Below are 46,781 nucleotides of genomic sequence, written 5' to 3'. Positions count from 1 at the left end.
CACAGACTCAACCCCGTAAACACACCTGCTCACAATTCGACCGGAAGAAACTGCGCAGCTTTCGACCGGAACCGACACTAAGGCCGCATCCCCGCCTTCGGCATATCGGCGCAGCCACTTGTAGACCGTGGCCCGTGAAATGCCCAGCTGTTGAGCGACCTGCGCCGGCGGCCAACCACCAGCGACACGTTCAACGATCAGCCGTCGAGCGAAAACGTTCGTGCGGGCGTTAGCGTGAGACACGAGGACCTCCTACGGGTAGATGCCAGACACATTCACTCCGTCAGGAGGTCCTCCCCATTTCAAGCAGGCACGCCGTCAACAACCTCTCAGGTCACGACAGGTTAGCCGTGCCGAACCCGTTCGACTTCAACCCGCGCAGCCCGTCGCTGCCGCGGCTGATCGCGCTGGGCACGTGCTTCGCACTGATCGCCGTCGCCGCGTCGGCGGCGATGGTCGCCAAATCCAAGGGCAGCTTCGACAACCTGGTCCGCGTCACCGTGGAGTTGGTCAACATCGGTGACGGCCTGCCGGCCCGCTCGGATGTGAAGTTCCGCAGCGTGCTGGTCGGCTCGGTCTCCGGGGTCACCCCGTCGCGCCACGGCGGGCCTAACCTGGTGCACGTCAACCTCAAACCCGAATACGCCGAGCGCATCCCCAACACGGTCACCGCGCGGGTGATCCCCACCAACGTGTTCGCCGTCTCGGCGGTGCAGCTGGTCGACAACGGGCCCGCCGCCGGCTCGCTGCACAGCGGCTCCCTGGTCCCCGAGGACACCACCCTGCCCACCGTCCTGTTCCAGAACGTGCTGGCCAAACTGCGCGAACTGCTGGCCGCGGTGGGACGCAAACCGGACAGTCAGACGATCGGCGTGATGGCCGCCCTGGGCGAGGCGACCAAGGGCCGCGGTGACGAGATCACCGACACCGGCCACGATCTCATCGAGGTCCTCAGCCGGCTCAACACCGTCGTCGGCGCCGACGCCGCCACCCCGTCGACGCTCTCGGCACTGCAGGACGCCGCCGACGGGCTGCGCGACTCCTCTCCGGAGTTGTTCGACGCGCTGGACAACTCGATCACACCGATGCGCACGTTCGCCGAGAAGCGCAGCCAACTCACCGATTTCCTGACCGGCGGACTCAACACCACCGACACGATCGGTCGCGCACTGGACAACCAGGTCGACCGGATGATCACCGTCACCACCCAGTTCAGCCCGCCGCTGGGCATCATCGCCGACCACGCCGATCAGTTCCACGGCGTCTCCACCCGGCTACAGGTGCTGGCCAACAAGTTCTACGACGAGGCCTGGAATCCCGAGACCAATCTGCTGACCCTCAAGGCCGTCGTCGCACTCACTCCCAGCCGTACCTACGTGCGGGCGGACTGCCCACGCTATGGGGAACTGGAAGGACCCAGCTGCCACACCGCGCCGGAGACCCCGACCGCGCCGGATCTGTACCCCGCGCTGGATTCCGTCGACGCCTCGGTGCCGCCGTACGTCACCGAGAACCGGCCGAACCTGACTCCGCCGCGGCACTCGATGCCCGACGACCCGCAGGGACCGCCCGCCCCGCCACCGCTGCCCCAGATGGTGCCGCCGCTGACCGGATCGGCCCAGTTGCCCGGTCCGCCACCACCGGGCCCCCCGGCGCCCGGTCCGCCACCGGCCGAGCCGGCTGCTCCGGCCTCCTACGACCTGCCCCCCTCGGATGCCATCCCGTACTCGGCGGTGCTCGGCGGCAACGTCGGCCCGGTCGGCAGCCGCCAGGAGGCCGCGCAGATCGGTCGCATCGTGGGCGGCTCACCCACCACCGCAACCCAACTGCTGCTGGGCCCGGTGGCCCGGGGCATGACCGTGCACCTCCTGCCCGACACCGGAGGCGACCGATGAACAAGCGCTACCGCAAGCCCGTGATCGGACTGTCGATCTTCACCGTCGTGTCGCTGGCGATGACGTGGATGGTCTACGCCACCCTGGAACGCGAGGTCGCCGGTCCCACCCACACCTATACGGCGACGTTCACCGACATCCTGGGCATGGCGCCGGGCGACGACGTCCGGGTCGCGGGGGTCCGCGTCGGCCGGGTGGACAAGATCGACCTCGAGGGCACCGATGCGCGCGTCACTTTCCGGGTGCAGAGCGATCAGACCCTCTACACCGACACGATCGCGTCGGTCACCTACCAGAACGTCATCGGCCAGCGCTATCTCGGCCTCTCCCAGGACCCGAACGCCAGCGGCCCCCGCTCCCCACTGCCCGACCGCGGACATATCCCCAAAGAACACACGGTGCCGTCCTTCGACATCTCCTACATGCTCAACGGCTTCGAGCCGCTGTTCACCCAGCTCGACCCCGAGCAGGTCGACAACCTCACCACCGCGCTGATCCAGGCGTTCCAGGGCGATGAGACCTCGGTACTGGTGTTGACCACGCAGGCTTCCGTGCTCGCCGAAACCCTCGCCGGCCCCGACCAGGTGCTCGGCGATCTGATCGGCAACCTCAACGACCTGATGGCCAGCCTGTCCGCACAGAACGACAACCTGGAGAACATGATCGGCCAGACCCGTTCGGTCATGTCGGAACTAGCGGCCCGCCGCGACCAACTGGTCGCCTCCGTCGGCTCCACCAACTCCACCGTCGGGCGGCTGGCCACCATCGTCGACACCATCACCCCCGACGTCCAGGAGTTCATCACGCGCCAGCCGGGCTTCCTCGACTACGGCCTGCGCGACGGACGCGAGCGCTTCGCCTACCTGGGGGCCAACCTGCCGTTGCTGCTCAAGGGAATCGCCCGGATCACGCAGGAGGGCGCCTACATCAACGGCTACCCCTGCAACGTCGACTTCGCGTTCTGGCAGGGCCTGTTCTACTGGTTCCGCGCCTTCGTCGCCGCCGCCACTCCGGGCGGCGACACCGTCCAAGGCCTCCACACCCCGGTCTGCAGGTGAGCGCGATGGTCAACCGTTCCGGCAGGCTCGCCCGGCCCCTGGAGTCCTACAACACGATCTGGCTCGGTGTGACCGGCCTGGTTCTCATCGGGGTCATGCTGGCCGCCGTCGTGCTGTTCGGCAATCTCAACCTCGGCAAGACCCGCTACCACGCCGAGTTCGCCCAGGCCGCCCAGATCGGCAAGGGCAACCAGGTCACCGTCGCCGGCATCCAGGTCGGCACCGTCGACGGGGTGCGCCTGGCCGGCGACCATGTCGTGGTGTCGTTCACCGTCGGCAACGGGGTGCACGTCGGTGAGACCAGCCGGGCGGCAATCAAACTCACCACCATCCTCGGCGCCCGCTACCTCGAGCTCCGGCCCTCGGGCAGCGCCGAACTCAGCGACCGCACCATCCGGCTGGCCAACACCGACGTGCCCTACGACCTGCAGAAGACCCTGGCCGGAGCCACCAGCACCTTCGAACCCCTCGACGCCGAACGGGTGGTGGAATCGGTCAAGACGATGAACCGCAGCCTGCAGGGGCTGCCCGAGGCCCTGCCCGAGGCGTTGGCCAACCTCGAATCCCTGTCGAACATCATGGCCGATCGCCGCGACCAGATCGGCTCGCTGCTCACCAACGCCGACACGCTGACCGCGATGCTGCGCAACCAGAAAGCCGACCTGGGCACCCTGGTGCTGCAGGGCCGCGACCTGCTGAGCGAGATCACCACGCGGCGGCAAGCCGTGCACCGGCTTTTCGCCAGCGCCACCACGCTGGTCGACCGTGCCCAGACCATCCTCGGTGACGAGCCCGAGATCCGGCAGCTGATCGACAACCTCGCCGAGTTCACCACGATGATGACCGACCACGACGCGCTGCTGCGCAGCATCCTGCAGGTCGCCCCGGTGACGGTCCGCAACCTGGCCAACATGACCGGCACCGGCAACGCTCTCGAACTCAACGCCCCGGCCGGCCCGTTCATCGACTCGTGGATGTGCGCGATCAGCGGCCGAGCCCGGCAGTTCAACCTCGTCGAGTACTTCAAGGACTGTGGATGAGCGCCCGGATGCGTTGGGTGCTGATCGCCGCGGCGGTCGGCGTCGTCATCGTGGTCGTCGCCGCGCTCGCGGTGATCCCCCGCGTCATCGGTCGCCACATCACCGTCACCGCGCACTTCGAGGACGTCGTCGGACTCTATGAGGGCAACGGCGTGTCAGTGCTGGGCATGCAGGTGGGGAAGGTGACCCGCATCCACAACGAGGGCGGCCACGTCGCGGTGACGCTGTCGATCGACCGTGGTGTCGCGATCCCTGCCGACGTGCAGGCGGTGACCGTGTCCAGCTCGATCCTCACCGACCGACACGTCGAACTGACCCCGCCCTACCGCGGCGGCGCGACCCTGAAGGACGGCGACGTCCTGGGCCTGGGCCGCACCCGCACCCCGGTCGAGTTCGGCCGCACGCTGTCGATGGTCGACAAGCTCGGCAAGGCACTGCACGGCGACGACAACGGCCAGGGGCCGCTGGGCGATCTGGTCAGCCTCGGTTCGGCGATCACCGCCGACAACTCCGCTGCCATCAAATCCACGCTCGACAAGCTGTCCCAAGCTCTGCGCGTCGGCGACGACAAGGGGGCCCGCAGCAAGGAGAGCATCCAGGCGATCATCACCAGCGTCGCCGACCTGAACCAGGCCGCGGCCGACAACGACACCGAGATCCGCGAGTTCAGCTCGAACCTGCGCCAGCTCAGTGACATCCTCGCCGCCGAGGACCTCGGCTCGGGAACCACCGGCGCCAAGCTGAACCAGATCCTCGACCAGGCGACCCGGCTGCTCGACGACCACCGCGAAGAACTCACCGAGACGTTCAGCCAGACGCACGCCATCACCACCACCCTGACCGACAACCAACGTGAGCTCGCGGAGCTACTCGACGTGGCACCACTGACCGTCGACAACATCTACCGCATCATCGACCCGGTCGCGGGCAGTCTGCGCGCCCACGCCCTGGTCGACAAGATCATCTTCAACGGCCAGTTCGCCAAGGAGATGTGCAACCTGATGGGTCTCAAGCAACTCGGCTGCGCCACCGGCACGCTCAAGGACTACGGGCCGGACTTCGGGCTGACCCAGATGCTCGATCTGATGGCCAACGGGATCAGTGGTACCCCGTGACAGGGAGGAACCGGATGCGCACCGTCCGACGCGGGGCCCGCGCGGTGCTGGCGACTGCGCTCACCGCTCTGCTGGCCGGCTGCGCGACCGGCCTCGATGCCCTGCCGTTGCCGGCACCGGAAGCCGGCTCCGACAACTACGAACTGACCGCGATCTTCTCCAACGCGCTGAACCTGCCGGCCAAGGCGAAGGTCAAGCTCTACGGCGCCGACATCGGCGAGGTTGGCGAGATCCGGGCCCGGGACTTCAACGCGGAGGTGAGCCTGCGGATCCGCTCCGATGTGCCGCTGTACAGCGGCGCCACCGCGGAACTGCGGTCAGCGACCCTGCTCGGCGACGTGTTCGTCCAGATTCGACCCGACCCCGAGCAGGCGCCGAACGCCGCGCAATTGCACGACGGCGACGTCATCCCGCTGCAGGACACCGCCGCTGCACCCACCGTCGAGGAGTTGCTCAACTCGATGGCGATGCTGGTCAACAGCGGCACCGTCGGGTACCTGGTGAGGACCACCAACGGGGCCGGACGGGCCCTGGGCGGGCGCGGCGAAAGGGTCGAAACCCTGCTCAGCGAGACCCGGGAATTGTTGTCGCGACTGACCGCTCGCTCCGACCAACTCGACGGTGCCCTGCGACGCACCTCCGAGCTGGCCGCGGTCATGGCCGCCCGCCGCGACACCCTCGATGCTGCGTTGACCGACGCCGCCCCGGCGATGGCGGTGATCGCGGACAACACCACCCGGATCGCCGATCTCGCCGACCAGGTCGGCTACATCAGCGACCGGCTGGCCCGGTTCCCGTCCATCCAGGGCACCGACACCCGCGGCATGGTGGCCGACCTGAACACTTTGGCCGCGGTGTTCAACGACATCACCATCGACCCCGAGCTGTCGCTGTACTCCTTCAACCGGCTGCTGGGCATCCTGATCAAGTCGACCAACGCCACCGCCGGCCATTCGAACATGGTCGCCGCCAAGCTGTCGCTGACGCCCTGGCCGGACAAGAACTACCCCGGCGATCCCGGCTTCCACTGGTCCGACGGCACCGACTGGCATCAGATGATCGGCAGCCTGCGCTACGAGTGGAACATCTTGCTCAACAAGATCTACGGGCCGAACCGATGAGCGCGACACCGAACCCGGCCGAACGGGGCGCTCGTCTCATCGTCGACGCCATCCTGTTCGTGGTGCGCCGCCGGCTGCTGGTTTCGGCCGTCGGCCTGGTCGTCCTGCTACTGGTGACGTTCTCCTACATCGCGGTGGGTGCGCTGGGGATCAACCCGATCGCCTCCACCATGTCGGTGCGCATCCAGTTGGCCGAATCCGGCGGGCTGCTGGCCAACCAGGACGTCACCGTCCGCGGCATCCCGGTCGGGCGGGTCACCGCCATCAACCTCACCGACGACGGGGTGGAGGCGGTCGCCGCGATCGACGCCGCCACCCGCATCCCGCGCTCCAGCCCGGTGCGGGTATCCGGGTTGTCGGCGGCCGGCGAGCAGTATGTGGACTTCCGGCCCACCGACGGCGAGGGACCGTTCCTCACCGACGGCTCGGTGATCGACAAGGCGCAGACCTCGGTGACGGTGTCGCTGCCGCAGATCATCGATGACAGCCGCGGGGCCCTGGCCCAACTGGACACCGATCAGCTCAATACCCTCTTCGCCGAACTGCGGGTCAGCCGCGACGGCGCGGACAAACTGGCCGCGATCTTCGACGGCGCCTCGTTCCTGGCCTCGACACTGGATGGCGTGTTGCCGCAGACCGTCAGCATGTTACGCACCACCCGCACCGTGCTGAACACCGCCGCCGATCTCAACGACGGGCTGCTGCGCACCTCGCTGAACCTGCAGGGGATCCTGCACGGGGTGGAGGCGATGGATGGCGGCTTCCGCCAACTGGTGGACCGCGGCAGCGGTCAACTCCAGCTCATCGACGCCTTCATCGCCGACAACCGCGAGAACGTGGTGCAGTTGCTGGGCAACCTCACCAGCGTCTCCCAGCTGCTCTACCTGCGGACGCCGGCGCTGGCCGATCTGTGGCGACCGGACCGCGACTCGATGGTCGACCGGGTCTCCAGCGTCATCCACGACAACGGGATCTGGGCGGTCGCCGACATCTATCCGCGATACAGCTGCGACTACGGGCTGCCGCGGCGCCCACCGAGTCAGGCCGATTTCCCCGAGCCGTATCTCTACACCTACTGCGACGATCCCGACCCATCGGTGTTGATCCGCGGCGCCCGCAACGCGCCCCGCCCGGCTGGCGACGACACCGCGGGGCCACCACCGGATTATGATCCGCACGCGACCACCGATCCCACCCCGAACTACCCGCCGTACACGATCCCCACCCCCTACGCCGGCCCGGAGATGCCGGTCTGGGTGCCGAACTGACCTGCCGGGAGGCACCGTGTCCAAGCGCAGCGCCACCAAGGACGTCTTCGATCAGCTCGGGGAGGAACCCGACTCCGGCTCCTCCGTCGACAATGACAGCGCCACTGAAACGGTCACCGTCGCACCGGATCCCGCCCCTCCGAACCCCGCGGCCCGAACCGGCCGACGATGGCCGAAGATCGCGGTCGCCGTCGCGCTCATCGGCGCCCTGGCCGCCGCGGGCTACCTGGGTTGGCGGTACAAGGAACTGCGCGACATCGACGTCGCCGCCGAACAGGCTGTTGCCGCGGCCCGTGACTACGCCGAAGTGCTGACCACCCTGGATGCCAAAGACATCGACGCGCACTACAACGAGACGCTCGACGGGGCGACCGGCCGCTTCAAAGACGAGTACAGCCAGGGCGCATCCCAGCTGCGACAGATCCTGATCGACAACGACGCCGCCGGCACCGGCGTGGTGCTCGACGCGGCGGTGAAATCAGCCTCCACGTCGCAGGTCGAGGTGCTGCTGTTCGTCGACCAGTCGATCACCAACGCGGTCAACCCCAGTCCGCGCATCGACCGCAACCGGATCCAGATGACCATGAAACGCATCGACGACCGTTGGCTGGCAAGCAATGTCGACCTCATCTGACGACGAATCCGCCGCACCGGAGGACGCCGCCGCGACCGGAGTCGAACCGGTCGCCGACAGCGAAACCGGCACCAGTTCCGACACCGACACCACGCAACCCGACACCACGCAACCCGACACCACGCAACCCGACGCCCCGCAAGCCGACGCCCGCCGCTGGATCCGCGTGCTGGCGCGTTGCGCGGCCGCAGTGGCGGCGATCGCCGTCGTTGCCGGCGCCGGCTACGCGGGCTGGTCGCTGTTCGATCAGCATCGGCGCGATTCCTCGGCTGCGCAGGCGCTTGACGCCGCGAGTGCCTTCGCGGTCACCCTCACCACCGCCGATCCCAGCACCGTCGACGACAAAGTCCGTGCCGTCATCGACGGCTCGACCGGGGATTTCCACGACCGGTACACCAAATCCAGTGCGCAACTGCGCAAACTGCTCATCGACAACGCGGTGACCACCCGCGGCACAGTGCTCGACATTGCAGTCAAGTCGGCGCAGGCCTCGCAGGTCGAGGTGCTGCTGGTGGTCAGCCAGTCGGTGAGTAACTCATCGGTGCCGGACGCAGGTTCCGACCTGGTCCCGGTCGCCATCACGATGGAGGAGGTCGACGGACGGTGGCTGGCAAGCGAGGTCGTCGTGTTCGGAGCCGAGCAATGAGACGCGGACCGGGCCGACTGGGCGGGCTGCTCGGCGCTGCGCTGACCGCCGCGGTGGTGGCCGCCCCGGTGGCGTCGGCATCGGCGGAACAACTCTGCGGTGACCTCGGCGCGGCCTGGGACGGCGCCCGCTGCTCCACCGTGGTCACCTCACAGCGCAACGCGACCCGGCTGATCTGGTTCGACCTACCCGCCGCGCAGTTGGACGATCCGACCGCCGGGCCGCCGCTGAGCAACTACTACCACCGGCTGATGGACGGCTGGCGGCAGTCCGCGGCCGACAGTCCCCGCGAGAGCAGCGCGTTCGCCACCTACCGGGTCTACCACGGGCCCGGCGGGGTGCGGTCGGTGATCGTCCACGAGACCTTCGAGCCGTTCGGCATGCAGGCCAACAACGCATTCCGCTCGTTCGTGTTCGACATGGGTCAGGGCCGGCGGCTGATGCTGGCGGATCTGTTCAAGCCCGGCGTGGACCCGATGGTGGCGCTTCCCCCGGCGACGGTGCCGTTCCTGCCCGCGGCACTCGATGCCGCGGCGCCCCCGCACGCGCCCGGCACGTATCCGTTCACCGTGGAGGAGTTCACGCCGAGCCCGCGCGGGCCGGGCTATACCGGCGAGTACCGCTCGTTCGCGCTCGACGGCGACCAGCTGCTGCTGTTCCTGCCCGATGCCCCGATGCTGCGCGAGGATCCCAGCCCGCAGGACCGGCTGGTGTGGTCGATGGACGGCGGCACCGTTCAGGTCCGCGTCCCGCTGGCCGCGCTGGCCGACTCGCTGCGGCCCGAATACGGCGGCAGCTAACCGATTTTGATCAGTCCGGCGGCCAGGTGGGTGATCGTTGTGAGTGCCTCGCCTTCGGTCTGCGCCCGGTCCGGTGCGTCGGCGATCATGAGCGCCGCCTCGCAAAGGCAGCTGAGCAGCATGCTCGCCGCCATCGGGATCGGGACGTCATTCAACTCGCCGCGGTCCGACAACGCACCGAGCACCCGCTGCAACGGCGGCAGCAGCAGCTCGTCGTCGATGCGCCGGTAGAGCCGGTTGCTCAGCACCGTCGGCGCCTGTTTGAGAAGTTCGCGGTAGTCGCGGTCGTCGACGATCATGGCCAGGTAGGCCGTGACCAACTGGAGGCTGACCGGCCAACCCGGTCCATCGGCGACCCCGGGTATCCGGCCGGCGGCTTCGTCGATGAGATCGGCCAGCCGTGCGATGTGGTCGCGAAAGAGCAGTTCGAATACCGAGCGCTTGTCCGAGAAGTGGTGGTAAAACGCACCTTTGGTAACCCCCGCTGCGGCGGCGATCTGGTCCACGCTGGCGGCGGCGAAGCCGACGGTGGTGAACAACTCCCGCGCCGAATCCAGAAGCACCTGCCGAGTCTGGGACGCAGACATTTCGCGCCGACTCTGGACATCCACAACCGAGTACCTTACCGTACTGGAAGTATGTCACCTACTCAGAGTATGTCACCGTCGGTGTTGCTCACCGACCATCTGGTCGGCCGCCTGTTCGGCAAGCGGGGACGGCGGGCGTTGGCACTCGCGGACGCACCTCGGCTCGACGACGGCTATTTCGGCCCGGACTCGATCAGTTGGCGAGTCTGGTCGAACCCGGCGGTCTTGGCGATGGCCGGCATCCTCGGGTCGATCGTCGCGGTGCTCGACCCGGTCGGCGCGGCCGGCATCGACCAGCACAGCACCTACACCACCGATCCGCTCGGCCGCGTTCAACGCAGCAACGCATTCTTCGTCGGTGCGGTGTTCGGCGACTCGGCCCGCGCCGACAAACTCGGCCGTGACCTGTTCCGCCGGCATGCCCATGTCACGGGCGTGGAGCCGACGGCCGGCACGAAGTACCAAGCCAATCAGTTGGACTACCTGGTCTACACCTACGTCACCGGTTGGCCCTGCCTGTGGGACATCTATAAGACCTTCAGCGGCGACACGGTGACCGAGGAGGACGAGCGCGCGTTCTACGCCGAGAACAACATCATCGGCGAGTTGCTCGGCATCCCGCGCGGGGTGCTGCCGCGCTCCCCGGAAGAAGTCGCGGCCTACGTCGACGACGCCGAACGCCACCGGATGAAACTGACGCCCGGCGCCCAGGATCTGATCCACTACTTCCTGCATCCGCCGTTCAAGCCCACCTGGCCGATGGCCTTCGCCAGCCCGTTCCTGCGGGTGGTCTCCTGGGCCGCGCTGTCCCAGCTGCGTCCCGGCGCCCGCGCTGTCGCCGGTATCCCCGCCATGCCGGTGCGCACCGCGTTCGCCAAGGCCGCCATGCGAATCGCCGTGCAGGCGGTCAAGCTTCCGGTCATCGACCGACTGGTCGCCCTCGGCGGATTCGAAGCCTGGGGCTACCGCCACAACGCGCTGCGCTACACGCCCGGTACCGGCCGGGTCGCGTTCGACCACGATCCGGGGCTGGCGTTACAGCGCGGCAAGGGCGGCACGCTGCCGGCAGGCGAAGCCGCCCGGGTGTAAGGCTCGTCTCGACCGCGCCGGCCGGCCCAGGTCACTGCAGGTGCCCGACCAGCTCACCGTCGGCGCTGAACAACTGCTCCCGCCACCGCTGGACCAGCGCGTCGGTGTCCACGTCGTCGGGGTGGAACCCCGGCCGCAGGTACACCCGCAACTTTGCCAGCATTCCCCTGGCCAGCGGACCGGTGTACAGCTCACGGAACTGGCGCGCCACCGTGATCGGCCGCCATGCCGTGCGGTCGGTGGCCATCGAGGCGAGCACTTCCATGGTCACCATGGGCACGGTGAGGGCGTAGATGACCGCCATCACCGCGATGCGGATCCACTCCGGTCCGCCGACCGCGCGGTAGACGTCGAAGGCGACCGACTTGTGCTCCAATTCTTCCACCGCATGCCAATTCAGCAGGTGCCACACTTCGGGGTCCCCGGAGATAGCCTGCACCTGCTCGCTGGAGAGCACCCGCTCGGCCAGGGTGGCGGTGTAGTGCTCGGCAGCGGCGGTCGCGGCGAGGTGAACATATCCCGGCATCGCCCGCTCGATGCGCTCCACGATCCGCTGCCTGCGGCTGTCCTTGGGAAAGGTGTAGACCCGCACGTAGCGGTAGCCCATCGCGATGAGCTTCTCGTTGAGACGGCGGTGCTCTTGACCGTGCACCGACTCCTGCCCGATGAAACCGGCCACCCGCTTCTTCAGTTCCGGGTCGGTCACCTGGTCGGAGAACCGGCGGACCGACCGGATGAAGGACTCCTCGCCGGGTGGGAAGGCCCCGGACAGCACCGCCACCAGATGACTGAGCACGATGTCGCCCTCGACGAAGTGGCGGTTCATCGGTTTGGGCTCGCCGAATCGGAACCGCATCCGCCGCACCGGCGGGTACATCGGCGCCGGTGACGTCCCGTTGGTCGATCCGGCGATCGGATTGGTCATGGTGACAGTCCCTCCAGTCGGCACCGACGGCGGCCCGGTGCCGCGACCGGAACCGCCCGCGTTGGTACCTGCGCGTACCACTCCCTTAGTGTGACTGATGCGTCAGTCTTTGGCCAGTACGGGTCGCCGGCCCCGATGCCGCGCCGCACCTTCCCGATTGCGCCCGAGTAGCCCTGAAATCGACACGATTTTCGCCCTGAACCGGCCATAACGCGCCTATCTGCCGGTATGGGTGTCGATTTCAGGGGGCGGACGCGTCAGCCTTCGAGTTTGTAGCCCAACCCGCGCACGGTCAGCAGGTGCACCGGGTTGGCCGGGTCCGCCTCGATCTTCGACCGCAACCGCTTGACGTGCACGTCGAGGGTCTTGGTGTCCCCGACGTAGTCCGCGCCCCACACCCGGTCGATGAGCTGGCCGCGGGTGAGCACCCGGCCGCTGTTTCGCATCAGGTACTCCAACAGGTCGAATTCCTTGAGCGGCAGGGTGATCGGTTCGCCGTTGACGGTGACGGTGTGGCGCTCGACATCCATGCGCACCCCGCCGGATTCCAGGACGCCGTCATCGACGGTGTCGTCCTCACCGCCGCGGCGCAGCACCGCCCGGATACGCGCGATGAGTTCCCGGGAGGAGTACGGCTTGGTCACGTAGTCATCGGCGCCGAGTTCCAGACCGACGACCTTGTCGATCTCGCTGTCGCGGGCGGTCACCATGATCACCGGGACCGTCGAGCGGGCCCGCAGTTGCCTGCAGACCTCGGTTCCGCTCATCCCCGGCAGCATCAGGTCCAGCAGCACGATGTCGGCACCGACCCGGTCGAATTCGGCCAACGCGGACGGACCGTCGTTGACCACGGTGGCCTCGAACCCCTCCTTGCGCAGTAGGAACGCCAGCGGGTCGGCCAGCGACTCCTCATCCTCCACGATCAGCACGCGGCTCATCGATGTCACACTTCCTCTCGTTGCGAGCTGTCTGTCTGATTATCGGTCGCCGGCGTACCGCGGTCACGGTAGGCGGGGATCTCCAGCGTGAAGGTCGACCCGGTACCCGGTTGGCTCCACAGCCGGATGTTGCCGTTGTGGTTGGCCGCGACATGCTTGACGATCGCCAACCCCAGACCGGTCCCACCGGTGGAGCGGGAGCGCGCCTTGTCGGCGCGGAAGAACCGTTCGAACACCCGCGCCTGGTCCTTGCGGGAGATCCCGATGCCGCGGTCGGTGACCAGGATCTCGATGGTGTCGCCGCGACGGCGGCGGCTGATCGACACCGGGGACCCGTTCGACGAATAGGCGATCGCGTTGGACACCAGGTTCGCCACCGCGGTGACCAGCAGGGTCTCGTCGCCCAGCATCTGCAGCCCGCTGGGCGGGTCGGTGCTGATCTGGATGTCGGCGGTGTCGGCGGCCACCTTGTGCCGCGAGATCGCCTCCGAGACCACCCGGTCGACGTCGACCGCGGCGAGGTCGGGCAGCGGGTCGGCCCCTTGCAGCCGGGACAGCTCGATGAGCTCGCCGACCATGCTGGCCAGCCGGTTGGCTTCCAGCAGCACCCTCTCCCCGAAGCGGCGCACCGTCTCGGGGTCGTCGGCGGAGGCCAGCAGGGCCTCGGCCAGCAGGCTCATCGCCCCGACCGGGGTCTTGAGCTCGTGGCTGACGTTGGCGACGAAGTCGCGCCGGCTGGCTTCCATGCGGGCCTGCTCGGACTGGTCGTCGACGAACACCACCGCGAAGCGGCTGTCCTCCTCGCTGAGCAGCCGGGCGTAGCCGCGCACCGACAGCCGGGTGCGCCCGGTCCGTTCCGACTTGTCCGCCGACAGGTCGAATTCGACGTCGGCGCCGGTGGCCAGCGTTTCCTGCGCCGCCTGCCAGGCCCGCTCGTCGAGCAGCCGGTCGCGGACCAGGCCCAGGTCGCGGGCCCGGTCGTTGAGATAGACCACGTCGCGGTGGGTGTCGACCACCGCGGTGCCCAGCGGCACCAGCGCCACGATGCGCTGCAGCATCTCCGAGACCGTGATGCCGGCCTGCTCGGCGGCCGAGCGCTGCCTGCGTTCCACGATGCGCGGGCCCGCGGTCATCCCGATCCCGACACCCGCCGCCAGCACCAGCAGCGCCGCCACCGCGGCGAGCAGCGAGACAACCATCGCGGACACGACCGAATGGTAGCGATCCGACCGCGGGCGACGCTGCCGCGAGCCGCCGAAGACGGCGACGTCACACCCGGGAGACCAGGTGTTCAGGCGCCGTTCACGCGCCGTTCGCCCCGCGCGGCGACATCCGGCTGGGCTACTTGGCGCCCTGGCTGGCGACGGCGGCAGCCCCGGCCGCCGCCGCGTCGGGGTCCAGGTACACCCCGCCGGGCGTGGTGGGTTTCAGGTCGGCGTCCAGGTCGTAGCGCAGCGGAATCCCGGTCGGGATGTTGAGGCCGACGATCTCCTCATCGGAGACGCCGTCGAGGTATTTCACCAGCGCGCGCAGCGAGTTGCCGTGCGCCGCGATCAGCACCGTCTTGCCGACCCGCAGGTCGGGGATGATCACGTCGGTGAAGTACGGCAGGAACCGGTCCACCACGTTGGCCAGGCATTCGCTGCGCGGGCCGCCGCCGATGTCGGCGTAGCGCACATCGGTGTCCTGGCTGTACTCGCTGCCCGGCTCGATCGGCGGCGGCGGGGTGTCATAGCTGCGCCGCCAGGCCATGAACTGCTCTTCGCCGTAGCGTTCCTTGGTCGCCGCCTTGTCCAGGCCCTGCAACGCCCCGTAGTGCCGCTCGTTCAGCCGCCAGCTACGCCGCACCGGGATCCACAGCCGGTCGGCGGTCTCCAGCGCCAGCTGCGCGGAGATGATCGCCCGCCGCAGCAGCGAGGTGTACAGGATGTCGGGCAGCAGGTCGTGTTCGACCAGCAATTCACCGGCGCGGGCCGCCTCGGCCCGGCCCTTGTCGGTGAGTTCGACGTCCACCCATCCGGTGAACAGATTGCGTGCGTTCCACTCGCTCTCGCCGTGTCGCAGCAGTACCAGCGTGCCCGATGCTCCCATGCCGGTCAGTCTCTCACGACCGGTCGGACGACCCGTCGTCGTCGATCAGGTGCTCGAAGGCGCGCAGGTTCTTCAGCGATTCACCGCGCTCCACCCGCCAGGCCCACTCCTTCTCGATCGAGGACCGGAAGCCCAGCTCCAGCAGGGTGTTGAAGTCGAAGTCGACGGCCTCGAGCACCTGGCCGAGCACCCGGTCGATCTCGTCGGCGGTCACCGACTCCAGCGCCATCCGGCCCACCAGATAGATGTCGCCGAGGTTGTCCAGGGTGTAGGCCACCCCGTAGAGGCGGCGGTTGCGTTTGAGCAGGAACCGGTAGACGCCCTGGTGGTTCTCATCCGGTTGGCGGCACACGAAGGCCTCCACCCGCACCGAGTGCTCACCGATGCTCAGGAAGGTGTTGGTGGTGAGCTTGCGCTCCCCCGGGAGTTCGACGATGAGGCCGGGCAGCCCGCCGTGGGCGCCGGGGTGGTGGGAGTAGGTCAGGTCGGCGGCCTGCAGGGTGTCCTCGATGATCCGGCGCACCTGCTCGCTCATGAGCGCACCCCCCGGCGGGCGGTGAAGCGCCGCCCGCGCCACAGCGAAGCCCGGTCCCGGGCGGTGCGGCGGCGCCGGTAGTCGGTGATCGCGCGCTGGTAGCTGGCCAGCAGGGTGTCCACGGTGTGCCCCCAGGAGAACAGCGCCGCGTGCTCGGCGGCGGCGGTGTGCAGTTGCGCGGCCTGCGAGCCGCGGCTGCGGGCCAGCAGATCGTCGAGTGCGTCGGCCCACCGCGGCACGTCGTGCCCGTCGACCAGGGTGCCGCTGACGCCGTCGCGCACCGCGACCGGCAGGCCGCCGACCGCGGCCGCCGCCACCGGGGTGCCGCAGGCCTGCGCCTCCACCGCCACCAGGCCGAAGGATTCGGAGTAGCTGGGGACGGCGACGACGTCGGCGGCGCGGAACAGTTCGGCGAGCTCGTCGCGGGACTGCGGCGGCAGGAACGTCACCCGGTCGCTGATGTCGAGGTCCTCGGCCAGTCCGGCCAGCCCGTTGGGGGTGGCCAGCGGGGTGCCCGACGGGCCGCCGGCGATCACCACCCGCACCCCGGGCAGTTTCGCCGCCGCGCGCAGCAGAATGTCGGGGGCTTTCAGCGGCTGGATCCGGCCGACGAACGCCACGACCGGCTCCCCCGGATCCAGACCCAGGCGCGCGCGGGCGGCGCCGCGGTCGCCGGGGCGGAACACCTCGAGGTCGACGCCGGGGTGCACCACGTCGATGCGGCCCGGTTCGGCGCCGTAGTTGGCCACCAGCTGATCGGCCTCGACGTCGGTGTTGACGATGAGCCGGTCGGCCTCGTCGACGACCTGCTGCTCACCGACGGCCCGCAGCGGCGGTTCGGGCACGTCGCCGTCGGCCAGGGCGGCGTTCTTGACCGCGGCCAGGGTGTGGGCGGTGTGCACCAGCGGCACCGCCCAGCGGTCCCGGGCCAGCCAGCCGACCTGTCCGGAGAGCCAGTAGTGGGAGTGCACGATGTCGTAGTAGCCCGGTTCGTGGGCGGCTTCGGCGCGCAACACCCCGGCCGCGAACGCGCAGAGCTGGGTGGGCAGATCGTATTTGTTCAGCCCCTCGAACGGCCCGGCCACCACGTTGCGCACCACCACCCCGGGTGCGACGGTCACCGTCGGCGGGTCGGCCGAGGAGGTGGCGCGGGTGAAGATCTCCACCTCGACACCGCGGCGGGCCAGGTGCAGGGCGGTCTGCAGCACGTAGACGTTCATTCCGCCGGCGTCGCCGGTGCCGGGCTGGGCCAGCGGCGAGGTGTGCACCGCCAGCACCGCCACCCGGCGCAGCGGTGTCACCGCATCGCCGGAGTGGGTCGTTTCGCCGCGCCGCACCCTGCCATCTTTACAGTTCGGCCGGATCGGCCCCGACACCGCATGTCAGGCGGCTGTGCGGCGGATCGCGGCCAGCGGATCCGCGTACAGCCCGCTGAGCGAGACCACCCCGGCGCCGGCCTCCTGCACCTTGTTGCCGAACGCGGTGATCCGGATCAGCCGCGGGGGCAGCATCGACCGCTCGGCGAACGCCTGCTGGAGCCGGGCCATGCCCTCGGGGTGCTCGGTGAAGGCCTGCCCGCCGACCACCAGGTCGTCGGGATTGAGCAGGTCGCGCAGCAGCGCGACCGCCTCGCCGAGCACCCGGGCCCGCTCGGCCAGCAGATCGGCGGCCGCCCGGTCGCCGCCGCGCGCGGCGCGCAACAGCGCGGTGAGCGGCGCGTTTCCGCCGGCCGGGACGAGCTGCAGTCGGCGGGCCGCGGCGATCACCGCTGCGTCGGAGACGGTGGTCTCCAGCCGCCCGGTGCCGCCGAGCGGTTCGGAGACCACCGGTAGGCCGGCGATGGTTCCCGGCCCGGCCACCGGGGTGTGCACCCGCCCGCCGATCGTCAGCGCGTAGCCCACCGTTTCGCGGGCGTAGACGTACAGGCTGGTCGAGGACGACGACGCCGGCTGGCGGCGCCCCAGCAGCAGTTCGGCGCCGGCCATCGCGTCGACGTGGGAGGCCACCGATACCGGCAAGTCGAGGGCGTCGGCGAGGGCCGGACCGACCGGGGCCTGCCGCCAGCCGAGCCGCGGGTGGTCGACGCGTCCGGTGGCGCTGTCGACGACGCCACCGATGGCGACCCCGACCCACAGTGGGCGGCGTCGGCTCCACCGGCTCAGGTAGCGGCGGGCGCTGCCGGCCAGGGCGGCCAGCGCGGTGGACTGGTCGCCGCGCGGTGTGGCCGTCTCCACCGCGTCCAGGGTGCGGCCCCGCAGATCGGTCGCCACGATGCTGGTGGTGGCCGCACCGATGTGGACGCCCAGGGTCAGGAACGGCTTGTCGTTGACCTCGACCGGCACCCGGGGCCGGCCGATGGCGCCGCTGACGGTCAGGTCTGCGCGCTCGCGCAGCAGGCCGGCGGCGATCAGGGCGCTGACCTGGCGGTTGACGGTGGCGGTGCTCAGCGCGCTGGCCGCGGTGATCTCGTCGCGGGCCAGCGGGCCGCGCCGGCGCACGATGCGGAACACCGTCGCGGCGGCGGCGTCACTGACGTGCAGGGCGGGTGCCACCACCGAATGGCGTCGCCGGGTGGGTGAGGCGGTGGAAAGGGTGCTGGTCATCGGGGAGTCCTTGGGCTCGAGGTCCATCGGGGCTTGGGCCGCTGCGGGCCGCACCGTGGGCTCGACGAACCGAGATCAGGGGCGGCGCGTTGCGCGGCGACAACACGCGCAGGCAGCGGCGCGACACGCCGACGCCACCAGCCACCGAGTACTCCAGATCACAGCGTGAATTTAGCGCGCCCGGCAGTCGGGCCGCAACGTGGGCCACCGCGGCGGGCCGGCCGCCGGATTACAGTGAGCTCCGTGACTGCGGCAGACCGACGGGTGGCGGTGGTAACCGGTGCCAGTTCCGGCATCGGTGCGGCGACCGCGAGAACCCTTGCCGGCCAGGACTTCCACGTGGTGGCGGTGGCGCGCCGATCCGACCGGATCGCTGCGCTGACCGAGGAGATCGGCGGCACCGCGATCGCCGCAGACGTCACCGACCCGGCCGCGGTCGAGGCGCTCGCCGAACGCCTTCCACGGGTCGATGTCCTGGTCAACAATGCCGGCGGGGCCAAGGGCCTCGAGCCGGTCGCCGACGCCGAGTTGGAGAACTGGCGCTGGATGTGGGAGACCAACGTCGTCGGCACGCTGCGGGTGACCCGCGCGCTGCTGCCCAAGCTGGTGGCCTCCGGCGACGGGCTGATCGTCACGGTCACCTCGATCGCGGCGTTCGAGATCTACGACGGCGGTGCCGGCTACACCGCCGCCAAACACGCCCAGAGCGTGTTGCACCGCACTCTGCGCGGTGAACTGCTCGGTAAACCGGTGCGGCTCACCGAAATCGCGCCCGGCATGGTGGAGACCGAGTTCTCCCTGGTGCGCTTCGCCGGTGACCGGGAGCGCGCCGACACCGTCTATGCCGGGCTCACCCCACTGGTCGCCGCCGACATCGCCGAGGTGATCGGGTTCGTGGCGTCGCGGCCCCCGCACGTGGACATCGATCAGGTGGTGATCCGGCCACGCGACCAGGCCTCGGCGACCCGGTTCAACCGCCGGGCGCCGGACTAGCCGAGGTCGTCGGCGACGGCGTCGTGGTGGGGGTGCCCGACAGGGTCGGGGCGTCGGTCGGGGTGGCCGGTGCGGTCTCCGGGAAGGACGTGGGCGCCGGGGTCTCCCCCGCCGGAGCCGGCAGCGCCGACATCGACAGCCAGGTGTCCCAGTCCACCGCCCAATCCCACAGGTCGCCGTCAGCGTAGGACAGCTCGATGCTGGTGCCGGTGACCTCCACCGGGTCGCCGTAGATCGCGCTGGCGAAGTACTGCTGGGCGTCGCCGTCGGACAGGTTGATGCAACCGTTGGTGACGTTGGTGTTGCCCTGGGCGCCGGAGCTCGCCGGGTTGGCGTGGATGAACTCGCCGTTGTTGGAGATGCGCACCGCCCAGCGTTCGTGGATGTTCTCGTAGCCGGCGGCCGGGTTGGACATCCAGAAGTCCTCGTACTTCTCGGTGACCACGTGGATTCCGCTGCGGGTGACGTTGCGCGGCTCGTCGGCCTCGCCGTAGCTGCACGGGAAGTCCATGATCACCCCGGCGTCGGTGATCACCTGGATGCGGTGCGACGGCGCGTGCGCGCGGACGACCTGCCGGCGCCCGATCTGGAAGTGCAGGCTCATGTCCTGGGCGCCGTAGGCGCCCTCCCCGAACGCCAGCCCGTAGAGCTTGGCGTCGACGTTGACGGTGGTGCCCGCCGGGTAGTACTCCCGGGTGCGCCAGTGCACCCGGGATCCCTGCACCTCGTCGGGCAGCCACGCCCAGGCGCCCTCCACCGGCGGGTCGGTGGTGACCGTCAATGCGCGTTCGACGGCGGCCTTGTCGGCGATCGGGGCGTCGAACTGGATGATCACCGGCGCGGCCACCCCGACCGTCTGCCCGTCGGCCAGCTGGAATCCGCCGTCGACCACCCGGGTCGGGTCCACGGTGCGGAACTCGCCGCGCACCGGGACGGCGTTGCCGTCGCGGCCGACCACCGAACCGGCCCAGGTGTAGGTCGCCGAATAGCCGAGCGGCTCGGTGACGGTGAAGACGGTGCGCTCCCGGTTGAGGACCCCGGCGACGGTTTTGCCGTCGGCGTTGGTCAACGACACCTTCTGGAACCACCCGTCGCGGACCTCGGCGCTGACCGGCGCGGTCGGCAGGATGTCGGTGGCGTCGGACTCCGGGGTGAAGACCAGCGTGGGCTCGGGCTGCTGCGCCGCCTGGGAGGCCGGGTCGCTGCTGCGTGAGCAGGCGGCCAGCGCGGCCGGCGCCACGAGCCCGACGGCCAGCGCACCCAGCGCCCGGCGCCGGGTGATCGCCGGAAGGTCGTCGGCCGCGTTCACGCCGGCTAACGATACCGGCACGTGGCGGGGGCGCCCGGCGCCGAGACCACAGCCGTCACAACGCGCAGCCGACCAGCACCGGCTCGGGCACCAAGGTGATGCCGAACCGGTCGCGGACGCCGTCGCGGACGGTGCGGGCCAGCGCCAACACGTCGGCGGTCGAGGCGCCGCCCCGGTTGGTCAGCGCCAGCGCGTGCTTGGTCGACAGCCGGCACCGGGCGTCGTCGCGGTGCGGGTAGCCCTTGCCGAACCCGGCCTGCTCGACCAGCCAGCCGGCGGCCAGCTTGATCCCGCCCGGGTCGGGGTAGTGCGGCACCGGCCCGTCGTGACCGGCGGCCAGGTCGTCGTAGACCTCGGCGGCGACCACCGGGTTGGTGAAGAAGGATCCGGCGCTCCAGGTGTCGTGGTCGGCGGGGTCGAGCACCATCCCCTTGCCGGCGCGCAGGGCGAGCACCGCGCGCCGCACCGCCGCGGGCTCGGCGCGGTCGCCCGCGGCCGCCCCCAGCGCGGTGGCCAGTTCGCCGTAGCGCAGTGGCGCGCTGCGGCCGGCGGCGTCGAGGGTGAACTCGACCTCGACGACCGTGCGGGCGTCGGAGTACTTGAGCACGCTGGTGCGGTAGCCGAAGTCCAGCGCGGCCGGGCCGACCCAGTCCAGGGCACCGGTGCGCCGGTCGAGCAGACGCACCGCGGTGATGGTGTCGGCGACCTCGGCTCCGTAAGCCCCGACGTTCTGCACCGGGGTGGCGCCGGCCGAGCCGGGGATCCCGGACAGGCACTCCAGCCCGCCGAGCCCGGCGGCGATGCTGGCGGCCACCACATCGTCCCAGACGGCGCCGGCCTGCGCCCGTAGCACGTTGCCGTCGATGTGGATGTCGGCGGCGGTCAGGTGCACGACGGTCAGGTCGGTCAGCTCGTCGGCGATGAGCAGGTTCGACCCACCGGCGAGCACCAGCGGGGCGGGGCCGTCCTCGGCGTCGAGTTCGGTGAGGGCGGCGACGATCTGGTCGACGGTGGCCGCTGTGACGAACCGTCGCGCCACCGGCCCGACCCGCAGCGTGGTCAGCGCCGCCAGCGACACGTCCGCGCGAACCTGCGCGTCGGCAAACCGGTTTCCCACGCCAGGAACGGTAGCCTGACCAGCTATGCCGCGATCATTCGACTTGTCGGCCGACTACCCGGTCGACGTCGAGGAGGTTTTCGCCGCGTTCGGTGACCGGCAGTACTGGCTGGCCCGGCTGGCCGAGTCCGGCGCCGACGTCGCCACCCTGGACGCGTTGACCGTCGCCGATGACGGCACCGTGGACGTCAGCGCCACCCAGAGCCTGGCGCGCTGGCGGTTACCGGCCCTGGCAGCGCAGTTTCATCGCGGCGACCTCGACGTGGTGCGCCGCGAGATCTGGCGGCCGGTACAGGCCGGGGTGTCGCGCGGCGAGGTTGACGCCGAGGTCAAGGGGGCTCCGGCGTCGCTGTCGAGCACCGCGCGGCTGGCGCCTCTGCCGAGTGGATCTCAGCTGAGTGTGTCAGCGACGGTGCGGGTCAACGTGCCGTTGGTGGGCGGCAAGCTCGAGTCGTTCATCGCCGGCGCGTTGGGCGACCTGCTCGCCGCCGAGCAGCGTTTCACCGCGTCCTGGCTCGCCGAGCACCGCTGAGACGGCGCGGCGGGCCGCGCAATCTCCCGCGTCGCCCAATCCCCCGCGAGTGGTCGACGGCCTCTCCCCGCGAGTGAAGTTCCACGGCATCCCCGCGAGTGAAGTTCCACGGCATCCCCGCGAGTGAAGTTCCACGGCGGAAATCTCGGCCGGATCCCGCCATGAGACTTCACTCGATCGCCGTAACGCTTCACTCGGGTGCCGCATCGCTTCATTCGAGTGCCGGACGGCCCGCGTCGATAGGCTGGCGGTATGCGGATCGCGGTGGCGCAGATACTCAGCGGTACCGACCCGGCGGCGAACCTGGCGGTGGTGGCCGACTACACCGGGCGGGCCGCCGAGGCCGGCGCGACGCTGGTGGTGTTCCCGGAGGCGACGATGTGCCGGTTCGGGGTGCCGCTGGGCCCGGTCGCCGAACCGGTCACCGGCCGGTGGGCCGACGGGGTGCGCGACATCGCGGCCCGCACCGGGGTGACCGTGATCGCCGGGATGTTCACTCCCGCCGCCGAGCAACGGGTGGCCAACACGCTGTTGGCGGTCGGGCCGGACCTCGACACCCACTACGACAAGATCCACCTGTTCGACGCGTTCGGGTTCACCGAGTCGCGCACGGTCGCCCGCGGTGACCGCCCGGTGTCGATCGAGGTCGACGGGGTGACAGTCGGGTTGAGCACCTGCTACGACGTGCGCTTCCCGGCGCTGTACGCCGCGCTCGCCGACCGCGGCGCGCAGGTGATCACGCTCAGCGCGTCCTGGGGCGCCGGGCCCGGCAAACTCGACCAGTGGCGTCTGCTGACCCGCGCGCGGGCACTGGACTCCGGCTGTTTCGTCGCGGCGGCCGGGCAGGCCGATCCCGGTGAGGTGTCGCCGCCCACCGCCGCGCCGACCGGGACGGGCGGCAGCCTGATCGCCTCGCCGTTCGGTGCGGTGCTGGCCGAGGCGGGCAGCGACCCACAGTTGCTGGTCACCGACATCGACATCGCCACCGTCGAGCAGGCACGCCGCACCCTGGGTGTGCTCAGCAACCGGGCGCAGAACTTCGACCCCGACATCTTCGCGACCTGATCTCCGCGCTTCCGCGTCGGCCGGTCGGCCGGTCGGCCGCAGCAAAATCCGCTCCGACATTGTTCACCGCGATAAGGCAGAATCACCCGGGTGACCACACCGCCTGGACCGCCACCCGGTGATTCGCCGTGGAGCCGCCCGCCGCAGAACGTCCCGCCGCACGGGCCGCCCCAGCACAATGTGCCCCCGCAGAACGTCCCGCCGCGCGGCACACCGCCACACAGCGCTCCGCCGCAGCCACCGCACCAGCCGCCGCAGCAGCCGGTTCCGCCGGCCCGGCCCGTCGAGCCGCCGTCGCAGTCGGCGACCCGCCAGATGAACGTCACCGGCCGCGGCGGGGAGACACCGACCCGCCAGATCACCCCGCCGCGCACGCCCGGTCCGCAGCCCGAACCGGCCACCGATCCGGATGGCGGCCAGCCGCCGGCCGGGCCACCGCCGGCCAACGGCAAGGGACTGGGCGCGAAGCTGCGCGGTCTACTGACCGATCCCGTCTCGATCCTGCTGATCGTCGTCACCGTGATCGCGTTGGTCGCGGCGGGCGTGATCGGCGCGGAGCTGTACGCCCGCCACGTCGCCAACAGCAAGGTCAGCACCGCCGCACAGTGTGAGATCCAAGACGGCGTGCAGGTGTCGTTCGGGGTCACACCGCCGGTGTTGTGGCAGCACTTCACCGGGCGCTACACCAACATCGTCATCCACAGCGATGGCGCCCGGGTGCGGCACGCCAAAGACATGACCGTCGACATCCAGATCAGCGACGTCGACCTCACTCCGACCGCCGACGCCAAGGGCACGATCGGCACGCTCGAGGCCGCGATCACCTGGACCACGACCGGGATCAAGGAGACCGTGGAATCGGAGATCCCGATCCTCGGTGGGCTCGCGGTCAAGAGCGTCAAGACCAACCCCAACGACGGCACCGTGGAGTTGAAGGGCACCTTCAGCACGATCGTCGCGAAGCCGACGGTGACCAACGGCGGTTTCGGGCTCGAGGTGGTGAAGTTCGACGGGCTCGGGCTCACGCTGCCCCGCGAGAGCATCCAGTCGATGCTCGACGGGTTCACCAAGGACCTGACCAAGGACTACCCGCTGGGCATCAAGGCCGACAGCGTCGAGGTGACCGACAACGGCGTGGTGGCCCGGCTGTCCACCCACAACGCCGCGATCCCGACCAGCACGAACAACCCCTGCTTCGCCGACATCTGATCCGGCGGGCCGGTTTCAGCTGAAACCGTCGAGGATGGCGCGGGTGCCGGAGAGCCCCAACCGGGTGGCGCCCGCGTCGAGCAGGGCCGCCGCGTCCGCCGCGGTGCGGATGCCGCCGCTGGCCTTCACGCCGAGACGTCCGCCGACGGTCGCGGCCATCACCTCCACCGCGCGCACCGACGCCCCACCGGTCGGGTGGAAGCCGGTGGAGGTCTTCACGAAGTCCGCGCCGGCGTTCTCGGCGGCGCGGCAGGCACCGATCAGCGCCTCCTCCCCGCCGATGCCGAGCAGCACCGCGGACTCCACGATCACCTTCAGCACCGCGCCGGGGACGGCGGTGCGGACCATGCCGATGTCGGCGGCGACGGCGGCGAGGTCCCCGCAGAGCACCGCGCCCACGTCGAGCACCATGTCGACCTCGTCGGCGCCGGCCTCCACGGCCCGGGCCGCCTCGGCGGCTTTGATCTCGCTGTGGTGTTTGCCGGACGGGAATCCGGCGACGGTGGCGACCGGCAGCCCGGCGGTGTTGACCGCCGCGGGCACCATCGACGGTGAGACGCAGACCGCGTACACGCCCAATTCGGTGGCCTCGGCGACCAGATCGGCGACCTGGGTGGGGGTGGTCTCGGGTTTGAGCAGGGTGTGGTCGACGACCGCGGCGACCTGTTCGCGACTGCGGGCCATCAGAACGGTTCCTCCTCCGCGCCGGGGTTGCAGCCGGCGTCGAGCATCGTGGCCTCGTCGACCACCGGCCGCCACGGCTCCAGGTTCCAGCTGGTCTTGCCGGGCTGCGCCAACTCGGCGTACTGCCAATGGCACAGGAACTGTTCGCGCATGCCCGGGCTGCCCGCGTCGGGCGCCTGGGCCAACACCTCGCTCCAGGCGCGTTCACCGTCGCCGGTGGCGCCGAGCCGGGCCGCCGCCGCCCGGCCCGCGGGCAGCGGATACACCCGCAGGCTGGCCAGGCCCTGCCAGTCGGTCCATTCGACGTGGTCGATCAGGGCGGGCCCGGCCTCGGCGTGCGCGGGGACGCCGGTCAGCAGAATCGGCGCTGCCGTCAGCGCGGCGAGGATGACGCGCATCGGTCAGCGGGATTTGCCCTGCACGTCGAGCAGTCGCGGCCGCACGTCGACGAGGTACACCCCCGCCGCACACGCCGCGATGACCGGCCCGAGGATGAAGTTGGGCAGCACGGCCAGCAACAGACCGACGGCCAGGATCACCAGCCACACCGGCTTGGTCAGCTTCTCGGTGGCGGCGTAGGCGTCGGGCCGTTGCAGCGCCGCATGCACCAACGCGTAGAGCGTGGCCAACGCGACGGCGGCCTGCACCGCCAGCAACACCAGGTTGGCTGCGTAGGGGAATGTCACCCCGCCAGTCTAAAGGTGCCCCGACGCCGACGCCCCCCGTCGCGGCTGGGCGGCGGGGGGCGTCGGGTGATACCGGTTACTTCTGGGTGACCTTCTTGGCCGGAGCCTTCTTGGCCGGAGCCTTCTTGGCGGCCGGCGCCTTCTTGGCGGCCGGGGCCTTCTTGCCCGTCACCTTCTTCTCGGCCTTCTCGGCGGACTTGGCGGCCTTCTCGGTCGCCTCGTCGACCTTCTTGGGCAGCTCCACACCGACCAGCTTGGCGGCACGCTCACCGACCGCGCGGGTCTGGGTGGCCACGTTGCCCAGCGCCTCCTGGGTCAGCTCGACGGCCTGGTCGACGTAGCCCTCGGCGCGGTCCGCCGCGTCCTCGAACGCCGGCTGGTGGCGCAGCCGCTCCAGCGCGGCCTCCCCGCGGGCGACCAGGTCGTTGTAGCGGTTGGTCGCGGCCTCGACGTAGCCTTCGGCGGCCTTGCGCAGCTCCTCGGCGGTGAACTTCTCGCGCAGCTCCTCGAACTGCTCGGGCAGCTCGTCCTGAAGCTTGTTCAGCCGGGCCCGGCTCTCCTCGACCCGGGTGGTGGTGTTGCTGCGGGCCTCGTCGGCACGCTCGCGCATGTTGGCGACCAGGTCGTTGACGGTGGCCAGGGCCAGGTCGGCGGCGCCGAGCGCGGCGAGCAGCGGGGCCTTCAGTTCTTCGATGTTGGGGTTCTCGGCCATGGTGATGGTTCCTTTCGGTCGTTGGTTTCTGGGGTCATTCCTGAGCGTGCGGAGTCAGTCCGATGGCGACTCCTCACCCTCCGGAGCGTTCTGCTGCACGAACGACGAGTAGATGTCCAGCAGAACCTGTTTTTGCCGTTCGGTGATCGCCGGGTCGGTGATGATGGCGTCCCGGACCTCGCTGCCCTCACTGGGCTCGAGGATCCCGGCCCGAACGTAAAGCACTTCAGCCGACAGGCGCAACGCCTTGGCGATCTGGCTGAGCACATCCGCGGACGGCTTGCGCAACCCGCGCTCGATCTGTGAGAGGTAGGGGTTGCTGACCCCGGCCTTGTCCGCCAGTTGCCGCATCGAGACCTGGGCGGCTTCCCGCTGCGACCGGATGAAGCTGCCGATGTCCGATGCGGCGGAGACCACAGTGGCGGCGAGTTTCTCGTCTTGAGACATCCGCCCTCCCCTGCGTTGGGTCGTCGTTACTGACAGCCCCAGCATACGCACAGGTGCTAGCTTTTGCAAGCACCTGTTAGCGCAGGTCAGAACGCTAGATGTGCGATCGTGTAGATCACCAGGCCGGCGAGTGAGCCCACCACGGTGCCGTTGATCCGGATGAACTGCAGGTCGCGGCCGACGTGCAATTCGATGCGCCGGCTGGCCTCCGCGGCGTCCCAGCGCTCGATCGTCTCGGTGATGATCGCGGTGATCTCCACCCCGTATTGGGCGACCAGGTGCTGGGCGGCCCGCACCAGCCAGCTGTCGACCTTGTCGCGCAGCTCCGCGTCGTCGCGCAGCGATTCACCGATGCGGACGGCGGTCTCGGCCACCCGGCTGCGCAGCGTGCTGGCCGGGTCGTCGACGCCCTCGAGCACCAACCGCTTGAGGGTCTTCCACGCGGTCTCGGCGGCGGTGGTGACCTCTTCGCGCGCCATCAGCTGGTCCTTGACGTTGTCGGCACGTTCGATCGTGGTCGGGTCGTGCTGCAGGTCCTCGGCGAAGTCGAACAGGAACCGGGTGGCCGACCGGCGCAGCTCATGGTTCGGGTCGCGGCGCACCTTGTCGGTGAAGTCCATCAGCTCGCGGTGGATCCGATCGCCGACCATCTGGTCGACGAACCGGGGCGTCCAGCCCGGTGAGTCGCGGGTGACCACCTTCTCGATGGTGTCCCCGGCGTTGAGCGACCATTGGAAGGCGCGGTCGCAGAGCAGCTGGATCAGCGCCTCCTGCCGGTTCTCGGCGAGCAGGCTGCTCAGCATTCGACCCGCCGGCGGGCCCCACTGCGGTTCGGCGATGCGGCGCACGATCATCCGGTCGATCACGGTCTGCACGTCCTCGTCGCGCAGCAGTTCGACCAGGACCCGCAGCACGGTGGCGGTCTCGGCGGCGACCCGTTCGGCATGGCCGGGGTCGGCCAGCCATTTACCGACCCGGCTGGCGACCTGGGCGTCGCGCAGCTTGGTCGCCACCACATCGGGGGCCAGGAAATTCTCCCGCACGAAGGTGCCCAGCCCCTCGCCGAGCTGATCCTTCTTGCGCTTGATGATCGCGGTGTGCGGGATCGGCAGACCCAGCGGCCGTTTGAACAGCGCCGTGACCGCAAACCAGTCGGCCAGCGCGCCGACCATCCCCGCCTCGGCGGCCGCGCCGACGTAACCCACCCAGGTCGCCGCCGTACCGTCGGACTGCGCCCACCGGCACAGCAGGAACACCACGGTGGCGCCGAGCAGGAAACTCAGCGCCACCACCTTCATCACCCGCAGGGATCGGAGCCGGTCGGCGTCGGCGGCCGGATCGGCTCCGGCAAACGATTCCGCGAACGAAGTCCCCAGTCCGGGCTGGGGCGGGGCCGGGTCGGTTCGGAGCGCCACCGCACCATCATCCACGTTCCGTCGCCGCCGCGCCGCATCCCGGAGACGCCGGCCGTTCGGTGCCATCCGTAGTATCGAGGGCATCGAGTGAATGGGAACCGCGAAGGTGGACTCCGACATCCCGACGAGGAACGTGAAAGCCGACGGCCGCAAACGCCGCTGGCACCAGCACAAGGTTGAACGCCGCACCGAACTGGTCGACGGCACGCTGGACGCTATCCGCCGACGTGGGCGCGACGTGAGCATGGACGAGATCGCCACCGACATCGGCGTCTCCAAAACCGTGCTCTACCGCTACTTCGTGGACAAGAACGACCTCACCACCGCGGTGATGATGCGGTTCGCCCAGACCACCCTGATTCCCAACATGGCGGCGGCGCTGTCAGCGCAGCTCGACGGCTTCGCCCTGACCCGCGAGATCATCCGGGTGTACGTCGACACGGTGGCCGCCGAACCGGAGATCTACCCGTTCGTGATGGCCAACAGTTCGGCCAGCAAGAGCAAGGTGATCGCCGACAGCGAGCGCATCATCGCCGGGATGTTGACGGTGATGTTGCGTCGGCGGATGCAAGAGGCCGGGATGGACACCCACGGCGTCGAGACCTGGTCCTACATGATCGTCGGCGGCGTGCAGCTGGCGACGCACTCGTGGATGTCGCACCGGCGGATGAGCTCCGACGAGCTGATCGACTACCTGCACATGCTGTCGTGGAACGCGCTGGTCGGCATCGTCGAGGTGGGCGGCTCACTGGAGAAGTTCAGTTCCATGCCGCACCCGTCCCCGATCGTGCCGTCGCTGGACGCCGCCCAGTAATCAGTAGTCGTAGAAGCCGCGGCCGGACTTCTTGCCGAGCTGGCCGGCCTCGACCATGCGCAGCAGCAGTGGCGGCGGCGCGAGGTGCGGCTGTTTGAACTCGTCGAAGAGCTTGTCCGCGATGAGTTTCAGCGTGTCCAACCCGACCAGGTCGGAAAGTCGCAGCGGCCCCATCGGGTGGGACAGCCCGGCCACCACCGCCTTGTCGACGTCCGCCACGGTGGCGAAGCCGTCCTCCACCATCCGGATCGCCGAGAGCAGGTAGGGCACCAGCAGCGCGTTGACCACGAAGCCGGACCGGTCCGAGCAGCGCACGACCTGCTTGCCGAGTACATCCCCGGCGAACTGCTCGGTGCGTTCGATGGCGCTCTCGTCGGTGACCAGCGTGCTGACCAACTCGACCAGCGGGAGCACCGGAACCGGGTTGAAGAAGTGCAGGCCCAGGACCCGCTGCGGGTTCTCGGTGGCCGCGGCGATCCGCATGATCGGGATCGAGGAGGTGTTCGACGCCAGCACCGCACTCGGGTCGGTGATGATCCGGTCCAGGTCGGCGAAGATCCCGGCCTTGATCGTCTCGTCTTCAATCACCGCCTCGATGACCAACTGACGGTCGGCCATGTCGGTCAGATCGCAGGTGAACGTGAGCTGGGAGAGCACCTGGTCGCGTTCGCGTTCGGTGATCTTGCCCGAACTGACCCCGCGTTCCAGCGATTTGGTGATGCGGTTGCGCCCGGCGTTGACCAGCGCGTCGGAGGTTTCGAAGACCGTCACCGCCACGCCGGCGCGCGCCGACACCTCGGCGATGCCGGCCCCCATCTGCCCGGCTCCGATGACGCCTACTCGTTCGATCGACACGGTTCTCCTTAACTGGTTCCCGGCAGCAACAAGCCCTGCCCAACATCGCTGGGCAGGGCCCGTGCTGTCAACTTTTCGGCGGTTGCCTGCGGCCGATGCGCCGCCCGGTCGCCGAGCGTGCGTGTACTGCGAGAAATCTGCCGAAATTTCGCAGTGGCGACACGTTCGGCGCGCCCGGCTCACGCCGGTCGGCTCAGTGACCCCACACTCGGTTCCACCTCGCCTCCCGGCTCACGCCGGTCGGCTCAGTGGAACTGCCCCTCCTCGGTGGAGCCGGCCAGCGCGGTGGTCGAGGAGTTCGGGTCCACGGTGGTGGCGATCCGGTCGAAGTAGCCGGCGCCGACCTCACGCTGGTGCTTGGTGGCGGTGTAGCCGCGCTCCTCGGCGGCGAACTCGCGCTCCTGCAGCTCCACGTAGGCGCTCATCTGGTTGCGGGCGTAGCCGTGCGCCAGGTCGAACATCGAGTAGTTCAGCGCGTGGAAGCCGGCCAGGGTGATGAACTGGAACTTGAAGCCCATCGCGCCGAGCTCGTTCTGGAACTTGGCGATGGTGGCGTCGTCGAGGTGCTGCTTCCAGTTGAACGACGGCGAGCAGTTGTAGGCCAGCATCTGGTCGGGGTACTCGGCCTTGACCGCCTCGGCGAACCGCTTGGCCAGCTCGAGGTCCGGCGTTCCGGTCTCCATCCAGATCAGGTCGGCGTAGGGCGCGTAGGCCTTGGCGCGCGCGATGCACGGCTCGATGCCGTTCTTCACCTGGTAGAAGCCCTCGGCGGTGCGCTCACCGGTGATGAAGGGCTGGTCGCGCTCGTCGACGTCGGAGGTGATCAGGGTGGCCGCCTCCGCGTCGGTGCGGGCGATCACCACGGTCGGCACATCGGCGACGTCGGCGGCCAGGCGCGCCGAGGTCAGGGTGCGGATGTGCTGCTGGGTGGGGATGAGCACCTTGCCGCCCAGGTGGCCGCACTTCTTCTCCGAGGCCAGCTGGTCCTCCCAGTGCGAGCCCGCGACGCCGGCGGCGATCATCGCCTTCTGCAGCTCGTAGACGTTGAGCGCGCCACCGAAGCCGGCCTCACCGTCGGCGACGATCGGGGCCAGCCAGTTCTCCACCGAGGTGTCGCCCTCGACCTTGGCGATCTCGTCGGCGCGCAGCAGCGCGTTGTTGATCCGGCGCACCACCTGCGGCACCGAGTTGGCCGGGTAGAGGCTCTGGTCGGGGTAGGTGTGACCGGACAGGTTGGCGTCACCGGCGACCTGCCAGCCGGACAGGTAGATGGCCTTCAGGCCGGCCCGGACCTGCTGGACGGCCATGTTGCCGGTCAGTGCGCCCAGGGCGTTGATGTAGTCCAGGTCATGCAGCTGCTCCCAGAGCACCTCGGCGCCGCGACGGGCCAGGGTGTGCTCCTCGACGACGTGGCCCTGCAGCGCGACGACGTCCTCGGCCGAGTAGGTGCGGGTGACGCCCTTCCAGCGCGGGTTGTGGTCCCAGTCGTGCTGGATCTGCTCGGGGCTCTTGGGGGTGCCAACAGTCGACATCGGTGCTCCTTGTTATCAGAGGCCACGGTGGGATCGGTGTCCGCCGGGCGGCCGCTTGGCGTTTGCCCTCCCGGCCGAGGTGTTAATCCCGCAATGACTTCACTTGCTTGCTAACCCGACCTTGACACGGGAGTAACCGCAGGTCAAACGATTTTCCTGTTAATTTCAGCTACCGTCGCGTCAAACTTAGCTAAGTCTGCGAAGAACAGGAACGCGTTCTACACGCAATTAGCTACCAGCCGGTAATCGCGCTGCGCAGGTCAGCGTGGTTTTCGGGGCCCTCAGCGCGGGGCCAGCGCCGCGATCGCCTTGACCTCGTCGCCGACGGCGTATGTGAGCGTTGTAACAGTGCGGTCGACCAGGTGCGGACCGAATTGGTCCGTGGAACCCGCCGGGTGCACGTGGGTGAGGATCTCCAGTTTGTCGCCGAGCGCGACCGGCGCATCGTGTTCGAGGGCGACCCGCAGCGGCGCTTCCAGAAGTTCGGGATGGCCGGCCAGGTAGTCCTCCACCACGCCCCAGTAGACCGAGTTGTTGACGTGGTCGAACAGGTCGATGTCGGTAACCCGGACCGGATACTCGTGGATCTCGGTGGCGTTGTCGCGACTGCCCGCGCTCAGGTAGGCCTTCCAGCGCAGCCGGTCCTCGCTGGTGGTGCGGGCCAGCCCGGCCAGGAAGTCGTCGGAGATCCGCGCCGGCCCCTGGGTCTCGCGGTTGATGTGGATCCAGAACGCCTCGGACTCCATCAGCCCGCCCTTGCGCCCGTCGATGCGCACCCGCATCTGGCACCACCGGTTCGAGGTGCCCGAACACCACCGTCGCACCCGCAACATGTCCTGGAACTCGATCGGCCGGATCAGGTCGATCACGGTGCGCCGCACGATCCACAGCGGATGGGTCTCCTCATAGCCCATCTCACGCAACTGGTCGGAGCCGATGTCTTGGATGTGGCGGGCCGCGGCGTCGAAGCGCAGCCGCCCGGCGCGGTCGATGTCGGCGATCCGCAGCGGCCACTGCCGGTCGAAGACGTCCGGGTGCGGATCGGGCACCGGCATCATCTGCTTGCCCAGCCCGGTCGGTGCTGCGGGTTTCGTGCCTGCCATCGCGTCCGTCCTGTCCATCACCACGCCTATCTGTGCCCTATTACCGTAAACAACAAACCCCGGTGTAAATCCTGCAAAGGATACGTTCGCTGCGCTTGTAAGCTGGTCAGATGGCGAAAACCTATGTCGGTTCCCGCGTCCGCCAACTGCGCAAGGAGCGTGGTTTCAGCCAGGCCGGGCTGGCCCAGATGCTCGAGATCTCGCCGAGCTATCTCAACCAGATCGAGCACGACGTGCGTCCGCTGACCGTCGCGGTGCTGCTGCGGATCACCGAGGTGTTCGGCGTCGACGCCACGTTCTTCGCCCCGCAGGACGACACCCGGCTGGTCGCCGAACTGCGCGAGGTGCTGTTGGACCGCGACGTCGACGCCACCGTCGACATGGCCGAGGTGGTCGACGTCGTCAACGGCCATCCCGAGGTGGCGCGCGCGATGGTCAACCTGCACCGGCGCTACCGGATCACCACCACGCAACTGGCGGCGGCCACCGAGGAGCGCTACTCCGATGGCAGCGGTGCGATCACGATGCCGCACGAGGAGGTACGGGACTTCTTCTACCAACGGCAGAACTACCTGCACGAGCTGGACAGCGCCGCGGAGGATCTCGCCTACCAGATGCGCCGCCACCAAGGTGAGCTGGCCGTGGAGCTGGCCCAACGGCTCAGCGAACGGCATGGCGTGCACATCAACCGGCGCATCGATCTCGGAGAGACGGTGCTGCACCGCTATGACCCGCGCACCAAGACCCTGGACATCAGCAACCATCTGTCATGGGGGCAGCGGGTGTTCAAAATGGCGGTCGAGTTGGCTTACCTGGAGTTCGACGCCATGATCAACGACCTGGTCGACGAGGGCAACTACACCTCCAAGGACTCCCGGACACTGGCCCGGCTCGGCTTGGCCAACTACTTCGCGGCGGCACTGGTGTTGCCCTACCGGCAGTTTCACGACAGTGCCGAGAACTACCGGTATGACATCGAACGACTCTCGGCGTTCTACCGGGTCTCCTACGAGACGGTCGCGCACCGGCTTTCCACGCTGCAGCGGCCGTCGATGCGCGGCGTGCCGTTCTCCTTCGTGCGGGTGGACCGGGCCGGGAACATGTCGAAACGCCAGTCCGCCACCGGCTTTCACTTTTCCTCCAGCGGCGGGACGTGTCCGCTGTGGAATGTCTACGAGACGTTCTCCGAACCGGGCAAGATCCTGGTCCAGATCGCCCAGATGCCCGACGGCCGCAACTACCTGTGGGTGGCCCGCACCGTCGAGCGGCGGGCCGCCCGATACGGCCAGCCGGGCAAGATGTTCGCGATCGGCCTGGGCTGCGAGTTACGGCAGGCCCATCGACTGGTGTACTCCGACGGCCTGGATCTGGGCGGGGAGAACGCCACCCCGATCGGTGCCGGCTGTCGGGTCTGCGAACGTGACAACTGCCCGCAACGGGCGTTCCCGGCGCTGGGCCGCGATCTCGACCTCAACGAGCACCGCAGCACCGTCTCGCCCTACCTGGTCAAACAGCCCCGCTGAGCCGTGCCCGGTGTAGGGTGCGCACAGATCCGACCCCCGACGAGGGAGACCATGAGCAATCCGCCTCGCCTGCCCGCACCGTCGCTGCGCGACCTCGGAGTGATCAACTGGGTGTTCTGCACGGTGGCGTCGAAGCGGCTCCGGGTGGAGAACATGCATCTGTTCGCCACCCTGGGCCAACACAAACGGCTGCTGAAGGCGTGGCTGCCGTTCGCCGGCGTTCTGTTGCGCGGCAAGCTGCCCAAAACCGATACCGAGCTGGTGATCCTGCGGGTGGCGCACCTGCGCGAGTCCGAATACGAGCTGCAGCACCACCGCCGGATCGCGCGCAGCGTCGGACTCGATGATGCGGTGCAGGCGGCGATCTTCACCGGCCCGGACGCCGACGGGCTGACCGAGCGACAGCGGATTCTGGTGGCTGCCACCGACGAACTGGTGCACACCCGCACGCTGTCCGATGCGACCTGGGACCGGTTGGCACAGCAGCTCGATCGGCCCCGCCTCATCGAATTCGTCACCCTGGCCGGGCAATACGACGCGTTGGCGGCGACTTTGAGTGCGCTGCGGGTCCCGCTGGACTACCCCGAGTAGCCGCACGGACATAGCCGTGACGTCCGTACTGTGGTTCCGCCGGGACCTGCGGATCGCCGACCATCCCGCGCTGTTGGCCGCGGCCGCCGACGGGCCCGTACTGGCGTGCTTCGTGCTCGATCCCCGGTTGGAAGCGAGCACGGGCGCCCGCCGGTTGCAATTCCTTGGTGACGCCCTGCGCGCCCTGAATCGACGACTCGACGGACGACTGTTGGTCACGCGCGGGCTGCCGGAGACCGTACTGCCGGCCCTGTGTCAGACGTTGGGCGCTACCTCCGTGCACGTGACGGAAGACTTCTCGCCGTTCGGTCGGCGGCGCGATCGACGGGCCGCAGCAGCCCTCAGTCCGACACCGTTGGTGGCGACCGATTCGCCGTATCTGGTTCCCCCTGGCCGGGTCCGCAAGGACGACGGCACACCGTATCGAGTATTCACCCCGTTCCTACGCCGGTGGCGGGACGCGGGCTGGCCTTCACCCGCCCGATCCGAGCGGTCATCGACGAAATTCATCGACCCCGCCACCGTCAGCTCCACAGCACCCCCGACGACCATTCCGGACCTCGGCGTGAGGCTGGGAATTTCCGCGGAATCACCGGCGGCGCAATGGGCAGAATTCGTCACCGATGGATTGGCGGAGTACCGGACCGACCGAGACCGCCCCGATCGCGACGCGACCAGCCGGATGTCAGCACATCTCAAATTCGGCACCCTGCATCCGCGTACCCTGGCCCCCGACCTCTCAGCATCAGAGCCCGGCCCCGGCGCTTTTCTGCGGGAGCTGGCGTTTCGCGACTTTTACGCGGCGGTGCTCTATCACTGGCCGCGGAGCGCCTGGAACAACTGGAACGAGAATTTCGACGCAATCGCGATCGACACCGACGCCCCGGCGCAGCAGCGGTTCGCTGACTGGCGAGCGGGTCGGACCGGTTTTCCAATCGTCGACGCCGGGATGCGTCAATTGGCCGCCACCGGGTTCATGCACAACCGGGTTCGGATGATCACCGCGTCGTTTCTGGTCAAAGATCTGCACCTGCCCTGGCAATGGGGGGCGCGTTGGTTCCTCAACCAGCTCATCGACGGCGATGTCGCCAGCAACCAACACGGCTGGCAGTGGTGCGCCGGAACCGGCACCGATGCCGCCCCTTACTTCCGCGTGTTCAATCCCGCGGTCCAGGGCGAAAAGTTCGACCCGGACGGTGTCTATATCCGACGTTGGGTTCCTGAACTGGCCTCAGCCGCTGACCCCCATCTGCGCCGCGGAGCACGCCCTGCCGGCTATCCCGCTCCCCTTGTCGACCACCGACGCGAACGGACCGAAGCGTTGCGTCGCTACCGTGAATTGCGGTGACCGGCTGCTGACATCACCCCCACCGGGGTGCGCCGGCTGTGTCAGGCTGGGTCCTATGCGCATATCGACGTTGTTGACCGCCACCGCGGCCGTCGGCGCCACTGCGGCTGCCGGGAGCGCGGTGACCACCCCGGCGGTCCGCTCAGCGTGGTACCGCCGGTTGCGCAAGCCGGGCTACCAGCCTCCGTCGGCGGCGTTTCCGGTGGTCTGGCCGGCGCTGTACGCCGACATCGCGGCCGTGTCGGCGTACTGCATCGATGAACTGCACGAGCAGGGTGAAACCGCAGCCGCGCAGCGTTATCGCGTGGCCTTGATCCTCAACCTCGTGTTCAACGCGGGCTGGTCCTGGCTGTTCTTCGGTCGGCGCCGGTTGGGTACGGCCGCGATGACCGCGCTCGCCTTGACCGCCAGCGGTGCCGATCTGACACGACGAGCGATCGAAGCCGGCGGGAGGCGCGGGGCACTGCTGGCTCCGTATCCCGCCTGGTGTGGGTTCGCCACCGCACTGTCCACCCACATCTGGTGGCTCAACCGCGGTCGCTCCCGGCGTTCTTGACCCGGCCCAGCAGGTGTCGCAGCACCGGTTCGAGATGATCGTGGCGGAACACGTGACCGCCGGCGTGCAGCCGCGCCGGCGCCACCCGCTGGCTGGCCTGCGCCATCTCGGCGGCCCCCTGCTTGCCCAGCAGCAGGCGCGGTCCCTGGGCGGGCACCGGCAACACGGTCGGTCGGCGCAAGACCCGGCCCAGGGTGCGGGTGTACTCGGAGTTGCGCACCGGGTTCGGGGCGACAGCGTTGACCGGTCCACGCAACGCGGTGTCCCACAGGCCGCGGTGGATGATGTCGATGAGGTCGTCGATGCCGATCCAGGACAGCCACTGCTGTCCGTCACCGAGCCGGCCGCCGAGTCCCGCCCGGAACAGCGGCAACTGCAGGCCCATCGTTCCACCGCGTGGGGACTGCACGATCCCGATCCGCAGCTGCACGACCCGCTGGCCGGCCGCGTCGGCCGGGGCGGTGGCGGCCTCCCAGTCCACCGCCAGCTGCGCCAGGAAATCGTCGCCGCGCTCGCTGTCCTCGGTGAGCACCTCGTCGCCGCGGTGCGCGCCGTAGTAGCCGATCCCCGAAGCCGACACCATCGTCACCGGGGCAGCGCTGGCGGCGACCAACTCGGCCAGCCGCCGGGTCGGGACCAGCCGCGAATCCTGTAGCTCGCGGCGGTGCGCCTCGGTGAACCGACCGGCGACCGATTCGCCTGCCAGATGGATCACCGCGTCGACCCCGGACAGCAGATCCGGATGCGGGTCAGACGGATTCCATTGCCGCTCATCGCGGTTGACGGCCGGTCGACGAACCAGCCGGATCACGGTGTGTCCGCCGGTGGTCAGGAACGGGACCAGCGCCGAGCCGACCAGCCCGGAGGCGCCGGTCACCGCGATCGTGAGCGGGCCCAGCCCGGCTGCGGCGGCACGGGCATGGGCGGCCAGATCGGCCGCCAGTTGGTGGTGCCGGTAGCGGAACATCGGCCGCAGCGCGAAACCCGGTACGACGGTGTCGATTCGGTCGGTAAGCCGGGTACGACCGTCGCCGAGATCCTCGAACTCGTGGTGGTGCCGCCAGCGCACCAGCGCCCACGCGGGCAGCGACGCCGGCCCGCCGCGGTCGATGGTGTCGACGAACCGGCGGGGCGGGTCGTACTGGTCCGGTTGGTGCTGGGCGACCCAGCGCAGCCCGCCGGGAAGGCGCAGTTCGGCCCGTCCGTCGGCGAGTGAGAGCGCCTCGGCGCGCACCCGCATCGACTGCCAGGGCGGCGAGAGCCGGTGGATCGCCCCCGGCCGGGCGTGCCAGGCGAACACGTCGTCGCGCGGCGCATCGAACACGCTGGAATAGGTCAGGCTCATATCGGCGACCCTAGAGTGCGGCGCGCCGGGTTAGGCTTCCGGCATGCGAACCGCGCGGGTGGTGGCCGCGGGCGTCTGTGGCGTCACCCTCGGCGTGTTGAGCGCGGTGCCGGCCCAAGCCGGGCCCTACAGCACGGATTTCACCAGCCCGTCGGGCAATATCAACTGCGCCATCTGGGAATCCGGCCACGACATCGCACCCCATGTGCGCTGCGACCTCAAAGAACGCACCTTCGCTCCACCACCGCGCCCCACCGACTGCGCAATGGGTCCGTGGGCGAAGAGCGTGACCCTCAAACGAGGCGAACCCGCCGAGTTCCACTGCATCTCCGATTCGGTGATCAGCGCCGACGCCGTGGTGCTGGAGTACGGCCGCGAGATCAATGCCGAGGGGTTCGACTGCCGCAGCCGGGCCGACGGCATCACCTGCACCGACGCGACCACCGGCAACGGCTTCCGGCTGGCGCGGGACTCTTACGAGTTCTACTGATCCGGTTCGGTCGGTTCTCCTCCGGGCCAGGTGCCCGGCATCATCGGCAGTCCGGCCGAGCCGTCGAGGTGGGCCAACCCGCTCGCCGTGATCGAGGCCGTGTCGCCGAGGGTGCCGGCGAATCCGAACCGACCCGCTCCGTGATCGGAGGCCCACGCCGCAGTGTCGGGAACCGGTGGATCGGGTTCATCGGGTGCGGCAAGGTATTCGAAGCGGTAGCCGCGGTCGATCACCCCCGGCCGGCGCTGCCGGGTTGGTCGTCGGGAACCGGTAGCCGACCGCTCGGCGGCCTCGGCCACACCGGCCGGGACCGGCGCCTGCTCCCGGGCGCGGGCCCGCATGCGCACACCGGGCTCGGGGTCGGGAGTCGCGCCCACGAGGTAGGGCAGGAATCCGCCCGGTGGGGCGCCGGGCGGCGGCGCCGCACCGGCGAACCCCGGCGCGGTCACCGGCGTCCCCGGTGCCGACGCCGGTAACGGTGCAGCACCCGGCGGCGGCGCCGCGGCGGCGACCGGCTGGGTCACCGGGACCTCCGGTGCGCCCGCGGGCACCGGGGCCGGTGTGACGGGTGCGGACGCCGGCGCCTGCACATCGGCGAGTTGGGCCAGACCCGCCAGGCCCGCAACGCCGCTGAAGCCCGGCAGGATCCCGATGGGTGGGACCAACGCGAACATCGCCTCGGTCAGATCGGTGATCTGCGGCGCGAAGGTGAGCGCGACTTCGCCTGCCCAGTGCGGGACTTCGGTGATCAGCACCGGGTCGGTGAGCAGATGGGTGATCGCTCCTGCCGGGTCGGTGGGAAACCCGCTGAGATCGGTGCCGATGGCTTGGGCGACGTCCCCGATGCGGGTCTCCCACCAACTCAGCTTGGTCGGGCCGCCGTCGTCGTCTTGGCTCTTGCCGGGGGTAGCGGCCTTCACGATCCGCGGCGCCGGGCTCACCTGTGGACTCGCCGCGACCGCGGTCGACGACGCGGCGTGATAGGCGGTCATCGTCGCCGCCGCCTGGACCCACATCCGCAGGTAGTCGGCTTCGTTGACCGCGATCGGTATGAGGTTGATGCCGAAGAAGTTCGTCGCCACCAGCACTGCGTGCACCGCGTGGTTGGCGGCCAACTCGGCGAGGGTGGGCATTGCGGCCAGCGCGGCCACATACGCGGCCGCGGCGGTCTCATGACCGGTCGCGGTGGCGCCGGCCGCTGCGGCGGCCTGGCCCAGCCACGCCAGATACGGCAGATGCGCCGCGACATAGGATTCCGCTGTCGGCCCCTGCCAACCACCGGTCTGTACGGCCGCCAGGGTGGCGCTGAGTTCGTCGGCGACAGCGACGTATTCGGCGCCCAGCGCACGCCACGCAAGCGCCGCACTCAGCAGGGTTGGGCTGCCCGGGCCGCTGCTCAGTGCCGCGGAATGCACTTCCGGTGGCGAGGCGATCCACAGCGGCGCGGTCATCGGCGTGGGGTCCGAGCCCGACCGGCGCGGTGTCCCCTCTTCGCCGGGCGCACCACCGTGTCGGTGAGTGAGGTCATGGCGGGTCCTCCGCGCTCCCGGATGGTCGGGTGATCGTCGTCAACCCGTGTGACCCCAGCCTAGGGACGCAATATCCGCATATGCTGTTTTTTAACTATTTATATCCTGCATATACGGTTATCTGTTGACGGTGAGGAACCCGGTCAGCAGTAGCGCCCGGGTCAGTTCGATCTGCTGTCCGCACCGCAACCCCGGCAACTCGCCGACCCGGAACGGCGTTCGCCGGTCGACCACGAACCGTAGTGCCTCGCCATGATCGGGGCCGCGGCTGAGCAGCATCTGCGCGAACTGCAGAGCGACGCCGTTCGGCAGCGCGACCACCCGCGCGTACAGCGGGTGATGCTTGCGCACCTCGGTGTCGGCGTCGAGATCGACCGCGCTCGGCACCGTCGGCACCGGTGGCGAAGGAGCGCGACGGGCCAGAATGTTCGCCAGTGCGGCCACCCCGTCGGCCACCGCGTCCGGTTCCACAACAGCGGGCACCGTCGTCGCCAGCAGCGCAGCCACCTGCCGACGCAGGTCGACGTCGTCGAGGTAGCGGGGTGGAAGACGCTCGTGCAGACGATCGTCGCGGATGCTCAGCGCGTGCAGGACATGGGTCAGCACCGTGAGCACGGTGGGCGCGTGCACGCCGACGGTCAGATGCATCGAGGTCTCGGTGTCGGATTCGGCGGCGTGCGGACGCCCCCGCGGCAGATACAGCACATCCCCGGGCCGAAGGCGAACGTCGGTCGGGGCGGGCAGCGCCGCCCCCACGAGTTGTTCGTGGCGCTGCATGACATGCGGGGGCACCGGGTGTTCACCGTAGAGATGCCAGAGTTTCGAGCCGTGCAGCTGCAGCACCAGGACGTCGTGCGGGTCGTAGTGCGGGACGAACCCGGTGGCCGCCGGCGGTGTCAGGTAGGCGTTGACCTGGACCGGGAAGTTCAGTTCGACTTCCAACGCGTGCGCAAAAGTGGCGATCCCGCGCGCGTAGCGTTCCAGCTTGTTCACCACGACGGTGTAGCCGCGGTCGAAATCGGCCCGCACGAGCGGCCGGTCGAGGCTCCCGTCGCCCCGCCGGTAGTGCTCCGGCTCCCGGCTGTCGTCACCCCGTACCAGGCGCAGGGTTGCCGGGTCCGCGGCCACCCGCTCCAGCAGCTCCTCCAGCCCGGCCGGTGCGGCCACCACGGAATCGAACCAGCCCGGTTGGTCGCGACTGATGTGATGGTGCCGCACGCCCCAGATGTGGTCGAAGAAGCCCTGCACCGTCAGCGGGTGCAGCAGCTGAGCCAGAACGGAATCGACCGTGGCGCCTCCCGGGGCGTGAGGGCCGGACGCCCGGCCGGGAATGCAGCCTACTCCGGAATTCTGGGTGCCCTTGCCCGCCAGCGGTTTCGGCCCCGGGTGCCGACGTCGCGACCCGCGGTCACATGTTGATCATGTGACCGACCAGGCCGTGGAAGCACTCTTGCAGCGCCTCGGACATGGTCGGGTGAGTGTGCACGTTGCGGGCCAGTTCGTTGGCGGTCAGGTCCCACTTCTGGGCGAGCGTGAGCTCGGGAAGCAGTTCGGACACGTCGTGGCCGATGAGGTGCCCGCCGAGCAGTTCGCCGTAGCGGGTGTCGGCGATGAGCTTGACGAACCCACTCGGGTCGCCCGCGCCGTGCGCCTTCGCGTTGGCGGTGAACGGGAACTTCGCGACCTTGATGTCGTAGCCCTCCTCGCGGGCCTGCTCCTCGGTGAGACCGAAGCTGGCGACCTGCGGCTGGCAGAAGGTGGCGCGCGGCATCATCCGGTAGTCGCCCAAGGTCATCGTCTCGGCGCCGCCGATGGTCTCGGCGGCCACCACGCCCTGGGCTTCGGCGACATGCGCCAACTGCAGCAACCCGGTCACGTCACCGATCGCGTAGATGTGGTCGACGCTGGTGCGCATGTACTCGTTGACGCCGATGCCGCCGCGCTCGGTCAACTCCACGCCGGCCTCCTCGAGGCCGTAGCCCTCGACGTTGGGGGCGAAGCCGATGGCCTGCAGGACCTTGTCGGCGGTGAGCGTCTCGGTTTTGCCGTCCTTGCTGACCGTGACGGTGACCCGGTCGCCGTCGTCGCTGATGTCTTCGACTTTGGTGGCGGTGCGGATGGTGACACCGAGCTTCTTGAACTGCTTCTCGATCTCCTTGGAGACGTCGGCGTCCTCGTTGGGCAGGGCGCGCGGCAGGAATTCGACCATGGTGACGTCGACGCCGTAGCTGGCCAGGATGTAGCCGAACTCCATGCCGATCGCGCCGGCGCCGGCGATGACGATGGAGTCGGGCAGGTCACGGGTGAGGATGAGCTTCTCGTAGGTGACGACGTTCTCCGACAGCGAGGTTCCCGGCACGAGTCGGGTGCTGGAGCCGGTCGCGATGATCGCGTTGTCGAACGTCAGCTCCTCGGTGCCGCCGTCGTTGAGCTCCACGCTGAGCGTGCGCGGGTCGGTGAAGCTACCGCGGCCCTGGTACTCGGTGATCTTGTTCTTCTTCATCAGGTAGTGCACGCCGGATACCCGGCCGTCGGCGACCTTGCGGCTGCGGTCGAAGGCCACGCCGTAGTCGAAGGTGACCTCACCGTTGATGCCGAACAGCTCGGCGTCCTTGGTGAACACCTGCGCCAACTCGGCGTTGCGCAGCAGCGCCTTGGAGGGGATACAGCCGACGTTCAGACAGACTCCGCCCCAGTACTTCTGCTCGACGACAGCGGTTTTCAGCCCGAGCTGGGCGGCGCGGATCGCCGCGACGTACCCGCCGGGACCGGCTCCGAGGACAACGACGTCATAGTGGCTAGTCACCCGTTCACCTTATCGGTGCGCCGGGGCCCCCGGCAGCCCAGCTGGCGGGTTGGCTCAATACGGCAGGATCCCGAGCAGGCAGCGTCCGCCGAGCTGCTCGCTCACCTGGCAGTAGTAGTGGCCGTACAACGGCGCGGCACCGATCACCGACGCGGCGATCGCGCTGGTCAACGCGAGAGCGGTCGCCGCGACCAACGGTTTGCTGCTCATCATCGCCAGGATCAGCCCGGCGACGGTGCAGGCGACGACATAGACCAACGTGACGAAGACCGCCGGCGTCTTGTCGATCAGATCGACCCACCAGTAGTAGAGCCCCAGCCCGATCGCCATCGCCGGCAACCACACCGCGGCGAACACCAGCACCAGCTTCCACCATTTCAGGTAGCTGTACTGGCCCGGCACCACCACCGACCGGGCCGGCACCGCGGCGATCTCACCGGTGTCGGCGTCGGCGTCGGTGTCGGGGGTCGCCGGCGCGACGAGGGCATCGTCGGGGCCCTCGGGCTCGAATTCGTCGGCGAGGTCGGCTTCGAGGTCGGCCACCCCGTCGGAGTCGGCCTCGGCCTGCGACCAGGCGCGGGCATCACCCTGCGACCACGATCCCGAGTCGGCGTCGGCCCAGGTCTCCGGTTCGGGTTGGGCGCTCAGCTGCCCGGAATCGACGCTCTCGGCGAGTTCGGCGTCCGCTTCGGCCGCCAACGGCTCGGGGAACGGTCCGGAGTCGAAGATCGGCGCCGCGGTCGGCTCGGTCTGCGGCAGCGATTCGGGATCGACTGTGCGGTCGGCTTCCCGATCGGGTTTGTCAGCCACCCTGCACCACCTCGAGCGCCGCGAGGGCGCCGAACCAGCCGGGCGCCACCGCCAACACGAACGCACCCAGCGCCGTCATCCACCGGCGTCCCGACGTCGCGACCATCAGCACACCGGCCGCGCTGGGCACCCCGACCACCAGCGCGATCACCACGTCGGGACGCACCGGGGTGTGGACGAGCTTGGTGACGCCGATGCCGACGACGATGCCCACGGCGACACCGAGCAGCATGGCGCTGGCCAGGACCCAGGGGCGTGGCAGGGGAATCACACCGTCGACTTTACTGCGCATGTGCGCCGCTAGCGCGGCACCGACGCGGCGCGCCCCCCGTTGTCCCGGTCGGCGCCGGTAACGATCGGCTGGGCAGCGAGCTCGGCGGTCTCCTCGTCGGTGAAGGTCCGGCCGCGGGTCAGGAACCGTTGTCCCTCGGGGGCTTCCAGGCTGAAACCGGCTCCGCGGCCGGGTACCGCGTCGATGATGAGCTGGGTGTGCGCCCAGGCCACGAACTGCGGCCCGGAGATCCATACCGGGACACCGTGCTCGCCGGTCTGGCCGCCGACGTCGAGGGTGCCCAGCAGGACGTCGCGGTCACCGATCAGGAACTCCCCGTCGGGGTAGCACATCGGTGCCGATCCGTCGCAGCAGCCGCCGGACTGGTGGAACATCACCGGCCCGTGCTGGTCCTGCAACCGCGTCAGCAGGTCCGCGGCGGTCTCGGTGATCACCACCCGCGCGGTCATCAGAACAGGCCCTGCGCCTTGTCACTGTAGGAGACCAGCAGGTTCTTGGTCTGCTGGTAGTGGTCGAGCATCATCTTGTGGTTCTCCCGGCCGATGCCGGACTGCTTGTAGCCGCCGAACGCGGCGTGCGCCGGATAGACGTGGTAGCAGTTGGTCCAGACCCGGCCGGCCTTGATGTCGCGGCCGGCCCGGTAGGCGGTGTTGATGTCGCGACTCCACACCCCGGCGGCCAGCCCGTAGAGGGTGTCGTTGGCGGTCGCGATGGCGTCGTCGTAGTCGGTGAACGAGGTGACGGTGACGACCGGGCCGAAGATCTCCTCCTGGAAGACCCGCATCGAGTTCTGCCCCGCGAAGATCGTCGGCTGGATGTAGTAGCCGCCGGACAGGTCGCCGCCGAGGTCGGCGCGCTCCCCGCCGGTCACCAGCTTGGCGCCCTCCTGTTTGCCGATCTCGATGTAGGACAGCACCTTCTCGAACTGGTCATTGGAGGCCTGGCTGCCGATCATGGTGTGCGGGTCCAGTGGGTCACCCTGCCGGATCGCCTTGGTGCGGATCGCCGCCAGCTCGAGGAACTCGTCGTAGATGTCCTCCTGCACCAGCGCCCGGGACGGGCAGGTACACACCTCACCCTGGTTGAGCGCGAACCCGGCGAACCCCTCCAGCGCCTTGTCCTGGAAGGCGTCGGAGGCGGCGAGCACGTCGGAGAAGTAGATGTTCGGGCTCTTGCCGCCCAGTTCGAGGGTGACGGGGATGATGTTCTGGCTGGCGTACTGCATGATCAGCCGGCCGGTGGTGGTCTCGCCGGTGAACGCGATCTTGGCGATCCGGTTGGAGGAGGCCAGTGGTTTGCCGGCCTCGGCGCCGAAGCCGTTGACGACGTTGACCACGCCGGGCGGGATCAGGTCGCCGATCAGGCTCATCAGGTACATGATCGACGCCGGGGTCTGCTCGGCGGGTTTGAGCACCACGGCGTTGCCCGCGGCCAGCGCCGGGGCGAGCTTCCAGACCGCCATGAGCAGCGGGAAGTTCCACGGGATGATCTGACCGACCACGCCGAGCGGTTCGTGGAAGTGGTAGGCGACGGTGTCCTCGTCGATCTGGGAGAGGGTGCCCTCCTGAGCGCGGATGGCACCGGCGAAGTAGCGGAAGTGGTCGACCGCGCCGGGCAGGTCGGCGGCCAGCGCCTCGCGGATCGGTTTGCCGTTGTCCCAGACTTCGGCGACGGCCAGCGCCGGCAGGTTCTCCTCGATGCGGTCGGCGATCTTGTTCAGGATCACCGCGCGTTCGGCCGGGGCGGTCTTGCCCCACGCCGTGGCCGCGGCGTGCGCGGCGTCGAGGGCCTTGTCGATGTCGGCGGCGTCGGAGCGGGCGACCTCGCAGAACACCTCCCCGGTGACCGGGGTGGGGTTCTCGAAGTAGCGGCCCGCCGCCGGCGGCACCCACTGCCCGCCGATGTAGTTGTCGTAGCGGGACTGGTAGCTCATCAGCGCATCCGGGCTGCCGGGGCGCGCGTAGACGGTCATCTCACCACTCCTCGTCGTCGCTGCGCGCCGAGGGCATCGACCGTGATCCGGGGGTGGCCTCGCTCGCGCGGTGTTATGCACCTCACACTACCGCCGCGGCGCCGGGCCGGCCCGGCTACCGGACTACAGTTCCCCGGCCAGGTAGCGGGCCCGGCACTCCCGCCGGGCGAGTTTGCCGCTGGTGGTGCGCGGGATCCGGCCGGCACTGACCAGCCGGACGTCGGCCACCGGCACGGCGTGGTGCCGGGAGACCGCCGCCCGGATCGCCTCGATGACCGGTTCCGGATCGGTGCGCCCGGCCCCGGTGCCACGCTCGGCGATGATCACCAGTTCCTCGCCGCCGCGCGCGCCGGGCACCGAGAAGGCGGCGACGTAGCCGGTGCGCACCGCGGTGGACGCCGCGCCGACGGTGGCCTCGATGTCCTGCGGGTAGTGGTTGCGCCCGTCGACGATCACCAGGTCTTTGATGCGGCCGACGATGTAGAGCTCGTCGTGCAGGTACATGCCCAGGTCGCCGGTGCGCAGCCAGGCGGCGCCGACCGGCGCGCCCTCGGCGTGACTGCCGGAGTCCAGCCGGGTCTGCAGTTTGTTCTCGAAGGTGAGCGCGGTCTCCTCCGGGCGGCGCCAGTAGCCGCGGCCGAGGTTGTCGCCGTGCAGCCAGATCTCCCCGACCCGTCCGTCGGGCAATTCGGTGTCGCTGT

General features: G+C 69.3%; 49 protein-coding genes (1 of these 49 running past the window's edge). 20 read left to right on the top strand and 29 right to left on the bottom strand.

Annotated features, from left to right (window positions below; translation table 11 throughout):
• A partial coding sequence (locus AWC30_RS05375; RefSeq protein ID WP_234807948.1) for a helix-turn-helix domain-containing protein occupies positions 1–243 on the bottom strand: 243 nt, incomplete at its 3' end.
• 107 nt (positions 244–350) lie between these two features.
• Here AWC30_RS05375 and AWC30_RS18160 point away from each other — a divergent pair.
• The 9 genes from AWC30_RS18160 to AWC30_RS05330 are packed head-to-tail and all read left to right on the top strand — an operon-like array spanning position 351 to position 9,577.
• On the top strand, positions 351–1,895 hold the full coding sequence (locus tag AWC30_RS18160; protein WP_085109157.1) for an MlaD family protein: 1,545 nt from the start codon (positions 351–353) through the stop codon (positions 1,893–1,895).
• On the top strand, positions 1,892–2,953 hold the full coding sequence (locus tag AWC30_RS05365; RefSeq protein WP_085109156.1) for an MlaD family protein: 1,062 nt from the start codon (positions 1,892–1,894) through the stop codon (positions 2,951–2,953). Before AWC30_RS18160 ends, AWC30_RS05365 begins: the two co-directional genes overlap by 4 nt.
• Positions 2,954–2,958: 5 nt before the next feature.
• Positions 2,959–3,993: an MCE family protein gene (locus tag AWC30_RS05360; protein ID WP_085109182.1), complete on the top strand. Its 1,035-nt coding sequence runs from the start codon at positions 2,959–2,961 to the stop codon at positions 3,991–3,993.
• Complete coding sequence (locus AWC30_RS05355) at positions 3,990–5,108, top strand: MCE family protein (RefSeq protein ID WP_234807947.1); 1,119 nt, start codon at positions 3,990–3,992, stop codon at positions 5,106–5,108. Before AWC30_RS05360 ends, AWC30_RS05355 begins: the two co-directional genes overlap by 4 nt.
• A gap of 14 nt (positions 5,109–5,122) precedes the next feature.
• Complete coding sequence (locus AWC30_RS05350; protein WP_085109155.1) at positions 5,123–6,229, top strand: MlaD family protein; 1,107 nt, start codon at positions 5,123–5,125, stop codon at positions 6,227–6,229.
• Positions 6,226–7,497: an MlaD family protein gene (locus AWC30_RS05345; RefSeq protein ID WP_085109154.1), complete on the top strand. Its 1,272-nt coding sequence runs from the start codon at positions 6,226–6,228 to the stop codon at positions 7,495–7,497. Before AWC30_RS05350 ends, AWC30_RS05345 begins: the two co-directional genes overlap by 4 nt.
• A 16-nt stretch (positions 7,498–7,513) precedes the next feature.
• Positions 7,514–8,131: an Rv1363c family protein gene (locus AWC30_RS05340; RefSeq protein ID WP_085109153.1), complete on the top strand. Its 618-nt coding sequence runs from the start codon at positions 7,514–7,516 to the stop codon at positions 8,129–8,131.
• On the top strand, positions 8,115–8,777 hold the full coding sequence (locus AWC30_RS05335; RefSeq protein ID WP_085109152.1) for an Rv1363c family protein: 663 nt from the start codon (positions 8,115–8,117) through the stop codon (positions 8,775–8,777). Before AWC30_RS05340 ends, AWC30_RS05335 begins: the two co-directional genes overlap by 17 nt.
• Complete coding sequence (locus AWC30_RS05330) at positions 8,774–9,577, top strand: hypothetical protein (protein ID WP_085109151.1); 804 nt, start codon at positions 8,774–8,776, stop codon at positions 9,575–9,577. Before AWC30_RS05335 ends, AWC30_RS05330 begins: the two co-directional genes overlap by 4 nt.
• On the opposite strand, the gene AWC30_RS05325 is transcribed toward AWC30_RS05330, so the two are convergent.
• On the bottom strand, positions 9,574–10,140 hold the full coding sequence (locus AWC30_RS05325; RefSeq protein WP_165756436.1) for a TetR/AcrR family transcriptional regulator: 567 nt from the start codon (positions 10,138–10,140) through the stop codon (positions 9,574–9,576). The genes AWC30_RS05330 and AWC30_RS05325 overlap by 4 nt on opposite strands.
• A gap of 93 nt (positions 10,141–10,233) precedes the next feature.
• On the opposite strand from AWC30_RS05325, the gene AWC30_RS05320 reads away from it, so the two are divergent.
• Positions 10,234–11,253, top strand: coding sequence for an oxygenase MpaB family protein (locus AWC30_RS05320; RefSeq protein WP_165756435.1), 1,020 nt, complete (start codon positions 10,234–10,236; stop codon positions 11,251–11,253).
• A 31-nt stretch (positions 11,254–11,284) separates the two neighbouring features.
• On the opposite strand, the gene AWC30_RS05315 is transcribed toward AWC30_RS05320, so the two are convergent.
• From AWC30_RS05315 to AWC30_RS05285, 7 genes are all read right to left on the bottom strand, one after another.
• Entirely contained in the window at positions 11,285–12,178 is an 894-nt protein-coding gene (locus AWC30_RS05315; RefSeq protein ID WP_085109148.1) for a metal-dependent hydrolase, read from the bottom strand.
• Positions 12,179–12,435: 257 nt separating this feature from the next.
• The gene (locus AWC30_RS05310) at positions 12,436–13,116 is read right to left on the bottom strand and encodes a winged helix-turn-helix domain-containing protein (protein WP_085109179.1); all 681 of its coding nucleotides are present in this window, start codon (positions 13,114–13,116) and stop codon (positions 12,436–12,438) included.
• A gap of 5 nt (positions 13,117–13,121) precedes the next feature.
• Complete coding sequence (locus AWC30_RS05305) at positions 13,122–14,315, bottom strand: sensor histidine kinase (protein ID WP_085109180.1); 1,194 nt, start codon at positions 14,313–14,315, stop codon at positions 13,122–13,124.
• Positions 14,316–14,457: 142 nt separating this feature from the next.
• Positions 14,458–15,207 (bottom strand): phosphoglyceromutase, encoded by a 750-nt coding sequence (locus tag AWC30_RS05300; protein WP_085109147.1) that lies wholly within the window; start codon positions 15,205–15,207, stop codon positions 14,458–14,460.
• A 13-nt stretch (positions 15,208–15,220) separates the two neighbouring features.
• A complete protein-coding gene (locus AWC30_RS05295) occupies positions 15,221–15,742 on the bottom strand; it encodes a type III secretion system chaperone family protein (RefSeq protein WP_085109178.1) in 522 nt (173 codons plus the stop codon).
• Positions 15,739–17,079, bottom strand: a complete 1,341-nt coding sequence (gene mshA / locus AWC30_RS05290; protein ID WP_085109146.1) for a D-inositol-3-phosphate glycosyltransferase — start codon at positions 17,077–17,079, stop codon at positions 15,739–15,741. Before mshA ends, AWC30_RS05295 begins: the two co-directional genes overlap by 4 nt.
• A 45-nt stretch (positions 17,080–17,124) precedes the next feature.
• Positions 17,125–18,345, bottom strand: coding sequence for an ROK family transcriptional regulator (locus AWC30_RS05285; protein WP_234807946.1), 1,221 nt, complete (start codon positions 18,343–18,345; stop codon positions 17,125–17,127).
• A 243-nt stretch (positions 18,346–18,588) separates the two neighbouring features.
• On the opposite strand from AWC30_RS05285, the gene AWC30_RS05280 reads away from it, so the two are divergent.
• Positions 18,589–19,338 (top strand): SDR family NAD(P)-dependent oxidoreductase, encoded by a 750-nt coding sequence (locus AWC30_RS05280; protein ID WP_109561933.1) that lies wholly within the window; start codon positions 18,589–18,591, stop codon positions 19,336–19,338.
• Here AWC30_RS05280 and AWC30_RS05275 read toward each other — a convergent pair.
• Both AWC30_RS05275 and AWC30_RS05270 read right to left on the bottom strand, forming a co-directional pair.
• On the bottom strand, positions 19,316–20,668 hold the full coding sequence (locus AWC30_RS05275) for a L,D-transpeptidase (protein ID WP_372507279.1): 1,353 nt from the start codon (positions 20,666–20,668) through the stop codon (positions 19,316–19,318). The two genes, AWC30_RS05280 and AWC30_RS05275, sit on opposite strands and share 23 nt — an antisense overlap.
• A gap of 34 nt (positions 20,669–20,702) precedes the next feature.
• Positions 20,703–21,764 (bottom strand): UDP-N-acetylmuramate dehydrogenase, encoded by a 1,062-nt coding sequence (locus AWC30_RS05270; protein ID WP_234807944.1) that lies wholly within the window; start codon positions 21,762–21,764, stop codon positions 20,703–20,705.
• 25 nt (positions 21,765–21,789) lie between these two features.
• On the opposite strand from AWC30_RS05270, the gene AWC30_RS05265 reads away from it, so the two are divergent.
• The 3 genes from AWC30_RS05265 (at position 21,790) to AWC30_RS05255 (ending at position 24,570) form a co-directional block, all read left to right on the top strand.
• Positions 21,790–22,296 (top strand): DUF2505 domain-containing protein, encoded by a 507-nt coding sequence (locus tag AWC30_RS05265; RefSeq protein ID WP_085109143.1) that lies wholly within the window; start codon positions 21,790–21,792, stop codon positions 22,294–22,296.
• A 252-nt stretch (positions 22,297–22,548) separates the two neighbouring features.
• Positions 22,549–23,361 carry a carbon-nitrogen hydrolase family protein gene (locus AWC30_RS05260; RefSeq protein ID WP_085109142.1) on the top strand — a complete coding sequence of 271 codons (813 nt, stop codon included), beginning with the start codon at positions 22,549–22,551 and terminating at the stop codon, positions 23,359–23,361.
• Between the two features lie 90 nt (positions 23,362–23,451).
• On the top strand, positions 23,452–24,570 hold the full coding sequence (locus AWC30_RS05255; protein ID WP_085109141.1) for an LmeA family phospholipid-binding protein: 1,119 nt from the start codon (positions 23,452–23,454) through the stop codon (positions 24,568–24,570).
• Positions 24,571–24,585: 15 nt separating this feature from the next.
• Here AWC30_RS05255 and deoC read toward each other — a convergent pair whose 3' ends face one another.
• The 6 genes from deoC to AWC30_RS05225 form a co-directional block, all read right to left on the bottom strand.
• A complete protein-coding gene (deoC, locus tag AWC30_RS05250) occupies positions 24,586–25,254 on the bottom strand; it encodes a deoxyribose-phosphate aldolase (RefSeq protein WP_085109140.1) in 669 nt (222 codons plus the stop codon).
• Complete coding sequence (locus AWC30_RS05245) at positions 25,254–25,652, bottom strand: DUF2599 domain-containing protein (protein WP_085109139.1); 399 nt, start codon at positions 25,650–25,652, stop codon at positions 25,254–25,256. Before AWC30_RS05245 ends, deoC begins: the two co-directional genes overlap by 1 nt.
• Positions 25,653–25,655: 3 nt before the next feature.
• Positions 25,656–25,940, bottom strand: coding sequence for a DUF2516 family protein (locus AWC30_RS05240; protein ID WP_109561932.1), 285 nt, complete (start codon positions 25,938–25,940; stop codon positions 25,656–25,658).
• A gap of 76 nt (positions 25,941–26,016) precedes the next feature.
• Positions 26,017–26,652 carry a heparin-binding hemagglutinin gene (locus AWC30_RS05235; protein WP_085109138.1) on the bottom strand — a complete coding sequence of 212 codons (636 nt, stop codon included), beginning with the start codon at positions 26,650–26,652 and terminating at the stop codon, positions 26,017–26,019.
• Between the two features lie 54 nt (positions 26,653–26,706).
• The gene (locus tag AWC30_RS05230) at positions 26,707–27,099 is read right to left on the bottom strand and encodes a helix-turn-helix domain-containing protein (RefSeq protein WP_085109137.1); all 393 of its coding nucleotides are present in this window, start codon (positions 27,097–27,099) and stop codon (positions 26,707–26,709) included.
• An 86-nt stretch (positions 27,100–27,185) separates the two neighbouring features.
• A complete protein-coding gene (locus tag AWC30_RS05225; RefSeq protein WP_085109136.1) occupies positions 27,186–28,580 on the bottom strand; it encodes a DUF445 domain-containing protein in 1,395 nt (464 codons plus the stop codon).
• Between the two features lie 25 nt (positions 28,581–28,605).
• Here AWC30_RS05225 and AWC30_RS05220 point away from each other — a divergent pair, with 25 nt between their 5' ends.
• Positions 28,606–29,328: a TetR/AcrR family transcriptional regulator gene (locus AWC30_RS05220; RefSeq protein ID WP_085109135.1), complete on the top strand. Its 723-nt coding sequence runs from the start codon at positions 28,606–28,608 to the stop codon at positions 29,326–29,328.
• Here the strand turns inward: AWC30_RS05220 and AWC30_RS05215 are convergent, their stop codons facing one another.
• The 3 genes from AWC30_RS05215 to AWC30_RS05205 form a co-directional block, all read right to left on the bottom strand.
• A complete protein-coding gene (locus tag AWC30_RS05215) occupies positions 29,329–30,183 on the bottom strand; it encodes a 3-hydroxybutyryl-CoA dehydrogenase (RefSeq protein WP_085109134.1) in 855 nt (284 codons plus the stop codon).
• Positions 30,184–30,428: 245 nt separating this feature from the next.
• A complete protein-coding gene (gene aceA, locus AWC30_RS05210; RefSeq protein ID WP_085109133.1) occupies positions 30,429–31,715 on the bottom strand; it encodes an isocitrate lyase in 1,287 nt (428 codons plus the stop codon).
• 281 nt (positions 31,716–31,996) lie between these two features.
• Complete coding sequence (locus AWC30_RS05205; protein ID WP_085109175.1) at positions 31,997–32,818, bottom strand: acyl-[acyl-carrier-protein] thioesterase; 822 nt, start codon at positions 32,816–32,818, stop codon at positions 31,997–31,999.
• Between the two features lie 110 nt (positions 32,819–32,928).
• Between AWC30_RS05205 and ramB the strand changes: the two genes are divergently transcribed.
• Genes ramB through AWC30_RS05185 form a run of 4 tightly spaced genes read left to right on the top strand, consistent with a single transcriptional unit; the run spans position 32,929 to position 36,836 of the window.
• Positions 32,929–34,341, top strand: a complete 1,413-nt coding sequence (ramB, locus tag AWC30_RS05200) for an acetate metabolism transcriptional regulator RamB (RefSeq protein WP_085109132.1) — start codon at positions 32,929–32,931, stop codon at positions 34,339–34,341.
• 51 nt (positions 34,342–34,392) lie between these two features.
• Positions 34,393–34,932 (top strand): carboxymuconolactone decarboxylase family protein, encoded by a 540-nt coding sequence (locus tag AWC30_RS05195; RefSeq protein ID WP_085109131.1) that lies wholly within the window; start codon positions 34,393–34,395, stop codon positions 34,930–34,932.
• A 16-nt stretch (positions 34,933–34,948) separates the two neighbouring features.
• Positions 34,949–36,280 (top strand): cryptochrome/photolyase family protein, encoded by a 1,332-nt coding sequence (locus AWC30_RS05190; protein WP_085109130.1) that lies wholly within the window; start codon positions 34,949–34,951, stop codon positions 36,278–36,280.
• A gap of 55 nt (positions 36,281–36,335) precedes the next feature.
• Complete coding sequence (locus AWC30_RS05185) at positions 36,336–36,836, top strand: TspO/MBR family protein (RefSeq protein ID WP_085109129.1); 501 nt, start codon at positions 36,336–36,338, stop codon at positions 36,834–36,836.
• Here AWC30_RS05185 and AWC30_RS05180 read toward each other — a convergent pair.
• Complete coding sequence (locus AWC30_RS05180; protein ID WP_085109128.1) at positions 36,808–38,181, bottom strand: TIGR01777 family oxidoreductase; 1,374 nt, start codon at positions 38,179–38,181, stop codon at positions 36,808–36,810. The genes AWC30_RS05185 and AWC30_RS05180 overlap by 29 nt on opposite strands.
• A 43-nt stretch (positions 38,182–38,224) precedes the next feature.
• Here AWC30_RS05180 and AWC30_RS05175 point away from each other — a divergent pair, with 43 nt between their 5' ends.
• Entirely contained in the window at positions 38,225–38,671 is a 447-nt protein-coding gene (locus AWC30_RS05175; protein ID WP_085109127.1) for a DUF6636 domain-containing protein, read from the top strand.
• Here the strand turns inward: AWC30_RS05175 and AWC30_RS05170 are convergent.
• The 8 genes from AWC30_RS05170 to AWC30_RS05135 form a co-directional block, all read right to left on the bottom strand.
• Positions 38,665–40,122: a PPE family protein gene (locus AWC30_RS05170; protein WP_085109126.1), complete on the bottom strand. Its 1,458-nt coding sequence runs from the start codon at positions 40,120–40,122 to the stop codon at positions 38,665–38,667. The two genes, AWC30_RS05175 and AWC30_RS05170, sit on opposite strands and share 7 nt — an antisense overlap.
• A 195-nt stretch (positions 40,123–40,317) precedes the next feature.
• On the bottom strand, positions 40,318–41,448 hold the full coding sequence (locus tag AWC30_RS05165) for a cupin domain-containing protein (RefSeq protein ID WP_234807943.1): 1,131 nt from the start codon (positions 41,446–41,448) through the stop codon (positions 40,318–40,320).
• Between the two features lie 160 nt (positions 41,449–41,608).
• A complete protein-coding gene (lpdA, locus tag AWC30_RS05160; RefSeq protein ID WP_085109124.1) occupies positions 41,609–43,006 on the bottom strand; it encodes a dihydrolipoyl dehydrogenase in 1,398 nt (465 codons plus the stop codon).
• Between the two features lie 54 nt (positions 43,007–43,060).
• The gene (locus AWC30_RS05155) at positions 43,061–43,816 is read right to left on the bottom strand and encodes a hypothetical protein (RefSeq protein ID WP_085109123.1); all 756 of its coding nucleotides are present in this window, start codon (positions 43,814–43,816) and stop codon (positions 43,061–43,063) included.
• Positions 43,809–44,087 carry a putative holin gene (locus tag AWC30_RS05150; RefSeq protein ID WP_085109174.1) on the bottom strand — a complete coding sequence of 93 codons (279 nt, stop codon included), beginning with the start codon at positions 44,085–44,087 and terminating at the stop codon, positions 43,809–43,811. Before AWC30_RS05150 ends, AWC30_RS05155 begins: the two co-directional genes overlap by 8 nt.
• A 29-nt stretch (positions 44,088–44,116) precedes the next feature.
• Positions 44,117–44,557, bottom strand: coding sequence for a DUF779 domain-containing protein (locus AWC30_RS05145; protein ID WP_085109122.1), 441 nt, complete (start codon positions 44,555–44,557; stop codon positions 44,117–44,119).
• The gene (gene exaC / locus AWC30_RS05140) at positions 44,557–46,080 is read right to left on the bottom strand and encodes an acetaldehyde dehydrogenase ExaC (RefSeq protein ID WP_085109121.1); all 1,524 of its coding nucleotides are present in this window, start codon (positions 46,078–46,080) and stop codon (positions 44,557–44,559) included. Before exaC ends, AWC30_RS05145 begins: the two co-directional genes overlap by 1 nt.
• A 123-nt stretch (positions 46,081–46,203) precedes the next feature.
• On the bottom strand, positions 46,204–46,781 hold the 3' end of the coding sequence (locus AWC30_RS05135; protein WP_085109120.1) for a fatty acyl-AMP ligase. Its footprint extends 1,249 nt past the window's final position; only the last 578 of its 1,827 coding nucleotides appear in the window; the start codon falls outside the window, past its right edge — the gene reads right to left on this strand; the stop codon is at positions 46,204–46,206.

Origin of the sequence: Mycolicibacillus trivialis, assembly GCF_002102395.1 — a bacterium.
GTDB classification, from domain to species: domain Bacteria; phylum Actinomycetota; class Actinomycetes; order Mycobacteriales; family Mycobacteriaceae; genus Mycobacterium; species Mycobacterium triviale.
This window is presented reverse-complemented; position numbering and strand designations above follow the sequence as displayed.

Coding starts and splice junctions, on each gene's coding strand:
- AWC30_RS05330 (WP_085109151.1), top strand. CDS start 8,774: ATGAGACGCGGACCGGGCCGACTGGGCGGGCTGCTCGGCGCTGCGCTG.
- AWC30_RS05320 (WP_165756435.1), top strand. CDS start 10,234: ATGTCACCGTCGGTGTTGCTCACCGACCATCTGGTCGGCCGCCTGTTC.
- AWC30_RS05265 (WP_085109143.1), top strand. CDS start 21,790: ATGCCGCGATCATTCGACTTGTCGGCCGACTACCCGGTCGACGTCGAG.
- AWC30_RS05195 (WP_085109131.1), top strand. CDS start 34,393: ATGAGCAATCCGCCTCGCCTGCCCGCACCGTCGCTGCGCGACCTCGGA.
- AWC30_RS05365 (WP_085109156.1), top strand. CDS start 1,892: ATGAACAAGCGCTACCGCAAGCCCGTGATCGGACTGTCGATCTTCACC.
- AWC30_RS05360 (WP_085109182.1), top strand. CDS start 2,959: ATGGTCAACCGTTCCGGCAGGCTCGCCCGGCCCCTGGAGTCCTACAAC.
- AWC30_RS05145 (WP_085109122.1), bottom strand. CDS start 44,557: ATGACCGCGCGGGTGGTGATCACCGAGACCGCCGCGGACCTGCTGACG.
- AWC30_RS05335 (WP_085109152.1), top strand. CDS start 8,115: ATGTCGACCTCATCTGACGACGAATCCGCCGCACCGGAGGACGCCGCC.
- AWC30_RS05205 (WP_085109175.1), bottom strand. CDS start 32,818: ATGGCAGGCACGAAACCCGCAGCACCGACCGGGCTGGGCAAGCAGATG.
- AWC30_RS05355 (WP_234807947.1), top strand. CDS start 3,990: ATGAGCGCCCGGATGCGTTGGGTGCTGATCGCCGCGGCGGTCGGCGTC.
- AWC30_RS05285 (WP_234807946.1), bottom strand. CDS start 18,345: ATGACCAGCACCCTTTCCACCGCCTCACCCACCCGGCGACGCCATTCG.
- AWC30_RS05230 (WP_085109137.1), bottom strand. CDS start 27,099: ATGTCTCAAGACGAGAAACTCGCCGCCACTGTGGTCTCCGCCGCATCG.
- AWC30_RS05310 (WP_085109179.1), bottom strand. CDS start 13,116: ATGAGCCGCGTGCTGATCGTGGAGGATGAGGAGTCGCTGGCCGACCCG.
- deoC (WP_085109140.1), bottom strand. CDS start 25,254: ATGGCCCGCAGTCGCGAACAGGTCGCCGCGGTCGTCGACCACACCCTG.
- AWC30_RS05170 (WP_085109126.1), bottom strand. CDS start 40,122: ATGACCGCGCCGCTGTGGATCGCCTCGCCACCGGAAGTGCATTCCGCG.
- AWC30_RS05245 (WP_085109139.1), bottom strand. CDS start 25,652: ATGCGCGTCATCCTCGCCGCGCTGACGGCAGCGCCGATTCTGCTGACC.
- AWC30_RS05220 (WP_085109135.1), top strand. CDS start 28,606: ATGGGAACCGCGAAGGTGGACTCCGACATCCCGACGAGGAACGTGAAA.
- AWC30_RS05180 (WP_085109128.1), bottom strand. CDS start 38,181: ATGAGCCTGACCTATTCCAGCGTGTTCGATGCGCCGCGCGACGACGTG.
- ramB (WP_085109132.1), top strand. CDS start 32,929: ATGGCGAAAACCTATGTCGGTTCCCGCGTCCGCCAACTGCGCAAGGAG.
- AWC30_RS05225 (WP_085109136.1), bottom strand. CDS start 28,580: ATGGCACCGAACGGCCGGCGTCTCCGGGATGCGGCGCGGCGGCGACGG.
- exaC (WP_085109121.1), bottom strand. CDS start 46,080: ATGACCGTCTACGCGCGCCCCGGCAGCCCGGATGCGCTGATGAGCTAC.
- AWC30_RS05185 (WP_085109129.1), top strand. CDS start 36,336: ATGCGCATATCGACGTTGTTGACCGCCACCGCGGCCGTCGGCGCCACT.
- AWC30_RS05295 (WP_085109178.1), bottom strand. CDS start 15,742: ATGAGCGAGCAGGTGCGCCGGATCATCGAGGACACCCTGCAGGCCGCC.
- AWC30_RS05350 (WP_085109155.1), top strand. CDS start 5,123: ATGCGCACCGTCCGACGCGGGGCCCGCGCGGTGCTGGCGACTGCGCTC.
- AWC30_RS05235 (WP_085109138.1), bottom strand. CDS start 26,652: ATGGCCGAGAACCCCAACATCGAAGAACTGAAGGCCCCGCTGCTCGCC.
- AWC30_RS05260 (WP_085109142.1), top strand. CDS start 22,549: ATGCGGATCGCGGTGGCGCAGATACTCAGCGGTACCGACCCGGCGGCG.
- AWC30_RS05315 (WP_085109148.1), bottom strand. CDS start 12,178: ATGACCAATCCGATCGCCGGATCGACCAACGGGACGTCACCGGCGCCG.
- AWC30_RS05175 (WP_085109127.1), top strand. CDS start 38,225: ATGCGAACCGCGCGGGTGGTGGCCGCGGGCGTCTGTGGCGTCACCCTC.
- AWC30_RS05305 (WP_085109180.1), bottom strand. CDS start 14,315: ATGGTTGTCTCGCTGCTCGCCGCGGTGGCGGCGCTGCTGGTGCTGGCG.
- AWC30_RS05345 (WP_085109154.1), top strand. CDS start 6,226: ATGAGCGCGACACCGAACCCGGCCGAACGGGGCGCTCGTCTCATCGTC.
- aceA (WP_085109133.1), bottom strand. CDS start 31,715: ATGTCGACTGTTGGCACCCCCAAGAGCCCCGAGCAGATCCAGCACGAC.
- AWC30_RS05300 (WP_085109147.1), bottom strand. CDS start 15,207: ATGGGAGCATCGGGCACGCTGGTACTGCTGCGACACGGCGAGAGCGAG.